At 37.0% G+C, this 57671-nt stretch carries 50 protein-coding genes, 1 tRNA gene and 1 other annotated feature (1 of these 52 running past the window's edge); of the genes, 47 read left to right on the top strand and 4 right to left on the bottom strand.

From position 1 onward, the window contains the following. Positions 1-437: 437 nt before the first annotated feature. Entirely contained in the window at positions 438-1760 is a 1323-nt protein-coding gene (locus JOC73_RS01780) for a D-alanyl-D-alanine carboxypeptidase family protein (RefSeq protein ID WP_204400141.1), read from the bottom strand. A gap of 190 nt (positions 1761-1950) precedes the next feature. Between JOC73_RS01780 and JOC73_RS01785 the strand changes: the two genes are divergently transcribed. From JOC73_RS01785 to selD, 3 genes are all read left to right on the top strand, one after another. Next, the gene (locus tag JOC73_RS01785) at positions 1951-2577 is read left to right on the top strand and encodes a helix-hairpin-helix domain-containing protein (protein WP_204400142.1); all 627 of its coding nucleotides are present in this window, start codon (positions 1951-1953) and stop codon (positions 2575-2577) included. Between the two features lie 103 nt (positions 2578-2680). After that, positions 2681-4348 (top strand): beta-N-acetylhexosaminidase, encoded by a 1668-nt coding sequence (gene nagZ, locus JOC73_RS01790; RefSeq protein WP_204400143.1) that lies wholly within the window; start codon positions 2681-2683, stop codon positions 4346-4348. A 19-nt stretch (positions 4349-4367) separates the two neighbouring features. Next, positions 4368-5408: a selenide, water dikinase SelD gene (gene selD, locus JOC73_RS01795; RefSeq protein ID WP_204400144.1), complete on the top strand. Its 1041-nt coding sequence runs from the start codon at positions 4368-4370 to the stop codon at positions 5406-5408. 181 nt (positions 5409-5589) lie between these two features. Here the strand turns inward: selD and JOC73_RS01800 are convergent, their stop codons facing one another. Then, positions 5590-6990, bottom strand: a complete 1401-nt coding sequence (locus JOC73_RS01800; protein WP_204400145.1) for an alanine/glycine:cation symporter family protein — start codon at positions 6988-6990, stop codon at positions 5590-5592. Between the two features lie 379 nt (positions 6991-7369). On the opposite strand from JOC73_RS01800, the gene selA reads away from it, so the two are divergent. The 16 genes from selA (at position 7370) to JOC73_RS01880 (ending at position 25069) form a co-directional block, all read left to right on the top strand. Further along, on the top strand, positions 7370-8773 hold the full coding sequence (gene selA, locus JOC73_RS01805) for an L-seryl-tRNA(Sec) selenium transferase (protein ID WP_204400146.1): 1404 nt from the start codon (positions 7370-7372) through the stop codon (positions 8771-8773). A 53-nt stretch (positions 8774-8826) separates the two neighbouring features. Beyond that, positions 8827-10722 carry a selenocysteine-specific translation elongation factor gene (gene selB / locus JOC73_RS01810; protein WP_204400147.1) on the top strand — a complete coding sequence of 632 codons (1896 nt, stop codon included), beginning with the start codon at positions 8827-8829 and terminating at the stop codon, positions 10720-10722. 195 nt (positions 10723-10917) lie between these two features. Further along, positions 10918-11607: a response regulator transcription factor gene (locus JOC73_RS01815; protein ID WP_204400148.1), complete on the top strand. Its 690-nt coding sequence runs from the start codon at positions 10918-10920 to the stop codon at positions 11605-11607. Next, positions 11582-13033 carry a sensor histidine kinase gene (locus JOC73_RS01820; RefSeq protein ID WP_243427831.1) on the top strand — a complete coding sequence of 484 codons (1452 nt, stop codon included), beginning with the start codon at positions 11582-11584 and terminating at the stop codon, positions 13031-13033. The genes JOC73_RS01815 and JOC73_RS01820 overlap by 26 nt, the downstream gene beginning before the upstream one ends. A 52-nt stretch (positions 13034-13085) precedes the next feature. Beyond that, positions 13086-13961: a GerMN domain-containing protein gene (locus tag JOC73_RS01825; protein ID WP_204400149.1), complete on the top strand. Its 876-nt coding sequence runs from the start codon at positions 13086-13088 to the stop codon at positions 13959-13961. Positions 13962-14470: 509 nt separating this feature from the next. Beyond that, positions 14471-15835 carry an NADP-specific glutamate dehydrogenase gene (gene gdhA, locus JOC73_RS01830; protein ID WP_204400150.1) on the top strand — a complete coding sequence of 455 codons (1365 nt, stop codon included), beginning with the start codon at positions 14471-14473 and terminating at the stop codon, positions 15833-15835. Positions 15836-16144: 309 nt separating this feature from the next. After that, the gene (locus JOC73_RS01835; protein WP_204400151.1) at positions 16145-16627 is read left to right on the top strand and encodes a hypothetical protein; all 483 of its coding nucleotides are present in this window, start codon (positions 16145-16147) and stop codon (positions 16625-16627) included. A 112-nt stretch (positions 16628-16739) separates the two neighbouring features. After that, the gene (locus JOC73_RS01840; RefSeq protein WP_204400152.1) at positions 16740-16889 is read left to right on the top strand and encodes a hypothetical protein; all 150 of its coding nucleotides are present in this window, start codon (positions 16740-16742) and stop codon (positions 16887-16889) included. A 30-nt stretch (positions 16890-16919) separates the two neighbouring features. Continuing rightward, complete coding sequence (locus tag JOC73_RS01845) at positions 16920-18302, top strand: ABC transporter ATP-binding protein (RefSeq protein WP_204400153.1); 1383 nt, start codon at positions 16920-16922, stop codon at positions 18300-18302. A gap of 23 nt (positions 18303-18325) precedes the next feature. Next, complete coding sequence (locus JOC73_RS01850) at positions 18326-19042, top strand: FtsX-like permease family protein (RefSeq protein ID WP_204400154.1); 717 nt, start codon at positions 18326-18328, stop codon at positions 19040-19042. A 94-nt stretch (positions 19043-19136) separates the two neighbouring features. Continuing rightward, entirely contained in the window at positions 19137-21065 is a 1929-nt protein-coding gene (locus JOC73_RS01855; RefSeq protein WP_204400155.1) for an ABC transporter ATP-binding protein/permease, read from the top strand. A gap of 59 nt (positions 21066-21124) precedes the next feature. Next, positions 21125-22150, top strand: coding sequence for a hypothetical protein (locus JOC73_RS01860; RefSeq protein WP_204400156.1), 1026 nt, complete (start codon positions 21125-21127; stop codon positions 22148-22150). 167 nt (positions 22151-22317) lie between these two features. Further along, positions 22318-22414 (top strand) — tRNA-Sec (locus JOC73_RS01865). Positions 22415-22611: 197 nt separating this feature from the next. Continuing rightward, positions 22612-22827 carry a FeoA family protein gene (locus tag JOC73_RS01870; protein ID WP_204400157.1) on the top strand — a complete coding sequence of 72 codons (216 nt, stop codon included), beginning with the start codon at positions 22612-22614 and terminating at the stop codon, positions 22825-22827. Positions 22828-22970: 143 nt separating this feature from the next. Next, the gene (gene feoB / locus JOC73_RS01875) at positions 22971-24926 is read left to right on the top strand and encodes a ferrous iron transporter B (RefSeq protein WP_204400158.1); all 1956 of its coding nucleotides are present in this window, start codon (positions 22971-22973) and stop codon (positions 24924-24926) included. Then, positions 24926-25069 carry a FeoB-associated Cys-rich membrane protein gene (locus JOC73_RS01880; protein WP_204400159.1) on the top strand — a complete coding sequence of 48 codons (144 nt, stop codon included), beginning with the start codon at positions 24926-24928 and terminating at the stop codon, positions 25067-25069. Before feoB ends, JOC73_RS01880 begins: the two co-directional genes overlap by 1 nt. A gap of 419 nt (positions 25070-25488) precedes the next feature. Here the strand turns inward: JOC73_RS01880 and JOC73_RS01885 are convergent, their stop codons facing one another. Both JOC73_RS01885 and JOC73_RS01890 read right to left on the bottom strand, forming a co-directional pair. Further along, the gene (locus JOC73_RS01885) at positions 25489-25695 is read right to left on the bottom strand and encodes a DUF378 domain-containing protein (protein ID WP_204400160.1); all 207 of its coding nucleotides are present in this window, start codon (positions 25693-25695) and stop codon (positions 25489-25491) included. A 74-nt stretch (positions 25696-25769) separates the two neighbouring features. Next, positions 25770-26213, bottom strand: coding sequence for a hypothetical protein (locus JOC73_RS01890; protein ID WP_204400161.1), 444 nt, complete (start codon positions 26211-26213; stop codon positions 25770-25772). A gap of 59 nt (positions 26214-26272) precedes the next feature. On the opposite strand from JOC73_RS01890, the gene JOC73_RS01895 reads away from it, so the two are divergent. The 28 genes from JOC73_RS01895 to aspS all read left to right on the top strand — a co-directional run. Then, the gene (locus JOC73_RS01895) at positions 26273-27451 is read left to right on the top strand and encodes a hypothetical protein (RefSeq protein WP_204400162.1); all 1179 of its coding nucleotides are present in this window, start codon (positions 26273-26275) and stop codon (positions 27449-27451) included. Positions 27452-27565: 114 nt separating this feature from the next. Next, positions 27566-28222: a BofC C-terminal domain-containing protein gene (locus tag JOC73_RS01900; protein ID WP_204400163.1), complete on the top strand. Its 657-nt coding sequence runs from the start codon at positions 27566-27568 to the stop codon at positions 28220-28222. A gap of 193 nt (positions 28223-28415) precedes the next feature. After that, complete coding sequence (gene ruvC, locus JOC73_RS01905; RefSeq protein ID WP_204400164.1) at positions 28416-28910, top strand: crossover junction endodeoxyribonuclease RuvC; 495 nt, start codon at positions 28416-28418, stop codon at positions 28908-28910. Between the two features lie 18 nt (positions 28911-28928). Next, complete coding sequence (ruvA, locus tag JOC73_RS01910) at positions 28929-29522, top strand: Holliday junction branch migration protein RuvA (RefSeq protein WP_204400165.1); 594 nt, start codon at positions 28929-28931, stop codon at positions 29520-29522. A gap of 12 nt (positions 29523-29534) precedes the next feature. Further along, positions 29535-30545: a Holliday junction branch migration DNA helicase RuvB gene (gene ruvB, locus JOC73_RS01915; protein WP_204400166.1), complete on the top strand. Its 1011-nt coding sequence runs from the start codon at positions 29535-29537 to the stop codon at positions 30543-30545. A gap of 171 nt (positions 30546-30716) precedes the next feature. After that, positions 30717-32357, top strand: coding sequence for a SpoIID/LytB domain-containing protein (locus JOC73_RS01920; RefSeq protein ID WP_204400167.1), 1641 nt, complete (start codon positions 30717-30719; stop codon positions 32355-32357). Next, a complete protein-coding gene (gene queA, locus JOC73_RS01925; protein ID WP_204400168.1) occupies positions 32358-33383 on the top strand; it encodes a tRNA preQ1(34) S-adenosylmethionine ribosyltransferase-isomerase QueA in 1026 nt (341 codons plus the stop codon). It begins immediately after the preceding gene. A gap of 14 nt (positions 33384-33397) precedes the next feature. Then, entirely contained in the window at positions 33398-34516 is a 1119-nt protein-coding gene (gene tgt, locus JOC73_RS01930) for a tRNA guanosine(34) transglycosylase Tgt (protein WP_204400169.1), read from the top strand. Between the two features lie 83 nt (positions 34517-34599). Beyond that, a complete protein-coding gene (gene yajC / locus JOC73_RS01935; protein ID WP_204400170.1) occupies positions 34600-34869 on the top strand; it encodes a preprotein translocase subunit YajC in 270 nt (89 codons plus the stop codon). 104 nt (positions 34870-34973) lie between these two features. Then, positions 34974-36065 (top strand): AI-2E family transporter, encoded by a 1092-nt coding sequence (locus JOC73_RS01940; RefSeq protein ID WP_204400171.1) that lies wholly within the window; start codon positions 34974-34976, stop codon positions 36063-36065. Positions 36066-36329: 264 nt separating this feature from the next. Next, entirely contained in the window at positions 36330-37982 is a 1653-nt protein-coding gene (gene hcp / locus JOC73_RS01945; protein WP_204400172.1) for a hydroxylamine reductase, read from the top strand. A 356-nt stretch (positions 37983-38338) separates the two neighbouring features. Next, positions 38339-39811 carry a protein adenylyltransferase SelO gene (locus JOC73_RS01950; protein ID WP_204400173.1) on the top strand — a complete coding sequence of 491 codons (1473 nt, stop codon included), beginning with the start codon at positions 38339-38341 and terminating at the stop codon, positions 39809-39811. Positions 39812-40068: 257 nt separating this feature from the next. Beyond that, positions 40069-40473 (top strand): TIGR04086 family membrane protein, encoded by a 405-nt coding sequence (locus JOC73_RS01955; RefSeq protein ID WP_204400174.1) that lies wholly within the window; start codon positions 40069-40071, stop codon positions 40471-40473. Positions 40474-40541: 68 nt separating this feature from the next. Further along, a complete protein-coding gene (gene scfA / locus JOC73_RS01960; protein WP_012063474.1) occupies positions 40542-40682 on the top strand; it encodes a six-cysteine ranthipeptide SCIFF in 141 nt (46 codons plus the stop codon). A gap of 102 nt (positions 40683-40784) precedes the next feature. Further along, entirely contained in the window at positions 40785-42167 is a 1383-nt protein-coding gene (gene scfB, locus JOC73_RS01965; RefSeq protein ID WP_330613058.1) for a thioether cross-link-forming SCIFF peptide maturase, read from the top strand. Continuing rightward, positions 42164-42667 (top strand): gamma carbonic anhydrase family protein, encoded by a 504-nt coding sequence (locus JOC73_RS01970; protein ID WP_204400175.1) that lies wholly within the window; start codon positions 42164-42166, stop codon positions 42665-42667. The genes scfB and JOC73_RS01970 overlap by 4 nt, the downstream gene beginning before the upstream one ends. Positions 42668-42767: 100 nt before the next feature. Continuing rightward, positions 42768-44024: a protein translocase subunit SecD gene (gene secD, locus JOC73_RS01975; protein WP_204400176.1), complete on the top strand. Its 1257-nt coding sequence runs from the start codon at positions 42768-42770 to the stop codon at positions 44022-44024. Positions 44025-44036: 12 nt separating this feature from the next. Next, entirely contained in the window at positions 44037-44930 is an 894-nt protein-coding gene (gene secF, locus JOC73_RS01980) for a protein translocase subunit SecF (protein ID WP_204400177.1), read from the top strand. Between the two features lie 89 nt (positions 44931-45019). Continuing rightward, complete coding sequence (locus tag JOC73_RS01985) at positions 45020-46702, top strand: ABC1 kinase family protein (protein WP_204400178.1); 1683 nt, start codon at positions 45020-45022, stop codon at positions 46700-46702. Between the two features lie 281 nt (positions 46703-46983). Then, on the top strand, positions 46984-48753 hold the full coding sequence (gene recJ, locus JOC73_RS01990) for a single-stranded-DNA-specific exonuclease RecJ (protein WP_330613059.1): 1770 nt from the start codon (positions 46984-46986) through the stop codon (positions 48751-48753). A 204-nt stretch (positions 48754-48957) separates the two neighbouring features. Then, entirely contained in the window at positions 48958-49473 is a 516-nt protein-coding gene (locus JOC73_RS01995) for an adenine phosphoribosyltransferase (RefSeq protein ID WP_204400180.1), read from the top strand. A 50-nt stretch (positions 49474-49523) separates the two neighbouring features. Then, positions 49524-51719, top strand: coding sequence for a RelA/SpoT family protein (locus JOC73_RS02000; protein ID WP_204400181.1), 2196 nt, complete (start codon positions 49524-49526; stop codon positions 51717-51719). 15 nt (positions 51720-51734) lie between these two features. Next, positions 51735-52184, top strand: a complete 450-nt coding sequence (gene dtd, locus JOC73_RS02005; protein ID WP_204400182.1) for a D-aminoacyl-tRNA deacylase — start codon at positions 51735-51737, stop codon at positions 52182-52184. 13 nt (positions 52185-52197) lie between these two features. Beyond that, entirely contained in the window at positions 52198-52815 is a 618-nt protein-coding gene (locus JOC73_RS02010) for an MBL fold metallo-hydrolase (protein ID WP_204400183.1), read from the top strand. Positions 52816-52875: 60 nt separating this feature from the next. Continuing rightward, positions 52876-53058 (top strand): DUF2481 family protein, encoded by a 183-nt coding sequence (locus JOC73_RS02015; RefSeq protein ID WP_204400184.1) that lies wholly within the window; start codon positions 52876-52878, stop codon positions 53056-53058. Between the two features lie 14 nt (positions 53059-53072). After that, complete coding sequence (gene hemZ / locus JOC73_RS02020) at positions 53073-54575, top strand: coproporphyrinogen dehydrogenase HemZ (RefSeq protein ID WP_204400185.1); 1503 nt, start codon at positions 53073-53075, stop codon at positions 54573-54575. A 53-nt stretch (positions 54576-54628) separates the two neighbouring features. After that, positions 54629-54862, top strand: a binding site (T-box leader). Between the two features lie 67 nt (positions 54863-54929). Beyond that, complete coding sequence (gene hisS, locus JOC73_RS02025) at positions 54930-56192, top strand: histidine--tRNA ligase (RefSeq protein WP_204400186.1); 1263 nt, start codon at positions 54930-54932, stop codon at positions 56190-56192. Positions 56193-56289: 97 nt separating this feature from the next. Then, positions 56290-57671 carry the 5' portion of an aspartate--tRNA ligase gene (aspS, locus tag JOC73_RS02030; RefSeq protein WP_204400187.1) on the top strand. It continues 400 nt past the right edge of the window, so 1382 of the gene's 1782 nt are visible here — the first part of the coding sequence; the start codon lies at positions 56290-56292; the stop codon falls past the right edge of the window.

Raw genomic sequence — 57671 nt, forward strand, 5'->3', positions numbered from 1 at the left:
TGTTATGTAAATGGTGAAGTGAAGAGCCGGATGCCTTAATAGGGCAAGTCCGGTTCTGTGAGGGGTTGGAATTGCAAGGTTCCAGCCTACTCGATTTGTTGACTCTTCTAACTTGTACTTTTTATTGACATAGTAATAATTTTGCAATTTCAAAACCCATCGTGATAGCGATTTCGTTCTTCTTTCTGACTCCTTAGGGATGAAAAAATCTCTTAATTTTAAGGTAAAATAATGAAAGAGCAATCGCCAGTTATAGAAAGTGTGGTTTTTAAAAGTTACTACGGAGTATCTGAAGAAAACCGAGGAGGATTCTTAAGATACTGCAGCCTGCCAAATGACCTATGAAGTAACACAAATAGCTTAATTACTCGTCGTCGGAAAAGATAAAAAAACAATGGGTTGGCGAAGAAACATCATTCTTCACTAACCCATTTGTATTATCTTCTTCTTAATCTTTTGCTAAACTGTAATCCATTAGATCTACGTCTGCTACCCATAAATCCGACCCTTTTTTGCTTCTTAAGACGAAGATAGAAGACTAAAAGCTTCCATAGAGTAAAAGCAACTAGGAAATAAACTAAATATCTAAAGGGCTTATTTCTTTGAATCAGAGGAGGCTTCGCCTCGATGGTTTCAGTCGCTACTAAATCAATTTCCTTTAGAGTTTCATTCCCTATAGTATAAACAATTTTTCCATAGGCAGTACCTTTATATACAGGTGCATCAACGTCTTTATTTAGAACGATCTCCTTTTTAATCGTGGAGGTATCCTTGTCAATAGGGAAAATGGGTGCATAGCCCGATGCTGTGACTAAGGATAAAGACTCCTTAATTCCGTTATTTAATGGAATTTCAGCCTCCACCACACCTTCCTCCAATAGGGGCTGACTCTTAAAATTTTCAAAACCATAGTCAATTAATGTCCTCGTATCTAGGTAGATATTTGAACCCTTTGCTCCTAAAACTACAGCGATTATTCTATGCTCATTCTGCATAGCAGAAGTGATTAAGCACTGCTGGGCAGCTACCGTATATCCAGTCTTAATACCCTCCACAACATCATATTTAATATTTACATATTGACCTCTATACAGGATTTGATTACCACCACCAGTACCCCAAAGCAATCTGTTGGAGTTACGATAATATCTTTTCTCTGGTGTCTGTGGTGTTTCTTCAAAAACGACATTAGTGGTCCTTGCAATTTCCCTTAGCTTTGGAAAAGTCATGGCATGTCTACCAATAATGGCAAGGTCATAAGCAGTGGTGACATGATTGTCGTTGGGCAAACCATGGGGATTAGTGAAATGGGTATTTTTTGCTCCCAGCTGCTTCGCTCTTTCATTCATGAGCTTTGCAAACTCCTCCACAGAACCTGAAATATGGGTTGCAAACAATTCAGTAACGTCATTGGCGGAACGAATCATTAATGCTTGTAGTAATTCTTCTACAGTAAAAGACTCCCCTTCTTTAAGATACATACTGGCACCATCTACAAAATATTCCTTATCAACAGTGACAACATCATCCAATTTTGTATTTTCTATAACTAAGATGGCAGTCATAACCTTAGTGGTGCTGGCGGGGAAGGTAATCTCATGGGCATTGTGATCATACAACACTTCTCCTGATTGAAAATCCATAAGTACGGCATTGGGTGCAGTCATCTGTGGTGCGGCGAAGACGCTACTGGTGGATAGGATCGTAATTAGTAAAATCATCGAGATTAAGCTAGTTAATTTGCTAGGTATTTTTTTCATATCAGTTCCCCTTTATTTATGTATGAATTTGGTTAAATTTTTCTTTGTAAAATTACAGTACTTATAGTATAGCAAAAAAACCATTAAATTTTAAGGGAAAAAGAAATTTAAAAGAGGGAAAATTATACCATGGCGAGAATTAGATAAAAAATAAACTTAAAAAATGAAATGTTGGTTAAGGAGTGGAAGCATGGGCTTAACAGAGAAACAAAAATGGTTAATATTCTTTATGATTGGAATACTTATGGGTGGAATCTCTTTTTATAGTCATCATAGAGAAAAAATGATGATTTATGAAGTCAGTGGAAAAGGTGAGGAAAATCAGGTAAAATTAAATATAGACCCTTCGTTTATTATGGTACATCTGGAGGGAGCAGTAGCAAAACCAGCCTTATATAAAATGAAAGAAGGGGGCCGACTAGCCGATGCCATAGAAGCCGCAGGTGGGCTGACGGAAAAGGCAGATCGAAAAAAGGTTAATCTGGCCATGAAGCTGGAGGATGGTACTCAGGTATATATACCAGCAAAAGGAGAAGAAAAAAGCAACTCTCCAACTGGACAAGTTAGTGGGGAAAATAGCAATCAAACTAATAATAATATAAACAATGGACAAGTAAACAGTTTAGGAAAAATAAATATCAATCATGCTTCAGCAGAGGAACTTACCAAGCTAAAGGGGATAGGGGAAGCTTTGGCAGCAAGAATCATAGAATATCGACAACAGCAGGGCCCCTTTAACTCCATTGAGGAAATTAAGAATGTTAAAGGGATTGGTGAAAAAAAATACTTGCAAATTAAAGATCATATCACGCCTTAGACTTTTAAAACCCCTTTCATTTTCTGGGTCACCGCAAAGAATCAACAACCACACGTATTGCATATATGCTACGTCCGCTCACATATATAGCTAGGAGGTCAAAATGATAGAAAAAATTATGAGCTGGCTATTGATCCTGCTAACAGGAATTTTCAGTAGCTTTGTATCCACCAATTATGACGAAATTAAACATCAAACCCTCAAAGAAGCCATCAGTCAGCATATAGAAGAAATGACTCTGGAGGAAAAAATCGGACAAATGTTGATGGTCAGCTTCCATGAACATCAGTTGGAGGATTATGTGATTAACAAAAAAATAGGTGGATATATCCTATTTAATCATAATATTAAAGGTTATGAAGAACTTAAAAAAACCACAGAGAAAATTCGGAGGCTTGGGGAAACGAACCAAGGTCTGATTCCGTTTATTTCAATAGATCAAGAGGGGGGGATTGTCTCGCGGTTGGACAGTTTATTCTACTCCTTTCCTGGAAATATGGCATTGGGGGCAACCGATAATCTCCAATTAGCAGAAGAACAAGGGATATTGACGGGAAGAATGCTAAGACATCTGGGGATTAATCTGAATTTTGCCCCTGTGGTGGACGTAAATCGAGATTATCGTAATCCAATCATTGGGTTAAGGTCCTTTGGAAATGGTCCACTAAAGGTTGCTAATATGGCAGGAGCATTCATGAAGGGACAAGAAAAGGTCGGTGTAATTTCATCCCTAAAGCATTTCCCAGGACATGGTAATGTTCATCAAGATTCCCACCTGCAATTACCCACCAACCCCAATTTAAAGGAGGATATACGGGGGCAGGACATGAAGCCTTTTGAAATTATTGCAAGGGAGGGGGCTGACTTAATCATGACTGCCCACATTAAGCTTCCAGAATTAGATCCCAACAATCCTGCAACCCTGTCTTCTACTATACTACAAGGAGAATTAAGGGAACGTTTAGGGTATGAAGGTGTGATTATTACTGACGATTTAGGTTCCATGAAGGCAATCACTTCCATTTATTCCACTTCTGAGGCGGCGATTAGGGCTATTGATGCTGGGGTAGATATCCTATTATTGGTGGCATCCTCCCACAAGGTAGAGGATACGATTGAAAAAATAAGGTTAGCAGTAGAATCCGGACGATTGACCGAGGCAAGGATTGACCAGTCGGTGGAACGAATTCTTGACCTAAAATACCGCTATGGATTGCTGGGGGAAGTCATCGAATCGGAAGAAAACTATGAAGACCTTTATCAGGCAACGGTTGACCATAGTAAGAGGGTGACGGATGGAGCAGTTACTGCTATCGCAAATGACTTTCAACTAGTCCCATTTCATGAGGGAAAAGTTATGGTTGTTGCGAAAAAAAGAAAAAACTATAACAACCCTATGACTAAGAAAAGGGAATCCTTAGAAAATCTAGTCAGAGGATATTACAGGAATAGCGATTTCTACTATATAGATGAACACCTTAATGTAGAAGATTTGAAGAATTCAATACATCAATATGATCGAGTGATTTTCTTATCAGAAAAGGGTTATCAAAGTCAAAAGAGTAGTGTATTATTAAAGTATCTTCAAAAAAGTAAAAAATTGATTTTGGTTTCCTTGGCAGAACCCTATGAGATGATTTATCTAGGAGATTTTCATAGTCACTTGGCTATCTATACAAGCCAAAGGGAGGGAATAATCAGCACCCTACAGGCCATAAAGGGAATCATACCGATAAAAGGGAAGAATCCTGTTCCCGTAAATGCTGAATGATTGGAGGATGACAAAAATAATGACAAAAGAACATAGATTGACGCAAATGACCACCAGTTCTGGCTGAGCTGCTAAAATAGGACCCGATGTCCTAGCACAGGTACTGTGTCATTTACCTAAAATAGAAAATGAAAAATTAATAGTAGGATTAGATACCTCCGACGATGCGGCAGTTTATCAAATGAGGGAGGACTTAGCATTAATACAGACATTAGATTTCTTTACACCAGTGGTGGATGATCCCTATACCTTTGGGCAAATTGCTGCTGCCAACTCCTTGAGTGATGTCTATGCAATGGGGGGGCAACCCTTGACGGCAATGAATATCGTATGTTTTCCCAGTTGTCTACCAATGGATATTTTGGGACAAATCCTCAAAGGTGGAGCAGACAAAGTAATAGAAGCAGGAGCAATACTAGTTGGTGGTCATACGGTTGACGATCAAGAGCCTAAGTATGGACTTTCAGTAACAGGTACAGTTCATCCAAAGAAGGTGTGGGCTAATGGAACAGCAAGAGCAGGGGATGTACTGATTTTGACTAAGCCTTTAGGGCTGGGTATTTTAAATACTGCCATCAAGGCTGATATTGCCACAGAAGAGCAGTATCAAGGGGCGGTGGATACCATGATGACCTTGAACAAGTATGCCATGGAGGCTGTGGTGGATTTAGATGTTTCTGCATGTACAGATATTACAGGCTTTGGCTTTCTTGGTCATGTCTACGAGATGGCAAAGGGAAGTGATCTGAGTATAGAAATTGATAGTAGTCGTGTTCCAGTGTTGGAGGGAGCATCTGAACTGGCAGCAATGGGAATTATCCCAGCAGGTATGTATGCCAATAAAAAGCATATTGAAGCAGAAGTGAAGAAATTAGTTGAAGTAAAAGAAGTGGTGGAGGATTTGTTGTATGATCCTCAAACATCAGGAGGATTATTGATTGCCATTAGGGAAGATAATGTTGAAGCGGCCCTTGAAGCCCTTCAAAAGATTAATCGTAATTCCTTTGCGGTAGTAGGACGAGTAATGGAAAAGAAGAATTATACTATTTATCTTAAATAGCTTATAAAAAGTACCCTAGCCCATCGTATAAATTTACAGTGGAACTAGGGTACTATTTTTTTAACTAATAGGAAAGATCTACATTAAATTAATCTAAAAGAGAACTTTTTCGTAAATGAGTTTCAACATAAGTCATCAATTAAATCTTCCGAAGGAAGACTTTGCTCTTTTAATAACTCAACTAGTTTGCTTTTGTTTTAGACCCAAAGAATTCTTTGGTTAGGGCAAAGATTACACCACTTAGCCCCAATAGTCCTACAAGGTTAGGAATAGCCATTAGACCGTTTAAAGTATCAGCAATACTCCAAATTAACTCTAGGTTTCCGATCGCCCCTACAAAAATTAAGGGCAACCAAATAATTCGATAAATCTTATTAACCTTAGTGCCAAATAAATGCTCAGCACACTTTTCACCATAGTAGGCCCAACTTAGGATGGTGGAGAAGGCAAAGAAGAAAATTCCTATAGCAACTATGATTCCACCAGGGCCAGGTAGACCTGTGTTGAAGGCTTCGGTTGTAAGAGCAGCGCCTGTAAAGCCATATTCTACCCCTGCTTCGTTGACACCAGCAACCTTCTGCCAAACTCCTGTAGAAAGAATAGTAAGGGCTGTAAGGGTACATATTACAATCGTATCGGCAAATACTTCAAATATTCCCCAAAGACCTTGTCGTACAGGATGATCTGTTCTTGCAGCGGCATGGGCAATAGGAGCACTACCCAGACCAGCCTCATTTGAGAAAACTCCTCTAGCAATACCACGGGTCATAGCCTGCATTACAAATGCACCACTAAATCCACCTACAGCCGCTGCTGGGGAGAAGGCGTGTTTAAAAATTAGGGCAAAGGCATTTGGAATTCCCTTGATATTTAATATCAGAATAAGGGTTGCTCCCACCATATAGAAAACAGCCATTAAAGGAACAATTCTCTCAGTAACAACAGCAATTCTTTTTAAACCACCTAAAATAACGGCACCAGCAGCAACTGCCAAAAAGATACCTGTGATGTAAGGAGGAATACTAAAGGTAGATTCCAGAGCAGCAGCTACAGAGTTGGATTGAACCATGTTACCAATTCCAAAAGCAGCAAGTGCACCAAAAATGGAGAATACAATCGCAAGCCACTTCAACCCAAGTCCCTTTTCTATGTAATACATTGGTCCGCCAACCCAGTTTCCTTCAGCGTTTTTCTCTCTATATTTGATAGCAAGCACAACCTCACCAAACTTCGTCATCATACCGAAGAAGGCAGAAACCCACATCCAGAAGATTGCACCTGGTCCCCCTAGGGCTATGGCAGTAGCAACCCCTGCAATGTTACCAGTACCAATAGTAGCAGCTAGTGCAGTAGATAAAGCTTGGAAGGGGGTAATATCTCCTTCTTCGCTGGCTTCGGGCTTCTCAAAAATCTTCATCAATGTTTCCTTCATGGTAAAACCAAACCGTCTAATCTGGAGGAAATTTGTTCTTAGAGTAAAGAATACTCCTGTCCCTACTAATAAAACCAGCATATAGGGACCCCATACAAGACTATTAATGATTCCATTAAAATCATGAATTGCTTTTACAAAACCTAACATAAACCCAATCTCCCTTCTTCCTATGAAATTATTTTAGTGAAGCAAAAAATAGTAATTTTTTATAGACACCTCCTTTAGTAATAATAAAAATCATCATAATAATTCCTAACAGGGATGGTGAAATTAAAAAGATTGATTGGTACAATAACATGGAATTATTCTTAAAATAGTTCGAATGTTTTGAAAATTAATTATATGTAATCATATTCTATCATAAATAATATATAATTAGAACAATTTTTTAATAAGATTTAAATTTATTTAGTATATTTCAAAGGGTAGATGCAATGATTTATAGAAGAAGCTTAATTATAGTATACTAGTTATCAAAATATGTTATAATTTAGGGGAATAATTATAATCAAGGAGTGGAAAAAAATTGAACAAGGGAAAACTACTGAGTACATTGCCTTCTGTGGATGAACTATTAAATCACGAAGATTTATTGAATATATTAAAACGAATACCAAGAAAAGTTGTTGTTGAGCAGACGAGAGAAAGTATCCAGAGGGAACGAAATAAACTGTTAAACATGAAGGATGAACAATTAGAGAACTACAGGATTGAAGAAAATAAATTAATCCAATCCACCATTGGCGCCTGTGAAGAGTTCATGTCCATGAATTTAAAGGAAGTAGTAAATGGAACAGGGGTTGTTTTACATACAAATTTAGGTAGGGCCCTTTTAAGTGACGAAATCAAAGAAGCTGTTTGGTCTGTGGCATCGGGGTACTCTACTCTTGAAATCAATGTCGGTACAGGAAAAAGAGGGAGTCGATATAGCCATGTGGTTGAGATCATTAAAAACATCACAGGAGCAGAGGATGCCCTAGTGGTGAATAACAATGCTGCGGCTGTACTATTGGTGCTGGGAACGATGGCGAAGAACAAGGAAGTAATCGTTTCTAGAGGAGAATTAGTAGAAATCGGTGGTTCCTTTAGGATTCCAGAAGTAATGGAGCAGAGTGGCGCGAAGCTGGTGGATGTTGGAGCGACAAACAAAACTCATTTAAGGGACTACGAAAATGCCATTGGTGAAGATACTGCTGTTTTGTTGAAGGTACATACGAGTAATTACAAAATTCTAGGCTTTACAGATGAAGTTACACTAGAAGAGATGGTGGAGTTGGGAAAACGGACCAAAGTGCCGGTGGTGGAGGATTTAGGAAGTGGGGTGTTAGTCAACCTGCAGAAATATGGACTAACCTATGAGCCAACGGTTCAGGACAGTGTGAAGGCTGGGGTTGACATTATTACCTTTAGTGGAGACAAGCTATTGGGGGGACCTCAGGCTGGAATCATCATCGGTAGTAAAAAATGGATTGAAAAAATGAAGAAGAATCCTCTTACTAGAGCCTTTAGGGTTGATAAGCTAACAATGGCGGCTTTAGAAGCAACTTTAAAATATTATTTAGATGAAGAGGAGGCTATAAAGAAGCTCCCTACATTAAGGATGATTACAGAAACCATCGAGCCGATCCATCAGAGGGCAGTTGCCTTGCTAAACATCATCTTAAAGGAAAATCTTGATGTGGATATCAAAATCAAGGATGACTATTCTCAAGTAGGGGGAGGTTCTCTACCTTTAGAAAAGTTACCTACAAAGGTGCTCCAGCTTACCTCCAGTAAATTGTCCGTTAACCAGTTGGAGGAAGGCCTACGTCTAAATAAAACACCAATCATTACTAGAATCCAAGGTGATAAATTAATCATAGATTTAAGAACAATCAAGGAGAGGGATTTCCCAATTATTTGTGATGCCCTAAAAAAAGTATTAAGCTAATATGTTAAATAAATGCTATAAAACTTCGGGTTTTAAATTAAAGGAGGGATTTTGTGAAGCATATTATTATCGGAACTGCTGGGCATATAGATCATGGAAAAACAACTTTAATCAGAGCCTTGACTGGTAGAGATACAGACCGTCTAAAGGAAGAGAAAAAGAGGGGAATTTCAATAGATTTAGGCTTTACTCATTTTGACTTACCCAGTGGCAAAAGGGCTGGAATAATTGATGTACCTGGTCACGAGAAGTTTATCAGAAACATGTTGGCCGGAGTAGGTGGAATGGATATCGTTATGCTGGTGATTGCAGCAGACGAAGGGGTAATGCCCCAGACCAAAGAGCACTTAGACATACTTTCATTATTAAAGATTAAAAAAGGAATCATTGTTATAACAAAGGCAGGATTAGTTGACGAAGACTGGTTGGAGCTGATCAAGGAGGATGTACGGGAAAAAGTACAGGGAACCTTCCTAAAGGAAGCAGAGGTTTTGGCGGTGGATTCTGTTGCAGGGATAGGAGTTAAGGAACTAATTGCAAAAATAGATGATTTAGCAGAGGAAACCGACAGTAGAGATATTCAATCCCCTGTGAGGATGCCTATAGATCGAGTTTTTACCATAACAGGATTTGGGACGGTTGTAACGGGAACCCTGATAGAAGGTAAAATTTCTTTAGAAGAAACCTTAGAAATTTTACCTGAAAATGTAAAGGTAAGGGTAAGAAGTATACAAGTCCATGGCAAATCTGTAGAAACTGCCTACGCCGGTCAGCGGGTAGCAATTAATCTAGCCAATGTTAAGAAGGAAGACATTGAACGGGGACAAATCCTGGTACAGGCTGACTCGGTAGAAACCACCATGATGCTGGATGGAAAACTACAATTACTTAAAGATTATCCTAGAAAGCTTCAAAATCGTGATCGCGTAAGATTATATCATGGATCTACTGAAATATTAGCCCGTGTTGCCTTGTTGGATAAGGAAGAATTGCAACCTGGAGAAACAGGCTTTATTCAGTTAAGATTGGAGGAGGCAACGGCTGTAAAAAAGGGAGATCATATTGTGGTTAGACTCTACTCACCGATGGAGACTATCGGAGGCTTTGTTGTGGTAGATGCCAACCCCAAAAAACATAAAAGATTTGATGATAAGGTCATCCAAGAATTGAAGATGAAGGAAAAGGGTACACCAGAGGAAATATTAGAAAAGCATATTGAAAGTGTCAGTAACGAATTCCCCGATTTATCAGTATTAGCAAAGATGACGGGGCAGCAGACCACAGAGATAGAAGCATTGTTAAAGCCCTTGTTAGAAAAAGACAGAGTTATTTTATTGGAAGGAAATTATCTTCTACATAGACGATATTATGAGGGTTTAAAGGACAAAATAAAGGAGATGCTTTCTGAATACCATACCAGCAATCCCCTCAGAAAGGGAATGCTTAAGGAAGAGCTAAAGAGTAAAATCTTTGCTAAGAAAAAAGGTAAGGTTATTGACGCTTTTATTGAAAAAATAAAAGAGGATCAATTTGTTAAAACCTTTGATAAATTTATTGCCAACTACGATTTTGAAATTAAATTTAATGACACACAAAGTAAAATTAAGAAACAAATTGAAGATGCTTATTTAAAAGAGCCCTATAGCACACCAAAGATTGAAGATGCCATCAAAGCAAGTACCTTCAAAAAACAAGAGGTGGAGCAAGTAGTAGAAGCGCTGATGGGTAAGGAATTAGTTCGAGTAAGTCCAGATGTTCTAATCCATCAAAAAGCTATAGAGGATGCTCAAGGGAAGTTAACGGAGTACATTCAAAAAAACGGAAGTATAACCCTTGCAGAATTTAGAGACATATTAAATACAAGTAGAAAATATGCCATGGCAATATTAGAATACTTTGATAATAACAGGATTACAAAACGGGATGAAGATAAGAGAACGCTGTATTAGAAGGGCAGGATTTAACTAAGAGTATTCAAATATAATGACTGGGCAAGATTGTCCAGTTTTTTATCTTTAATTATATGTAAATATTATATATAATGAAAGTGTAATACGTAAGAGTGCTGATTTTTTGAAGTGACGAAGAAGATAATGGGTTTTCATAAGGCTAAAGGGGAATAATAATAGATGAGGTGATAATATATGGCAAATAGGATTTTAATTGTAGATGATGAGCCTTTATTAGTCAAAGGTCTGAAATATAGTTTAGAACAGGATGGATATGAGATTATAACTGCAACTGATGGAGAAGAAGCGGTTGAAAAGGCCCTTAATGAAAAAGTAGACTTAATCCTTTTAGACTTGATGCTACCCAAAATGGATGGATTGGAGGTCTGTCAAAAAATTAGACAAGACCAACAGACACCAATCATCATGCTTACTGCTAAGGGTGAAGATATCAGTAAAATCTTAGGTTTAGAGTATGGAGCTGACGATTATTTGACGAAGCCCTTTAACATTTTGGAGCTAAAGGCAAGAATTAAAGCTGTAATGAGACGTTTCCAAAATACTGACCAGTCTTCAATTGATCGAGTGATTAAAATTGATGACTTTAAAATGAATACGCTTGGACGAAAAGTAACTATTAGAGATGAAGATATCAATTTGACAGCAAAAGAATTTGATCTATTACTTTTATTGGCTTCCAACCAAGGAAAGGTATATGCTCGGGAGGAACTATTGGAGATTATTTGGGGCTATGAATACTTTGGAGATTTACGAACAGTGGATGTGCATGTCAGACGATTAAGAGAAAAAATTGAAAAAAACTCCAGTCACCCCGAATACATATTGACTAAGTGGGGGGTTGGGTACTATTTTAGGAATAAATAGTAAGTTTATTAGTATTAGGTGGAAGCTCTTATCCACCTATTTATTATTACTAGTTATTGCTTTGTTGATTATTAATATTTTTGTTTATGAACGAATCAAGAGTAACTATATAACTGAAAAGGAAATCAGTTACATCACTCAAGGAAACATTATATCCAACAGAGTACGGCTGTCGGTGGACGAGGAAAATAAAATGTTCAATCAGCTTGTTTTGAGTCAAATGATGGAGGAAGTCAGCCGTCTGGTGGATGGGAGGATTTTGATAGTAGATCGTGAGAATACTGTAATGTACGACTCCTTCCATGATTTGAAAAATTCCCCAATAAACCTCTATGAAGTCAATAGAGCAATGAAGGGGGAGCAAATAAGCCACCAATATGATTTGCCTAAATTCGGCAAGGTTCTATATATTGGGGTTCCTGTTAGTTACTATGACGATTATTCTGACACAATATTAGGGGTGGTGTTTTTATCTGTTTCCTTGGAGGATACGTATCAAAGAATCAATAACATTAAAAACCTACTATTTTTTATATCACTTATCACGTTGCTTTTAATTACAGTCATTAGCCTTCTGCTTTCTGATATGATTTCTGAACCCATCAAGGAATTGACAGAAGTGATGCAAAAGACTGCCCATGGGGCGATGGACCAAAAGGTATCTATGGAGGGAAATGATGAGATAGGACAGCTTTCAAAGGCTTATAACTTTATGAGTACAAAGCTTAGTCATATCGAAAAGCAGCGGCAGGATTTTGTGGCGAACGTGTCCCGTGAGCTAAAGACTCCTCTTAGTTCCATGAAACTCTTGTCGGAATCCCTACTGACTCAGCCAGACACCCCTGTGGAGGTGTACCAAGAGTTTTTAAAGGATATTGATTCAGAGATCGATAGGTTGAATGGTATTATAGAGAGTCTGTTGGCAATGGTGGATATGAATGAGGAAAAGCTAAAATTAGATTATCAGTTGGCCTCTGTCAATTATTTAGTTGAAAAGGTGGCTAATAGTATACGACCTTTAGCCCACAAAAAGAATATTAAGATTTTTATTAATCAGTGGGAGAAGATTCAAATATATCTTGATAAGGGAAAGATATATCAAGCGCTTATGAATATCATCCATAATGCTGTAAAATACACTGACGAAGGTGGTAAGGTGGTTATTAGTATCTTAAAGGAGGGTAAATACGTGGTGATACGTATAGATGATAATGGAATTGGAATTCCAACCGATAGTCTACCTTATATATTTGAGCGGTTTTATCGGGTGGATAGTGCAAGATCAAGAAAGACTGGGGGCTCTGGGCTAGGACTTTCAATTTCACATCAAATCATTAGCCTTCACCAAGGGACAGTAGATGTGGAGAGTACTGTAAATGTAGGTACCACATTTTATATTAGGCTTCCGATGGAGTTGAATCCATAGGAAGGTAATTTTGTGCTAAATGAATTGAGTATCAACAGAGAGGGGGGGGAGTATGAGGAGAAATGTCTGGTTGCTTTTATTATTGATTTTAATTTTTACAATTCTAATGACTCGCTGCGTGACTCAACAGTATTATGATGATAGGGTGGGGGAAGCACCACTGGAAATTGCCCCATATCCAGAGAGAATCGTAGAGTTGGTAAATATATACTTTGCTAATGGAGGAAATGAATATCTAAAACGGGAACAACGGGCCATTGAAAGGACAAAAGAATCTAAAGAAGAGGTAATACTACGGGAATTAATTGATGGACCTAAAGATCAATTGCTCTCTAAAACAATTCCTCCTCAAACTAGATTGTTTTCTGTATCTACTGTAAATGGAACTAGCTATGTCAATCTATCAAAGGAATTCATCACCAATTTCATTGGTGGAGATCGGGCTGAAGTGACAACGGTCTACTCCATTGTTAATACCCTTACAGAATTAGAACATATCAAGCAGGTACAAATCTTAGTTGAGGGAGAACGAATAGAGCACTACCAAAATAATCTTTCTTTAAAGGAGCCCTATCCTCGAAATGAAGGTGTAATTAACAAACCTTTCCCAACCCCTTCGGAGACTTTGGAAACTTATTTTACTCATCTGGAGAATATGGAATATAGAAGGGCCTATGACTTAATCTATCGACCCCTAGATTATGATCTTGATTATGCTATTTTCTATCATTATATGAGGAGAAACAAAATTGAAATAGTAGACTACACCATCAAGGGATATAGTATAATTAGGACAAAAGAGGGCTGGCTGATGGTGGTGGACTACGAGGAAAAATATAAGGATGGATCAGTAGTTGAAAAAAAGAAAGCTGAGTTTGAATTCAAAAACGAACTAGGTGAATGGCAAATGATATTTAAGGAGATTTAGAAATTACAATGATACAATATATCATCCGTCAACTACCCACCACCTAAAGGTAATGGGTTTCTGTGCCACAAAAATTTATGAAATTGTATAGTAGTAATTTTTAGTACTTTCTAGGGTAGGGATATTACTTATAAGGGGTAATCATGGATGGGCTCATAAGGTTTTTTAGATATATGTGTTAGTTTAGTTTTTTTCCGTATAAAGAAGTTAATTTTAGAAGAGAATAGAAAATGTAAAATTCAATATAAAATATTAACCTTGATAAAACTTAAATATTGTAGTAGATTTATATTTGTTGCAAAAAGTATACAAAATAAATTTTGATTTACGTGTTTACAGATGAGAAGAGGGATGTTATAATCTGATTGTTAAAGAAATAACTTATCTAAGAATGCTGGAAAACGTTTTACATAATAAAGATTCCAGTTTTAAGCTTTAACTTATCTCAGATAGTAAAATCCGAAAAGGATTGCTTTAATTTCCTTAAAAAAACGAGGGGGTTTATGAAAATGGCAGAAAAATTAAGTGCAAAGCAGTATATTGAAAAGGTACTTGCTGAAGTTAAACAAAGAAACGGAAACGAACCAGAATTCATCCAAGCAGTAGAAGAAGTTTTAGTTTCATTAGAAAAGGTTTTAGAGCAAAAGCCAGAGTACATCGAAGCAAACATTTTAGGAAGAATTACTGAGCCAGAAAGACAAATCGTGTTCAGAGTACCTTGGACAGATGACCAAGGAAATGTTCAAGTAAACCGTGGTATGAGGGTACAATTCAACGGAGTACTTGGACCATACAAGGGCGGAATTAGATTCCATCCTTCAGTATATCTTGGAATTATTAAATTCTTAGGTTTTGAGCAAATCTTTAAGAACTCATTAACTGGTCTTCCAATCGGTGGAGGTAAAGGTGGTTCTGACTTTGATCCAAGAGGAAAATCAGATGCTGAAATCATGAGATTCTGCCAAAGCTTTATGACTGAATTATACAGACATATCGGACCAGACGTAGACGTTCCAGCTGGAGACATCGGTGTTGGTGGAAAAGAAATCGGATACATGTATGGACAATACAGAAGAATCAGAGGAGCATTCGAAAATGGAGTTCTTACTGGTAAAGGGTTAACTTACGGTGGAAGCTTAATTAGACCAGAAGCTACAGGATTTGGTTGTACTTACTTCTGTAATGAAATGTTAAAGCATGAGGGACAAACTTTTGAAGGTAAAACTGTTGCTGTTTCTGGATTCGGTAACGTAGCTTGGGGAGCTTGTCAAAAGGTAGCTGACCTTGGTGGTAAAGTAGTTACTCTATCTGGACCAGACGGATACATCTACGATCCAGAAGGTATTACTGGAGAGAAGATTGATTACTTAGTAGAAATGTTAAATGCAAATAAAGGTGCAAGAGTTAAGGACTATGCTGATAAGTACGGAGTACAGTTCTTCCCAGGAGAAAAGCCATGGGGAGTTAAAGTTGATATCGTAATGCCTTGTGCTATTCAAAACGATATTACTTTAGACCATGCTAAGCAAATCGTAGCTAATGGAACTAAGTTTGTATCTGAAGGTGCTAATATGCCTTGTACAAATGAAGCTATTGAGTACTTCCTTGAAAATGGAGTAATCGTAGGGCCTGCTAAGGCTGCAAATGCTGGTGGAGTTGCTACTTCTGCATTAGAAATGTCTCAAAACAGCATGCGATTGGCTTGGACTAAAGAAGAAGTTGATGAGAAGTTAAGACAAATCATGATCAACATCCATGATAACGCTGCTAAGGCATCTGAGCAATTCGGATTAGGTTACAACCTAGTTGCTGGAGCAAACATTGCTGGATTTGTTAAGGTTGCAGAAGCAATGCACGCACAAGGGGACTATTAAGAATAAGTAGTTAAATATCATATTAATTATAAAAAACCACTTGAGGCTATTTAAGTTTCAAGTGGTTTTTGTTGTTTAGCAGGTACTGAAACATATCTGAGATTATGCCTTGCACTGCAAAAAATTCGAGGAGAATATGTCAAAAATAAACTTCTATGGATACATCGATATAGGTTCTGATTTTACAACTTGTAATTAGCAGAAAGTTATGATAAAATCAATTGGAAATAAATGTGTTTTATGAAAATTAGCCATAAGCTTTCAAAAAATAATGTGAGACGCGGGAAATCGCGGCCGAAGGAGGCAAACATGTATTACAGATTTTCAAAATTTGCAAAAACCATAATAATTGTTAATGTAGTATTAACTTTAGCTGTTGCTCTTATTCATGGGTATAATATTCATCGGATCAAAGAAAGTAATGAGAAAATCTTTAATGTTATGCAGGAGAAAAAAGTAATTAGAGACACAGCTATACGAATGCTAGAAAATGAGGGCGAGGAATTATTCATTAATCAAGAATTCACCACATACTTTGGAATGTGTGTTTCTATTTTCACACTGTTACTTTTATACAAATATGCAAAAAGTAACGGATTCTTTTTTGGATTTTTAGTCGCCATCAGTAGTTTGTTTACATCATTTGTAGGGGGGCTGCTACTGTTTTATCTTATCTTGTCTGGAAAAAGTGAAATAGCTGGTAAGAAAGAAAGATTTACATATAAGAATGATTGGGAAAAGTATATTCATAAAAAAGTAATTCTGATTGAGAATACAGAGGATAAAGTATAGACCTGCTTACTTAATTGAGAAATTTATGTTTTATATATTAACAAAATGAAAGCTTCGATAATAAAGTCTGCTCAAATGATTAGGCAAATTTATCTATTGTAAGGAGGATAATATGAAAGATTTTAGAGTGTGGCTCAATGAAGGTTCAAATGAAAAAGGGCTCCTATTTAAAAAAAGAACTTCATCAATCTCAAATATAAGTGTTATTGCAGGTGTTGTCATTATCATTGTATTCTCAATAGTATACAGGTTTTTCATTTAGATCTATTAAAAGTAGGCAGGTGTAAGGTTAATGATGAAAAGTAAAAGTAAAAATAATATTATCGAATTAAAAAAGATTACAAAAAAATATGAATCTAACACTAAGTCTCAAGTTATTTTAGAAGATTTATCTTTTTCTTTCGAACTAGGACTAACAACAACAATTCTGGGTTCAAGTGGTTGTGGAAAAACGACTCTCTTAAACTTGTTAGGGGGTATTGATTCAGAGTTTGAAGGAGAAATTTTATTTAATGGAGAACCAATACAGGATTTTGATAAGTATAGACGAGAGAATATTAGTTTCATTTTTCAAGATTTGAACTTAATAAGCCACCATAACTTGATAAAAAATATCACAATTGGGTTGACTAACGATGTTGAAGATAAAGAAAAAAAAGCATTAGAGCTTTTGGATCGAGTTGGTCTTTTGGAACATGCAGATAAGAAACCACACCAACTGTCTGGTGGTGAAAGGCAAAGAGTGGCCATCGCTAGAGCATTGGCCCGAGAAACTGATGTTTTGCTTTGTGATGAGCCAACAGGAAGTCTAGATGAAGAAACAAAATTTGAAATAATGGACCTGATAGTGGATATTTTCAAGCATAAAACGATTATTATTATTACCCATGATGATGAACTAGCTGAGAAGTATTCCGATGTTATATTGAAGATTGAAAACAAAAAATTGGAAGAAGTTCGATATAATGAAGTTGACCAGCAACGACCTACTCATGATTCTACAGAGGATTATAAAAAAGACAAAACCTTTAATAATCGATTCATCATTAACTTACTGTCTAATAAAAGTCGCTTGTTTAATGCTTCTTACTTGATCATAATAATCTCAGCAGTTTTTATATTCGGAACAGGGATCATTAAAGGTGTTGAAAATGAGATTGATCAGTTCCTGTATGATCAATATAAGACGGATAAAATTCAAATAAGGGTCAATAGTCAAATGACTATGAATGGTATCAAAACTAATATTGATGATTCTAATCAAGTACATAATGCAAAAGTTAAAGGGCTTATGCTGGGGATACCTACTACCACCACCTTTGTGTCCAATAATGAGAGTCGTAATAATTTCTATTATTCGCTGCAGCCTAGTATAAAAGAAAATATTTTACCGGATATAACCTTTGGCAGGTTCCCTGAAAAAAACAACGAAATACTCTACAGTAAAGGTGCTGCAAGGCAAAAAATCTTTGATTATCGTAGTATATCAGTTGAAGGTGATGAAGAGTTAAATAGTCTATTTGATTGGTTAATTGATTTATCAGATGAGGAGTTACTCCATGAACTGACGGAGATAGATATATCTTATAAGAATAGTTCAATCTACAATGAAAAAAATCATATAACAACAATTTTGAGATTGTTGGCATCATTGATGATGATGAATATATACTAGCAAACGAAGAATTTTCAGAGCGTATGGTGAAGCATTTTAGAAACGCTGGCGAAAACCTAAAGACTAAGCTGTCTGTAGAGCATAATGGAGAAGAAAAGAGTATTTATGTAAACGATAACATTTATATGCTTGAAGAAGAATTTCAGAAATATATGCTTGATGTGTATCTTGGATCCAATAGCTACAAATTCCGATACTTTAGTATTTTTATAGAAAATGAAGATTTAGACCTACGGGATAAAGTATTTAAAAATTTCATACTATTCAAACCTATTTTCAGAGGAAAAGATCCTATTACATATGAACGTAATCTTTATTACAAAGATATGTATGGGTATAAGGTGACCATCATTGGTGGATGTATTATCTTGGCAATTTTTGCTGCCCTCTCAATATTCAATGGAATTAAAACAAACATTGATCGAAACAGAAGTAATATTGGTATATATAAGTCATTAGGATATTCATCCAAAAATATAAGAACAATGTTTACTATGGAAGGGATGCTCATGGCTTTATTTGTTTCAATAGGTACTCTTATTGTTTGGTCTATCATTAACTTGATTATGAACGAGCGTTTAGTAAATGCATTGGATCCTAATGACATTATAGAGATGACAAGGATCATTTACTTAGATATTTATTCTGTTTTTGGAGTTGCTTTAGCGATCGTTTCTATTATTCTCTTCTCAATTAGTAAAGAACTAAGAAAGGTTAATATCATTAATCTTTTCAAATAGGCCAAAGACTCACTATCGGTAATCAAAGAAGTATGAAGAGAAATAAAAGTTATCCATATGCTAAACTTGGATGACATAGAACTAGGAGGTTGCCATGTTAAGACTGGTAAATATTAATAAGAGTTATCAAATTAGAAAAGGTAAAATGCAGAATGTACTGAATAATCTAAATGTTGAGTTTTCAAGCAAAGGATTTGTTTCTATCTTAGGGAATAGTGGTAATGGAAAAACCACTCTTTTAAATATTATTGGCGGATTGGATCGTCAAGATTCAGGTGAAATCTATTTTAATGATCAAGAAATCAGTGATTATGAGTTATTCAGACGAGAAAAAGTTGGATTTGTATTTCAGGATTTCAATCTTATTGATCATCTTAGTGCACTAGACAATGTGATCATCAGTATGTCTGATGAGAACAAAAACAAGAAAAAAAATGCTACGGAGATACTTACAAAACTGGGTCTTGAAGACTGTCTTCATAAGCTCCCTAAACAGATGTCGGGAGGGCAAAAACAGAGGGTGGCAATTGCAAGAATGATTGCAAAAGATGTTGATGTGATTATATGTGATGAACCCACTGGAAGCTTGGATGAAGAAACAGAAAGAAATATCGTTGGGATTATAAAGGAACTTTCAAAGGAAAAGCTTGTATTATTTGTAACCCACAATAGAAGGGTAGCAGAGAAGTACAGTGACAGAATAATACGTATAAAAAGCGGGAGCGTATTTGAAGATATAAACGATTATGACAAAACAGCATCTACCAAAATAGAGAACAATAAGCTTTATAACGAAAATTGTTTGTGGCTTTCTATAAAAAATTTGATAGGAAGATATAAGCAAACAGTGAAGTATATAGTATTAACTGCTTTTATCATGTTAGTAGCTTCTCTAGCTATAATAATGGAGAGTGAACTTTTTAGGTTATATATGCATGATTATTATATTGATAAAGGAATAATGAGTATTATTTTGGACATAAAAGATGATGTTGTTGGTGAAGAAGATTTATTGTCCGATTGGGAAACAAAAAGCGATATAATTCATGCAGCATTTAACTTTGATTCAACAATTAAGATAGGTCGTACTGATTATCAAGTATCAGGGATATACACTCCATCACGTTTAGAAGAGATCACAAGTAATGAATATTTAAAGGAGATGCTTACTAATGGTAGATTACCTAAAGAAAGCAATGAAGTGTTGATGAGTGCAGAAGGTGCTATTAGTTTGCTTACTAAGTTAAATATAGGTGGAGAGCGGTTATATGATCAGTTCATGACAGGTGAACTAGATAGTGAATATGTTTATAGTTTAATGGATGACAAAGAATTCATTGTGGCTGAATACGGTACACCAAGAATGAAGGTTGTTGGTTTGGTTGATGATAATAAAGTCCATGAAACGGATCTAACAGTATACTTTATAGACGGATTTACCTCCCTGTTTGAATATCCAAAAGGGCTCCAACCGACTAAGATAAAATTATATAAAGATAATTTGAATCGGGATGTTAACGATGAAATAATAAATATTGCAGAACAAAATGGACAAGTTGAAATAAATGAGGATCATCGTAAAAAAGTTGATAAAATATACAATAAAATAGATTCTTTTTTAGAGTTATCAAAAATAGCTCTATATGTAATCATTGTGATTGCATCAATTTCATTTTTTTCATTGCTGTCTACATCATTATTTGAAAGAAAATATGAGATTGGTTTATATCGGTCAATAGGGTATAACAAACGAAATATTAATAAAATACTGGGATCAGAGATGTTCTTTACTGGTGTTGTATCATTATTATTAGTGATTATCTCATTATTAGCTTTTGCAGTAGTAATGTACTTTAAACTGGACTTTATTAAGAGTTTTGTTGAAGTGTTTAACATCATTAATCTGTTTAATATAGTTGCAGCTTTAGTATTGGTTTTATCATTCTTTGTTTCTGCCATCGTATATATAGTTAATAGAACAATTCTTAAGAATTCTATATTATCTAATATTAAGGATTTGTAAAACTAGGATTATCATTGAGCAGCTGAAATTAAATTAGTGATAAAAAGGGGAGTATTAGCGTGAAAAAAAGATATATAATGATTATTGCTAGTGTATTAGTTATGGGTGGCTTTGCATTGATCATGACTAATTCCCAACTAGAGAATAACCCGAATACAAGTACAATTTCTCGATCTACTAAAGAAACTCAATCTAATATAGACAAAGATAATTATTTTATTAAAGAGTATTATACTTCAAAATATGCCAGAGTTAAAAAAACTACATGGGATAGGATCAACGTTAAAGATAATGAACATTCAGCAGAAGAGTTTTTAAATGTAGAGGATTATTTAGATGGTGTACCTGAATATATAAAGAAAGATGTCATAAAGACTATAGGAGATAGGATAAATGTTAAAGGCAGTGGATATGATACAGCAGAAGAATTTTTAGATGAAGTGGATTATTATGTAGAAGCGATAGCTAAATATATAAAAAGAGAAAATTGGAAGGACATTTACAAAGAAAGACACGGTGAGAATTTTGATTCGGTCATTACTTTTTCTTTTACATCAAAACGTTCTTATGCCTTTTATAATACTTTAGAGATACACCTAAATATTAGAGCGTTCAAAACAAATCTTTCTGTAACTCCCCATGAAATAACTCACTTAATAGCTCCATATAGCAGTTCTCTCTCCTTAAGTGAAGGTTTAGCGTGTCTTATACAAGATAGGCTTGGAAAACAGCCAACTTTATTCCATTACAGAGAATCTTTATTTCCTTTATCAAAGCAATTTTTAGAAGAAGAAAATAAAGACTTTGTTGAGGGTATGATTGAGGCCATAGGAGTACCAACTGAGGACATACCTTCGAATGTTATGAGTGGTATTAATGGAGATAAAACAACTAGAATAGCATTTTATCTTATGAGTCAATCATATTCTACATACTTAATTGATGAGTATGGAATTGAAAAATTCATGGAAGTATACTATGCTGAAGATCTGTATGCAAAGTATGAAGAAATCTATGAAAAAGATATTGAGGAATTACGTCAGCAATGGATTGATTATGTGATGGAGTATAAAGCAGATAATTAATTGTACACTTAAAGGAAATATTTGAACTACCTAAATCCATTTCCATTCGATTCCAGGTAGTGTCTCATATCTCCCTGACAAAATGTCGACGGAGGAATAAAAATTAAACTGTTGACAAATTGTATAGATATGCTATACTATAGTAGTTCCAAAAACACAAAACATAAGGGAGTAGATGGTGGCTGGTGTTGCCTCTGGTCTTCAAAACCAGTTCGAGGGGTTAATAGCCTCTTGGGTGGGTTCGATTCCCACGTACTCCCGCCAATAGTTTAACCGACGAGCCGAGGGGCTCTTTTTTTCTGCCTCAGAGTGGTCTTTACCCGAACAAATGTGAGATTAATCATTTATTGAAAAAATAGAGTGATAAACTATTGACAACTTTTAATGAGAATGATATTCTTTATCTAGATATAAAACCTAAAAAGTTTACTTAAAAAGTTAGGAAAGTAGGGTGAGTTCATATGTTATTATCTAAAGCAAAGATTGGTCAGACTTTCAATGTGAAAAGTGTTGAAGGTAAGGAAAAGATACAAAAATTCCTTTTTTCTTTAGGATGCTTTGAAGGAGAAGAGATCACTCTGATATCAAAACTTGCGGGTAATTATGTAGTTAATATCAAAGACAGTAGATATGCAATTGATGAAGGAATGGCAAAGTCTATTGTATTAGAAGCATAATAAATAATATAGTTAATATAAAATTTTAATGATTATTTGCTAATATGCTATGGATAATAGCATATTAAATTTTGGCTTTTCATTGATAATGAATATCAATTCTAATGATAATTCATAATAATTTATATAAGGAGTGGTCTAAAATGAGAATAGCATTAGCAGGTAATCCCAACTCGGGAAAAACGACTTTGTATAATGCAATTACAGGAAAGAATGAAAACGTAGGTAACTGGTCTGGTGTTACGGTGGCAAAGAAGGAAGCTGATATTAAGAAAAAATATAATCCAAAGGGAATGGATGTAAGAATTGTTGACCTTCCAGGTACATATTCAATTTCCCCCTTTACTGGTGAAGAAAAAATAACGAGGGACTTTATTTTAGGAGAAAAGCCTGATGTAATCATTAATATCGTAGATGGAGCAAACATTAGCAGAAGTTTATTTTTTACGACTCAGCTTTTAGAGCTAGGGGTACCGGTTGTAATTGCCCTAAATAAGAGTGATATTGTGTCTAAAAGAGGCGATCAAGTGGATGTAGATGCTTTAAGTAAAGCGTTAAACTGTAGGATTATTACAACTACTGCTACTTCTGAAGATGGATTATTAAAATTAATGAATGAAGCTATTGAAGTAGGTACAGATAAGAAGCCTCAAATTCAGCCAGACTTCCAAGGTAAGGACTCTAAGGATTCCGACACTGCAAGACAAAAGTTTGTAGACGATATTATTAAGAAATGCCAAGTTAAGAATAGAGATGCAAGTAAGGTTACGCTTTCTGATAAATTGGATATGATAGTAGCCCATAAGTGGTTAGGATTACCGATATTCTTTGCTGTTATGTGGGCGGTATTCTCCTTCTCTATCGAAGGTTTAGGGGGATATTTATCGGGGTATTCTAATGATATTTTATTTGGTGAGATTGTCCCAAATGCAGCTAATAGTTTCTTAGAAGGTATGGGAGTTAGTCCTCTATTACAAGCATTAATCGTAGATGGAGCCATCGGAGGAGTTGGTGCTGTTATTGGATTCTTACCTTTAGTTATGGTGCTATTCTTCTGTTTATCCCTACTAGAAGACTCTGGATACATGGCTAGAGTGGCGGTTGTAATGGATCGTTTCTTCAAAAAAATCGGGTTATCTGGTAAGTCTATCATCCCGATGATTGTTGGTTCAGGCTGTGCGATTCCGGGGGTAATGGCTACAAGAACAATTGATGATATCAACGAGAGGAGAATGACGACAATTCTAACTCCTTTTGTACCTTGCGGTGCAAAGTTACCTATTATTGCACTTTTTGTAGCTGTGTTTTTCCCAGAAAATGTATGGGTTGGCCCTAGTATATACATGATTGCAATTGGAATGATTATTCTTGGCGGACTTTTATTACAAAGAATGTTTGATTGGGAGAACACATCTTCATTTATTATGGAGCTACCTGAGTACAAGATTCCAAGTATTAAATACGCATTTTCACAAATGATTGATAAGGCGAAGGCTTTTATTTACAAGGCTACAACAATTATTCTTGTTTGTAATACGTTTGTATGGTTTGCTCAAGCCTATAGCTGGGGTCTTAATCCTGTAGAAGACCAAAGCTTAAGTATTCTTGCTTCACTTGGTTCTCTAATAGCTCCTTTATTAATTCCACTTGGCTTTGTAGGTTGGCAGCTGGCAGCAGCTTCGATTACAGGATTTATTGCTAAAGAGAACGTAGTTGCTACATTTGCAGTGCTTTTAGCAGTAGCTTCAGAGGAAGCCTTGCATTTACCAGGTGGGGTTTTAGCAGAATTTTTCACACCAGTAACTGCTTTTGCTTATCTTGCCTTCAACCTATTTACGCCACCGTGCTTTGCTGCAATCGGGGCTATGAACTCAGAGTTAGGTTCTAAGAAATGGCTGTTTAGAGCTTTAGGATTCCAATTTGGAGTAGGATACACATTAGCTATGTTAATTACTCAAATTGGTTCATTAGTGGTATATGGAAAGCCAGCAGTTGGATTTGTTCCAGCTATTATTATCACTGCTCTAATCGCTGTATATTTAGTAGTAACTATTAAAAAATCTGGCTCAAAAGGAGCTAAAGTAGGAGTTGAGGCGTAATGACAGGCAATATTATAGTAGGTTTAGTATTTGCAGGTATTATAGCGTTTGCTTCTGTAAAGGTTTATAAGGATACTAAGAATAAAAAATGTAGTTGTGGTAGTAGTTGTTCTCCTTCAAAGAAAAGTAAGTGCGGAAAGTAGTAACAACAAAGCCTAATTTTTAAATCGCTTAATATTCATACCTCTTGGATATGTTTGTTCCAAGAGGTTTTTTAACATTTGCACTCAAGTGAAATATAAAATTTACCATGAATAAATATCCAACAAAAACTAAAAATAATACCAACAAGAGGTTAAGGGACGAAGACTCAGGACTAGATCTAGCTTAGTTGCTACAGGATACCGAAGGACTCCCTTGACTTCTTGTTATTTTTTGAACTGCTCAAATTTTTTAAAGAAAAAAGAGAAATCCTTCGAGAAAAATACGAATTATATATAATATTAGTTGTAGCAGTGGGGAGTCATTCGGGAACTATGAATTGAATATAGTAACCGCAGCAAAGGGACCTTTAGCTGCCTCAAAAAAATAGATATTACCCAAAAGGGTAATATCTATTCCTTTACTCCCCTTGTCTTTCAGGAGTTCTCTCTCTAAATAGTAAGCTGATACTATAGGCACCTGCGATACCAACTAGAGAATAGACAATTCTACTTAATAGGGCTGATTGACCTCCAAATAGTGATGCAACCAGGTCAAATTGGAATAAACCGATTAAACCCCAGTTTAAAGCACCAATAATGACTAAAAGAAGAGCTAATCTATCCATGTAATTCAACTCCTTTATATATTATAATTGAATCATTTATAGTATGTTTCTTTTTTTAGGAAAAATACATCCCATTAGTAGGAAGATTGTATGTTTCTGGAAAAGTAGATAAATATAAAGAAAACACATATAAAGACACCAATAATAATTCCCTCCATTGCCATATAATAAAAGGAAAGATAAAAAGTTGTACTAAAAATAGATAAGCTCCATGAGGTAAAAAAGAATCTAAGAATAAAGCCCGTTAATTTCCATTGATAAAAGGCATAGATTAAGGCCCTCACCAACATACCAGAAAGAAAACTCACCCCTAAAAGAAACAAAGTAAAGCTAAGTAGGTAATCTTGGGGAGAATAAATTACTTGTCGGAGGGTGAAGATGGCATGGGAACCTCCACCACGAGAAAAAACCGGTACAATCATAGGAATCATATTAAGTACTAAAATAGCGTTGATGAAAAACAATAATTCTGTTAATAATAACTGTATAAGGTTTTTTGTGATTTTATGTGGTTTCATAAAATGCTCCTTTCTTCAATTCACCCTCAAGAAAACGGAGATATTAAGGAGGAAAAACTGTGGTTAAAAATAATAAACTATCCGTATTACAAGGGGGCAAAGGCTCAAACAAAAGAAGTTATCGATTTGTGGAAGCCATTGCGACCCAGACCCGCTTAATGGGGGTGGTTGCCCTAAAACTCCATTGGGTTAATCAAGATGATCTCCATCTGGTACAATGGTTTTTGTTAGATGCAGAGGAATATGGGATATATGATGCCATTAGTGTAAAAACAACAAAGGAAGAAGAAACAGACAAATACACTGGTCAGTTTATGGGAAGCTTGGGGGGAGAGAAGGTAGAAATTAGCCGCAAGGAAGCCTACTTTCTGATTCAGACCTTTACCCACCAAAATAAAATCCATCGAAAGCCCCTGCCAAGACAAGAGGGTTATCGGTTTATATTAGCCACAAATGTACGTCTAAAGGCTGATGAAATAGAGGAGTTAAATAATAAAATCTTTGAAAAAATCCTCTGTTCATCCCAGTTGATCAATTTCTTTATCATGAGATCGGTAGCCCGTGACCACGGAGGAATGGTGCAATTGCTGAAAAATCCACAGATTAAAAAATTGTCTGAATATATGCCCCTTAAAAGAGCTGGAGTACTACTAAAAAATAAAGTCAGAAAAAGTGCAAACAAAGATATCTACATAGCCGATTCAGTAGTTGAGATGAAGGGAAACTACTACCTCCTTAAATGGAAGGTGGTTATTTCCGAGGCAATGAACACCTACAGGGTTGAGGATGCTAAAGTGATAAAGCGACAATTAATTCCCTCAGAAGAAGCTGCCCTTGAAATACAGAATCCCGAATACATCAAGTTATTCAAAGTTAAAGTAGATGAGGAAGAAATCCTGCAATATTTTGACACCATTGATCAGGATTTACTACGTTATAGGTTTCCTCAAGGAACAATGTATGTAGAATTTAGAAAAAACAATCGCCATGTCATGAGGGAACTATATCATATTGGTGGGGATATCAAGGCGATTTATTTTATTAATCATTTTCAGCAGCTGATTGTATGCTACTATCATGAGGATGATCTTCCGCGACTAGAGGATGCCCAACAGAATACACCCCTAAAGGAGTTAATAGATGAATTGGATACCTTTGAGAGGAGAGGCTCCATTATATATGAATATGCAGAGGCAGCAGAAGTAGACTTCTTTGACTATTTATATGATATAGATTAACAATGTTTTAAAGCATCTTACATCTAGCATTTAACAGTAATAATACAGCAGAGTATAAATTATTCTTAAAATGGTTAAAATAACCTCCTAAGATACAAAAAGGAGGTAAGAATCATGAGACGAAGAAGAAAAGCTCCATTTGTTATTTTTGCACTATGGCTATGTATAGGTATGGTAGGGTTTCTATTAGGTTATTACTTTGCTCCTGAAAAGGGAGAAAAACAACCATTACATATAGGTGAAGGACAGAATTCTGTAGGAGATAAAGCGGAAAAGGACAATCCTCCAACTGCTAATACAGTAGAAGAAGGAGAAGAGGAAGAAGAACCCGAAAATAGACCGGTGAGTAGCTATGAGGTAGTTGTCGGCGAGGATACAAAAGTGGTATTTAGAACAATGTATGATCGATGCAAGACCATCAATGATGATGTGATGGTTCCCTTAGAGAATATGGTGGGACTAAAGGAAGGAGAATTTAAGGATTATGCAGCGGACCAGTTTAAAGAATGGCAGGTTGTTAGGTTCTCTGGAGAAGAAGTTGTCTTATATCAAATGAAGGATCAGTATTGTCCGAATCATTTCTTAGTAATGGAGGATAATGGATATATCGCCATTTATCAATACAATGAAAATGGTGATAAGATATTAGTTGAGAAAACCCAAATTCCAACCTCCAGTCTTCCTAAAATGGATCAAGATAAATTGAAGTATGGCATTCCATTACCAACAAGAGAAAAGGTGGATCAATTGTTGGAGGACTACGTCGGCTAGGGTTTAAAAAATGATAAGGTTTTGTTAAAAATACCCAACACTAATTACCCGTTGCTATTTACAGGGAAATGGTTGGGTTTCTTTATGTTATTAATAGTGGGGTTTATGACTTAATTAATATTTGTCAGTCGCATTTTAAGGGAAGTTATGTTAAACTAAATTAAGTAAAAAACAAATTCACAGGGGGACATATATGATTATTTTAGGGATAGATCCTGGGTTTGCGATTATGGGGTATGGTATCATTCATTACGAAGGAAATCGGTTTAAACCGATTCATTATGGGGCAATTAAAACGCCTAGTCAAATGAGCACAGATTTGCGTTTGAAGGAGATTTATAAAGATCTCTGTGACATTATAGATACCTATAAGCCTGATGTTGTGGCGATAGAAGAGCTTTTTTTTAATAACAATGCAAAAACAGCAATCATGGTGGGACAGGCTAGAGGCGTAGCGATTGTGGCAGCCGCCAATAAAGGTTGTCTTATATATGAGTATACGCCCCTACAGGTGAAGCAAGGGGTAGTGGGATATGGTCGAGCTGATAAAACACAGGTGCAACAGATGATAAAGGCATTATTGAACCTTGAAAAAGTTCCAAAGCCTGATGACGTTGCCGATGCTTTGGCAGTAGCAGTATGTCATGCCCATTCAGGGAGATTTAATGAATTGTTTAAATTAAAGTAGTAGCTGGAGGGATGAACTTTGTTTGAATACATAAAAGGAAATGTAGCAGAAATCTTATTAGATAAAATTATTTTAGAAACAAATGGGATCGGTTATCGAATCAATAGCACCATGAATAGTGCAGGACAAGTAAAAAAAGGAGACTTTGCGCAAATCTTTACCTATATGGTGGTAAGGGAAGACGAAATCAGTCTTTATGGCTTTACAAGCAGACGGGAGTTGGAGTACTTTAAGCTTCTCATATCGGTATCTAAAATTGGTCCGAAGGTGGCGGCTGCCATCCTATCCACCTATTCACCTGAAAAATTGGGGGCATGTATCGTTAATAAGGATATTAACTCCATCTCCAAGGCACCGGGGGTTGGGAAGAAAACCGCTGAGCGAATTGTATTGGAACTAAAGGATAAGGTCAAGGAAACACCATTAGAGACGATGGGAATGGGTCTGATGGTGGCTGAAGTGGATTGCAAACCAGATCATGAGGTGCTGGAGGCCCTGATGGCTCTTGGCTATACGAAGGTTGAGGGGGAAAAGGCGATTAAGGCAGTCTATACCGAGACAGCCTCGGCAGAGGAATTGATTAAAAAGGCATTAAAATGGCTTGTGAGATAGGGGTGAAATTAAATGTTTAATGAAGCAGAGGATCGGCTACTGACAGGTCAACATAGGGAAGAGGACTATGATTTAGAGGGGGGGCTACGTCCCCAGACGCTAGAGGACTACATGGGTCAGGAAAATGTAAAGGAAAGATTAAGAATATTTATAGAAGCTGCAAGACAACGTCGAGAGGCCCTTGACCACGTCCTGCTTTATGGACCACCGGGGTTAGGGAAGACAACCCTATCCCATATCATTGCTAACGAGATGAATGTTAATATTAGAATTACTTCTGGACCTGCCATCGAAAGGGCAGGGGATTTGGCGGCGATTTTAACTAATCTACAGGAAAATGATGTACTATTTATAGATGAGATCCATAGACTGAACCGCTCTGTAGAGGAAATACTTTATCCTGCCATGGAGGACTATGCCCTTGATATTATCATTGGAAAGGGACCCAGTGCTAGATCCATCAGGCTAGATTTATGTAAGTTTACATTGATTGGAGCCACCACAAGGGCAGGCCTCTTAACCTCACCCTTAAGGGATCGTTTTGGGGTAATTTGCAAACTAGAACTATACGACAATGAGCAATTAACGGACATTGTCATTCGTTCGGCAGGAATTTTAAATGTAGAAATCGAGGAAGCAGGAGCTAGGGAGATTGCCACCCGTTCAAGGGGGACCCCAAGGATCGCCAATCGCCTTTTGAAGAGAGTAAGGGACTTTGCCCAAGTAAGGGGTGATGGAGTCATTACAAAGGAGATAGCTGATCAAGCATTAGAGCTATTGGAAATAGATTATCTAGGCTTAGATGGTGTAGATAAAAAAATGATTAAGATCATGATTCATCACTTCAAGGGAGGGCCAGTAGGATTAGATACCCTGGCTGCCTCCACAGGGGAAGAAAGAAATACGATAGAAGATGTCTATGAGCCATATCTCCTTCAGTTAGGATTCATCAATCGAACCCCAAGGGGACGAACTGTGACGGAAAAGGCATATAAACACTTTAATATTCCATTTGGGGAGTAGGTGTCTTAACTTGATATTTAGGAAATAACTGAAATTCCAAAGGAATTTTGAACTTTTTGTCGAATCTATATCTTATACAAACAACCCGTGGAAATTGCAGTGCAATATAATAGGATGCTAAACGACAACTGGAATTTCCTCTACTATCTACTTATAGGAGTGAATGCTGAGATGAAAAGGAATAATACCATTTTTATAATAGCCACTATAATTTGCTTTTTAGTGATGTCCTGGCAATTTACTTATGCCAATACCTCGAAGCTCCCATCCACATTGGATGTAGGTTTGTTTTTTAAAAACTCTGCAAAGGCAACCCTAAATTTAAAAAATCCTATGGGTTTTTTTGTAAGGCAACATGCCCAATCTGGACAAAAAGAATTAATGTATCTTGCCAACACCGAGCTGATCTTGAGGAAGGATACATATTATTTAGGTAGTGGAGCCAACTATGTTGAATATACAGGTCCTGTAAAGGAGAAGGTGGGGCAACAGACCCTACAAGGACCCTATCATCTACAGATTGGTAACACGTATCCAAATATCACTGAAGCTGAAAAAGTAATTGAAGCAACTAGTCTACAAGAAAAGCCCTATATAGCCTATGAAAATGGCTGGAGGGTATTTGTGGGTTTATATATTGACGAAGCCACTAGTCAAGCAAGGGCAGAGGCAATAAAAGCGAAAATAGGACAGGAAGTAACCATTGTTCCCCCCTCCACCAACCGAGTTCAGGTGCTGGATAATAAGGGGAATATCATGTTTATGTATGATGCAAGGGAAGCAATATATTTCAAAGCCTTAGAGGATAAGGGTTCGATCCCATTGATTAATGTAGAAGGAAAGCAATATCGTGGTGAAATAACCATTAAGAGATTTGACAACAGTGATATGACGGTAATTAATAGAATCACCCTTGACGAATATTTATATGGTGTCGTTTCAAGGGAGATGTCTCCCTCATGGCCGTTAGAGGCTCTAAAGGCTCAAGCGGTGGCGGCTAGAGGATTTGCCGTTACCTCCATGGGGAAATATGAAAGTATTGGATTTAATTTATGTAATACTGTAAATTCTCAAGTCTATGGAGGCTATGATGTTGAAGATGCTAGGACCAATCGAGCCGTTGACGAAACAAAATCTAGGATATTGACCTATAATGGGAATCCCATCACACCTTTTTATCACTCCAATAGTGGTGGACAAACAGAAAACAGCGAAAATATTTGGTCTACCCCACTACCTTATATCAGAGGGGTGAAGGATCATTATTCTTTGAACGCCCCCAACAGTAGTTGGACAGTGGTTAAATCGAAGGATGAAATAAAGGCTAATCTAGAAAAGAATGATATAAAAATTGGAGAACCAATAAAAATAACCGTGACAGAAAGATCTGTTAATGGTAGAATATTAACCCTAGTTGTACAAGGAACTAAAGGAACGGAAACCATGACAAAGGAAAAGAGTCGCCGTGTATTTGGACTAAAAAGCGCTTGGTTTGAAGTTGCGCTAGAGGGTGGAGGAACATCTTCTGTCAAATCTTCAACTGGAGAAGGTAGTGTCAATATCAAGGGAGCTAGTGTCATGACGGCAAGTGGATTGAAGAACTTTAATAATTCAACTAATATCAATTTGTATAATGGGAAAAACTATAAAGAGATTCAAACGGGTCCTGAGGTTTTTAGTTTTCAGGGAAAAGGATATGGGCACGGTTTGGGGATGAGTCAATATGGTGCGAAGAAGATGGCGGAAATGAACCTTACCTATGACCAAATTCTTACCCATTACTATACTGGAGTAAAGGTGGAATTACGTTAGATGAAAACAGCAGATTTTGATTTTAATTTACCAGAAGAACTAATTGCCCAAACACCCCTAGAAAAGCGGGATGAATCCCGTCTGATGGTGTTAAACAAAAAAACTGGCGAAATACAACACAGGCATTTCTATAATTTATTAGAATTTTTAAATGAAGGGGACTGCCTAGTCCTTAACAACACAAGAGTATTGCCTGCTAGGTTGTTTGGGGAAAAAGTGGACTCCGGTGGCAAGATGGAGTTCTTACTCTTAAAGCAGGTACGATTAAATACATGGGAAGTATTAGTAAAGCCAGGAAAAAGAGCAAAGATAGGCTCCCGCTTTACTTTTGGAGATGGCTCTTTAGAGGCTGAGGTAATTGATATTGGTGAAGAGGGTTCCCGTATCGTTGAGTTCAAATATGATGGCGTTTTTGAGGCTGTACTGGATAGACTAGGAAAAATGCCCCTTCCACCCTACATCACAGAGGAATTAGAGGAACAAGAGCGTTATCAAACAGTCTACTCTAAGCATACAGGCTCGGCGGCCGCTCCAACGGCTGGATTACACTTTACTGAGGAATTATTAGATAAGATAAAAAACAAAGGTGTTCATGTGGTATTTATAACCCTTCACGTGGGATTAGGAACCTTTAGGCCTGTAAAGGTGGAAAATATCGATGACCACAAAATGCATGCAGAATTTTTTATGATTGAAGATGAAGTGGCAGAGACTATAAACTCTGTAAAGGAACGGGGAGGAAAGGTTATTGCAGTGGGAACCACCTGCTGTAGAACCCTTGAGTCGGCAGTAACGGAGGAAGGTCGTATCAAATCAAGTAGTGGTTGGACGGATATTTTTATTTACCCTGGTTATCAATATAAAGTGATAGATGGTCTAGTTACTAATTTTCACCTACCTCAATCCACATTAATCATGCTGGTGTCAGCTTTGGCAGGACAGGAAAATGTAATGAGTGCCTATGAAGTAGCAGTTGAAGAAAAATATCGGTTTTTCAGCTTTGGAGATGCAATGCTGATCAAGTAGAAAGGTGATAGAATATGGCAATTAGATACGAATTGATAAAAGAATGTAAGCAAAGTGGTGCACGATTAGGGAAAATACATACTCCCCACGGAGTAATTGAAACTCCTATATTCATGCCAGTGGGAACTCAGGCAACTGTAAAAGCCATGACTCCAGAAGAATTAAAGGACATAGAAGCACAAATCATCTTGAGTAATACATATCATTTATATCTACGACCAGGTCATGAGTTAATCAAAAAAGCTGGGGGATTACATAAGTTCATGAATTGGGATAAACCAATTTTGACAGATAGTGGTGGATTCCAAGTATTCAGCTTAGGAGATTTAAGAAAAATAACAGAAGAGGGAGTAGAGTTTAGATCCCATTTAGATGGGTCTAAGCATTTTATTAGCCCCGAAAAGGCTGTAGAGATCCAAACGGCCCTCGGCTCTGATATCATGATGGCATTTGATGAATGCCCTCCTTACCCTGCTGATTATGACTATGTGAAGAAATCCCTTGAAAGAACGACGAGATGGGCAAAGCGATGTAAGGAAGCCCATACAAATACTGAAAAGCAAGGATTGTTTGGTATCATCCAAGGGGGAATGTTCGAAGACCTTCGTCGCCAAAGTGCAGAAGAGCTATTGGAACTTGATTTCCCTGGTTATGCAGTAGGGGGGTTAAGTGTCGGTGAGCCTAAGCCTATCATGTATGAAGTACTAGAATATACAGCGCCATTAATGCCAAAGGATAAACCAAGGTACTTAATGGGGGTTGGAAGTCCAGATGCCCTCATCGAAGGGGTTATAAGAGGAATTGATATGTTTGACTGTGTTCTTCCAACTAGAATTGGTAGAAATGGTACAGCAATGACTAGTCAAGGTAAGGTAGTTATTAAAAACGCCAGCAATACAGAATCATTTGAGCCTCTAGATCCAGAATGTGGGTGCTATACATGTAAAACCTATACAAAGGCTTATTTAAGACATCTATTTAAGGCCAATGAAATCCTTGGGTTAAGATTAATGACTTTACATAACCTTCACTTCTTAATTAAGATGATGGAGGAAGTAAGACAGGCTATCCGAGAAGATCGACTTCTAGATTATAGAAAATCCTTCTTTGAGAAATATGGCTACGACCTTTAAGAAAAAATTAATTATTTTAAAAAAGGATATTTGTAGTACATGTTGAATAATTAGTTAAGGACAAATTTAAAGGAGGATACTTTATGGAACAATTAACAGGATTAATAATCCCTTTAGGGCTTTTGGCTATCCTATATTTTATGATTATTAGACCTCAACAGAAAAAGGAAAAGAAAGTCACTGCGATGAGAAGTGCCCTTAAGGTTGGGGATGAAATCATTACTATTGGTGGAGTCTATGGGAAGATTATAAAAATTAAAGAGGACGTTCTTACGATAGAAGTAGGATCAGACAAGACTAAGCTTGTAATGGCACGTTGGGCAGTAGGCAGTGTCGTAACTAAAGAGATTTAAGAGTAAATAAAAAATACCCCAGTTTCCTATTGTTTTCAATGCAATTTATGGAGGCAGGGGTATTGTTTATGCACTTATCTAATGTAAAGTGGAGGTAAGAGTAAATGTGGTATAAGGATAAGTTTTTCAAGTACTCAACTGCAATAGTACTTTTATTATTGATTGTATTTTTATTGGGACAGGTAGACTTTATTCTTGCCCCCATCATGGGTGGCTTGATGGTAATTGCATTTCCCTTAATTGTAACTTTACTGTTCTATTATTTGCTTCGACCTCTGGTAAGAATATTGATGAAACATAAGCTGCCTAAGGTCCCCTCTATATTGGTAAGTTTTCTTGTTCCTGTTGGCGGCTTGACCCTATTGGGGATATTGGTGGGAAGTACGATTGTAAGCGAGTTTAATCAATTGATCAGTAGGGAATTTCCTAGGGTGGTCAATATGGTTGAAAAGAGAGTAACTGATATGATGGTTTCTGGGGACTTAGATTTTCTTGCAACTGAGAATATGATAGAGAAGGTGACAAGCTTTATTGAGAAAACGGCTCCTGCCTTAGGGGTAGGTATATTTTCGAGTATTTCCAGTGTTACCAGTGTTGTAACTGCTTTGCTTCTGGTGCCCTTTATATTGTTCTACTTCTTAAAAGACGATAGTATGGCTTCAAATAGGTTTATTAAACTGTTTCCTTTAGAGTATCAAGACGAGACGGAAAAAATACTATCAGATATAGATAAAACCCTATCTTCATTTATTACAGGTCAAGCAATGGTTAGTGTCGTAATAGGGGTACTAATGTATATCGGCTATTTAATCATCGGACTAAAGTATGCATTGGTTTTAGCTCTTTTTGCATTATTGACAGCAATGATTCCATTTTTTGGACCAATTCTGGGTGTAATACCTGCTCTGTTCATAGGTTTTTCTTATAATATCTCAATGATTCTAAAAATACTAATCGTTATGGTAATTGTACAGCAACTAGAAGGAAATCTAATTACTCCTCAAATCATGGGGAAAAGAATCCATACCCATCCTGTTACCATTATCTTAGTAATTTTACTGGCTGCTTCATTATTTGGATTTGTAGGTATTCTACTTGCTATTCCAACCTATGCAGTGTTGAAGGTTTTTGTACAAAATGCGCTAGAGATTTATCGAATGATCAGGAGGGAAAATTCCGATAAAAAATTTAATTAGTAGGCGAAAATAAACGGTTCAAATAAGGTCTAATTCCTATGTATTGTGGGGGTTAGACTTTTTTTTATAATTTCTTAGCGCTATGTGATTAGAATTGAAGTATTGTGGTGCATAATAAGATATGTGGAAATAATCTGCACTCCAACAACATATTAGATAAGTAGTATCATTATTAGGTGGATAGGTAGGACGGGCTGAAGGAATACCTTTGATAATGATAAGCGTGTTGTTTTATTTATTAATTTCATAGGAGGTTAAATTTATATGGACAATGCAATGTTTTGTTACCAATGTGAACAGACAATGGGCGGAAAAGGATGTACTAAAAGTGGTGTGTGCGGAAAAACACCAGAAATAGCAAATTTACAGGATTTATTAATTTATCAATTGAAAGGAATCGCTTGCTATGCAAGACCCCTTATTGAAAAGGGCCAATCAATAGATAAAGATATAGTAGAATTCGTAGAGAATTCACTGTTTACCACCTTAACAAATGTAAATTTTGATGCTGAATCTCATGTAAATTTATTAAAAGAATCTCAAAAGATAAAGCAGAATTTAAGGGACCGAGCACCAGAGGGGAAATATCCAGATTGTGCAACCTATAACTTGAGGGAAAGTAAAGAATTAATGCTGAAGGATGCAGTCCAGGCAGGGATCATGTTTGATCAGGAGCTAGACGCTGATATTCGCTCTTTAAGATCTACAATATTATTTGGTTTGAAGGGTATAAGTGCCTATGGGCATCAGGCTAGATTCCTTAATTATAACAGTGAACAGGTAGATCATTTTTACTTCCTAGGATTGGAGGCCACAACAAACGATGATTTAACGCTAGAGGAATTAATACTTATGACAATGAAAACTGGAGAGATGAGTGTAGAGGTGATGAAAATCTTAGATGATGCTAATACAACTACATATAAGAATCCGTCTCCCCACAAGGTGAACGTGAATATTAAAAAGGGACCGTTTATTATCATATCGGGACATGACCTAAGGGATTTAGAAATGTTACTTCAACAGACGGAGGGTAAAGGAATAAATATTTATACCCATGGGGAAATGCTACCTGCCCATGGCTATCCATCTCTGAAAAAATATAAGCACTTGATAGGTAACTTTGGATCAGCTTGGCAAAATCAGCAGAAGGAGTTCGATGATATACCGGGATGTATTCTGATGACCACCAACTGTCTGATGAGACCTAGAGAAAGCTATAAGGATAGGATCTTTAGCACAAATGTTGTTGGTTGGGATGGGGTTCAACATGTGACATTAAAAGAAGATGGCACCAAGGATTTCACTGAAATAATCAACAAGGCTTTAGAACTTGGTGGATTCAAAGAGGATGAAGAAGAAAAGGAAATCTTAGTTGGATTTGGACATCATGCAACCTTATCCCATGCTGGAGCGATTGTAGATGCAGTGAAGGAAGGTAAGCTAAGACATTTCTTCTTAATTGGTGGATGTGATGGAGCAAAGCCAGGAAGAAACTACTATACAGAATTTGCAGAAAAAGTGCCACAGGATTGTGCAATACTTACACTAGCATGTGGAAAATATAGGTTTAACAAAATGGATTTTGGCACGGTAGCAGGATTGCCGCGGTTATTAGATGTGGGGCAATGTAATGATGCATATTCAGCTGTAAGAATCGCTACAGCACTTGCAGATGCTTTTGAAACCGATGTAAATTCACTACCTCTTACGATTGTGCTGTCATGGTATGAGCAAAAAGCAGTTGCAGATTTATTGGCGCTGTTATCACTTGGAATTAAAGGAATGTACTTAGGCCCTAGTCTTCCTGCCTTCATATCACCAAATGTACTACAATATCTAGTAGATACTTTTGAAATCAAACCAATCAGTACAGCAGATGATGATTTAAAAAATTCATTAAAACAAGCAAATTAAATTTGATAAATAATCAAACATACAAACCTCCTTGCTCTTCCAAGGAGGTTTGTTGCTCTATTAACAGATATATGTTAAAGCTAGCTTTCTTAATTCTGTACAGGGTATAAATATTCTACTAGGGCAGAGACTAAAAGGGTATTGATAGAAATAGTTTATCAGAAAAAGAATTGTAAGTAGTTGACCTTATAATATAATTCAAGCATATATAAGGGGAACACAATGTCAAAGAGATAGATGGTAAAGATGTAAAGGCAAAATCTTGTGTATGTATGAAGTAGAGGGTATATATATAAATATAGAAATAAACAGTAAAGATAGTAAAAATAGCAAAGACAAAGAGAGAGGTGAAGTTTATGTCAGAGAAGAAAACAATAGATGTAAGATGGAACTTAGAAAATAGTTATGCTGATTTGCCAGACATATTTTTCTCAAGAGTTAACCCATCCCCAGTACCCTCACCAAAACTAGCGTTTTTTAATGAATCACTGGCAGAATATTTGGGATTAAATAGTCAAGGACTTCAAAGTGAACAGGGAGTATCAGTAATGGCTGGTAACAGAATACCTGAAGGCTCAAAGCCTATTGCTCAAGCCTATGCAGGTCATCAGTTTGGCTATTTTAATAAATTAGGGGATGGACGTGCGATTTTACTGGGGGAACAAATGACTCCCCATGGAGAACGATACGATATTCAGCTAAAGGGTTCTGGTGAAACACCCTACTCCCGTCGGGGGGATGGTAGGGCAGTATTGGGACCAATGCTTCGGGAATATATCATCAGCGAAGCCATGCTGGGGCTTGGAATTCCTACCACCCGTAGCCTTGCAGTGGTAACCACTGGAGAGTCTATAGCTCGACAAACTGTAGAGCCTGGGGCAATATTGACCCGTGTGGCCGCCAGTCACATTAGGGTAGGAACTTTTCAATACGCTGCAAGCTATGGAAATGTTGATGAACTTCAAGTATTGGCGGACTACACCATAGCAAGACACTATCCTGAGATCAAGGATAAAGAGAAGCCCTATCTTTCTTTCCTCAATGAAGTAATTAAGCGACAAGCAAAATTAGTAGCAAAATGGCAACTGGTGGGCTTTATCCATGGAGTCATGAACACCGATAATATGACCATCAGTGGAGAATCTATTGATTATGGTCCATGTGCCTTTATGGATACCTATGACCCTGCAACGGTTTTTAGCTCTATTGATACCCATGGTAGATACGCCTACGGAAATCAGCCCCCCATCGCCGCTTGGAATCTATCGAGATTTTCAGAAACCCTATTACCGCTACTTCATGAAAATGAGGAAGAAGCTATCAAGCTGGCTCAAGAGGCAATTCATCATTTTTCAGAGTTGTATAATCAGTATTGGTTGGAGGGAATGAGGGCGAAATTAGGGTTGTTTGACTCGGTAGAAAAGGATAAAGTATTAATTGAAGAGCTATTTAGCCTCATGAAGAAATACCGTGCCGACTATACCAATACCTTCATAGGGTTAACTTTTGATAAGTTGGAGGGTACTGATCTTTTCAGTAGTACAGAGTTTTCGAAGTGGCATCAAAAGTGGCAGGAGCGGCGTGATCAACAGCAGGAATCAAAAGAAGCATCCCATAAGCTGATGAAGGACAACAACCCTGCTGTCATCCCTCGGAATCATCGGGTGGAGGAGGCACTGGAAGCTGCATCAAAAAAAGGTGACTACAGCGTGATGGAGAGGCTTCTTAAAGTACTGGCAGATCCCTACGCCCATACTCCAGAGCAGGAGGAGTATGCATCATTACCAGCTCCTTCATGTGGGCCTTACCGGACCTATTGTGGGACTTGATGGACATGAAGAAGGTATTAACATTATCATAAGATTCCATGGTACCCTATATAGTGAAATCCTTCATATTGATTTATGAGGGATTTTCTCTAGTTTTGAACCATTATACAAACGATCCTAATAACGGGCATTATCACAATGGAAATGAAGTCAACGACGACATAGTGAAATATATGAGAGATCAGGATTAGTTAGCATATTCCTCAGATTCCTGCATATGTATGGAATAAGAAAAGATTGCAATGGGAGGGCTAACAATGAAGAAGGTTGCTAAAAAAAATACAATAAAGAATCCTGGCCCACTAAATATGTGGACGTATGGAAGGGGATTAGTAAGGGGTTATGTTCTAGCTTTAATGTTATTTTTACTCTGCGGTATCTTGATTACTTTTACTAGCTTAGGAGAAAGTGTCATACCAATGGTCACTTCCATCATTACCATTCTAGGGGTAGCCTATACAGCTATTTATGTAGTGGCAAACATCGGTAGCAAGGGTTGGCTTCACGGAGCTGTAGTAGGTATGGTATTTATGGTTTTATTGGTAATCCTTAGTAAAATGTTCATTACTGATTATATGCTAGACAAATATGTAATGTATAAGCTATTGATCAGTGGAGTGACTGGTTGTATCGGGGGTATGATTGGAATTAATATAAAATAATGACTTTTTTTATAGGAAATATTATGATATAATTTTAGAGAAATTATATCTGAAAGGGGATTCATCAAATGAAGCACATCAAAACTCTAAGTGGAGCAACATTGGCTAATAGTGCGGCAAAGGGTGGTTGTGGAGAATGTCAAACTTCTTGTCAATCTGCCTGTAAGACTTCTTGTACTGTAGCAAATCAAGAGTGTGAAAACAAATAAACCTTAAAAAGATACATAGAGAAGGGCAGCAGTGTCTTCACTGCTGTTTTTTCTTGATTGTTTCCACGTAATTATGTAAAATAGATGGGTGGGGGCAATATTATGGAAGGAGTTAGACATAGAATGATACATAAATTTAACCAAGGAAATAAAAATATTGTAATAGATGTTAATAGTGGTGCTGTCCACGTGGTAGATCCATTGGTCTACCGAATATTAGATTTTTATCCAGATCACACGGATGAAGTAATCGTTGAGACATTAAAAGGAGCATATACATCTGATAGCATCCAAGAAGCTTTGGAGGAAATTAAGACTCTAAAAAAAGAAGGCTTATTATTTAGTGAAGAAAGATATTTAGAGCATGAGAGCTTTAAAAACAAGAAACCTGTTGTTAAGGCCCTATGCCTTCATATAGCCCATGACTGTAACATCAGATGCAAGTACTGTTTTGCTTCTCAAGGGGACTTCAAGGGGCAACGAAGCTTCATGACTCTAGAGGTGGGACAAAAGGCTATTGATTTTCTATTGGAAAACTCCGGAAAACGAAGAAACCTCGAGGTGGACTTTTTCGGTGGCGAACCATTGATGAATTTTGATGTTGTTAAAGAAATCGTTGCCTATGGAAGGAGGAGAGAAAAAGAATACAATAAAGCAATCCGTTTCACCATGACGACAAATGGTGTTCTTTTAGATGATGAAAATATGAAGTTCATCAATGAAGAGATGCACAATGTTGTATTGAGTATTGATGGACGAGAAGAAATAAATGACTACATGAGATATACTGTAAATGGACAAGGAACATATAAATTAATCGTACCTAAACTTCTAAAAATGGCTGAAATGAGAAAAGGTAAAGACTACTATGTCCGTGGAACCTTTACTAGACACAATCTAGACTTCTCCAATGACGTTATACATTTGGCAGACATAGGCTTTAAAAATGTTTCGGTAGAGCCAGTAGTAGCTGCACCACAACATGACTACGCCATTACAGAAGAAGACTTACCAATAGTATTTGAACATTACGAGGCTTTAGCGGAGGAATACGTAAAGAGAACTAAAGAAGGAAACCCCTTCAACTTCTTCCACTTTATGATTGATTTAAATCAGGGACCATGCGTCATCAAGCGAATCGTGGGCTGTGGAGCTGGTGCGGAATACTTAGCAGTTACACCAGAGGGAGAACTTTACCCATGCCATCAATTTGTTGGAAATTCAGACTTTATGATTGGTAGCGTAATGGACAATACTTTAAAGAAAGAATTATACTACACATTTGCAGAGGCCCATGTATATAACAAGGATAAATGTAATGAATGTTGGGCAAAGTTCTATTGTAGTGGTGGATGCCATGCAAATGCTTACCACTTCAACAACGATATCAATGTTCCTTATGATATTGGTTGCGAGATGGAGAAGAAAAGAATAGAGTCTGCCTTAATGATCCAGGCAAAACTTGCGGAGGAGGAAGTATCATGATTAAAGCATTTAAGAATAAAGAGCCTAACATTCATGAGAGTTGTTTCATAGCCGAGACAGCCGACTTGATTGGTAATGTAACCATTGGTGCTAATTCCAGTATTTGGTACAAGGCTGTTCTTAGAGGAGACGTTAATCAAATACAGGTTGGTGAAAACACCAATATTCAAGACAATACTGTCATACACGTTGCAAAAGAATACCCAACTTTCATTGGAGATCATGTGACAGTAGGTCATAGTTCTATCATTCATGGGTGCAAAATCGGCAATAATACCTTAATAGGAATGGGTGCTATTGTTCTGGATGGGGCTGAAATCGGCGAAGAGACAATTATTGGTGCAGGAAGCCTCGTGCCTCAAGGAAAAAAAATCCCTTCTGGTGTGTTGGCTTTAGGATCACCTGTAAAGGTAATTCGGGAATTGACAGAGGAAGAAAAGACAAAGCTACAAGAATCTGCTGACGGATACGTTGCAATGGGAAAGGCCCACAAAAAATAATTTTCTTGTTAAATTAACTGGGAATTTCCTTTGTGTTGACTGATTAGTTAGTAGCATATATAATTAAATTTATGATAATAGGTTAGGGGGAGAGTAAACAATGAAGATGAAAAACGCCATCATATTTTTATTAGTACTGGCTATTGTTGGACTTGCATCATACACAGCAATCAGTGGATTGCAGATTGGGAATACAACAATTAGTCCCTTTAAAGACTCCATTAAGCAAGGTCTGGATTTAAAGGGTGGGGTATACGTTGTTTATGAAGCAAAGACAGATGCTGAAGGTGAAGAATTACAAAGAATTATGTATCAAACAATTGAAGTATTTAGAAATCGTGTCGATGCTTTTGGTTTAACAGAACCTTTAATTGTTCCAGAAGGGGAAAAGCGTATTAGAGTTGAATTACCAGGTGTTGAAGATGCTCAAGAGGCCATTGATATGATTGGTAGAACAGCACAGCTTAAGTTTGTTGCTGGGGACAATCAAGAAGTCGTTTTAACTGGTGCAAACGTTAAAAGAGCTGAAGCGGCTACTGAAGCTGGACAATATGTTGTTAGTTTAGAATTAGATACAGAAGGTGCTGAAGCTTTCTCAGAAGCAACTGCTAGAGTTGCTGAATATCAATATGGTTCAAATGAAAACAAGATTTATATAATCCTAGATGATGAAGTGATTTCAGATCCAAATGTTAAAGAAAGGATTAGTGGTGGTAGATCTCAAATCTCTGGTGGTTTTGACAGAGATGAAGCCATCCGTTTAGCTGCATTAATCCGTGCAGGGGGACTTCCTGTTGACCTAGAAGAAGTTCAAAGTTCCACAATTACTGCAACATTAGGGGTAAATGCATTAAATAAGAGTGTTAAAGCGGCTCAAATTGGTATTCTTTTAGTATTACTATTCATGTTGATTTACTACAGAATCCCTGGATTAGTTGCTAATATTGCATTAACAATCTATATGCTAATCGTATTAGGAACATTTATCGCATTAAACGCGACTTTAACATTACCAGGTATTGCAGCCCTAATCCTATCGGTAGGTATGGCGGTGGATGCCAACGTAATTATATTTGAAAGATTAAAAGAAGAATTAAGAGCTGGTAAGACAGTTCGTGCGGCTATTGACTCTGGTTTCAAAAGAGCCTTTAGAGCAATCTTAGACTCAAACATTACTACCCTTATTGCTGGTTTCGTATTATACCAATTTGGTACAGGACCAATTAAAGGTTTTGCATTGACGTTAATTATTGGTATTTTAGCAAGTATGTTTACAGCTGTAGTTGTTACTAAATTCCTTTTAAAACTATTTGTTGGAATGGATTTAGCTAAGAACAGCAAATTATTCGGAGCATAGGGGGGAAATAAAATGAGAATAGTAGAACAACGTAAAATATGGTTTTCTATTTCAGCATTCATCATTGCTGTTGGATTACTTTTAGGTTTAGTTCGAGGATTTAATAGAGGTATTGACTTCACAGGTGGAGCTCTGATGGAGATTGAATTGCACCAGACAGTCAGTGTAGATGAAATCCGTGAAATTACCAAAGCGTATGACGAAAAGGCAAATATTGCCTTTATCGGAGAAGAAAGAACCATTGTACAAATTAGATCAACAGAAGATTTCAACAATCAAAAAAGATTAGAAATTTTTGATAAATTCAAAGAAAAATATAACCTAGAAAAGGATGACTTTTTAAGAGCTGAGCAATTCGGACCAGCAGTAGGTAAGGAAATTCAAACAAAAGCCTTCTGGGCAATCTTAGTTTCTACCATCGGGATGCTGGCATATATCAGCTACAGATTTGAATTTAGATTCGGTCTTGCAGCGATTATTGCCCTGATTCATGATATGTTAATTGTTATTGCTGTTTACTCAATCTTAAGAATCCCAATCAACAGTCCCTTCGTGGCGGCTATGTTGACAATCTTCGGATACTCAATCAACGATACCATCGTTGTATTTGATAGAATCAGAGAAAACTTAAGATTTTTAAAGAAAAACAACTATGCACAACTGGCTAATGATAGTATTGCTCAAACGGTTAGTCGTTCAATCAATACCTCATTAACAACCTTAATTACAATTGTTGCCCTTTATGTATTGGGGGTAGAGCAAATCAGAGAATTTGCACTACCACTAATCGCAGGGGTAATCAGCGGAACCTATTCTTCAATCTTTATTGCCAGCCCAGTGTGGGTAATGCTTAAAGAGAGACAAAATCATAATGGTGGAAACCAACCAACTCCAGAAGTAAAATAATGAGAATATAAAAGGAAAAGTGGTAATAATACAGATGAAAAGTATTGTTACCACTTTTTTACGTATAAAGATTTTATGGGGTTGATCAGATGGCAAGATTGCGGGCAAGGTATAAAAATTTAAAAAGATATAAAAAAATCGGGGAAGTTACCATGAAATATGGCTTCAATGTGGTGGCAGAAAAGCTATGGGAAAAAGGCTTGATTCCAAAATTTGTTTTAAATATAGATAAAACAGATAAAAACCTGACACTAGGAGAAAGACTACGGTATGCCCTAGAGGAGCTAGGGCCTACTTTTATTAAGCTGGGACAAATCTTAAGTACTAGAAGAGATCTATTGGGGGATGAAATTGTCAACGAACTCTCAAAGCTTCAGGACAATATTGCCCCCTTTCCTTTAGAAGAGGCTAAGATTGTTTTTGAAAAGGAAATGAAGATGTCCATTGATGAAGCTTTTAAAGCCTTTGATGAAAAACCCATCGCATCAGCATCCATTGGACAGGTGTATGAGGCTACACTAAAAACAGGTGAAAATGTAGTAGTTAAAATTCAACGACCTAATATACAACTACTGATAGAGCGGGATATGGATATCCTATTCAATCTCGCAAAGCAGCTGGATGAGCATATGGATAAAAATAAGCCTGTGAGATTCTATGAAATGGTGGAGGAATTTTACTATACCATTAAAAGGGAGCTGGACTATACTAACGAAGCTAGAAATGCAGAACGGTTTGGGGAAAACTTCAAGGATAACAAGCAAATCCTAGTTCCAGAAGTTTACTGGAATTTTACCAGTAAGAAAGTACTTACTCTGCAACGAATCTATGGCATAAAAATCATGGACTCTAGGTCATTGAGAAGAAAAGGCTGGGATTTGAAGGGTTTAGCCAATATTGGAGCTGAGGCCTTTATGAAACAGGTCTTTATCCATGGTTTTTTTCATGGAGATCCCCATCCAGGGAACATATTTGCCATTGATGAATCCACCATAGCTTTTATAGATTTTGGGGTTGTGGGATTTTTAGACAAAAGCAATATGAGGATGTTGACAAATATTTTTACCGCAGGAGCCAGAAGAGACGTGGATCGTCTGGTAAATACACTAATAGAGATGGATGCCATCAGTCCAGAAACCAACATGAGAAGGCTAAAGGAGGATGTATCTATACTCATCAACCTCTATTATAATTTACCCCTCAAAAACATAAATTTAGGAGAGTCCTTCAGGGAGCTGTTGGAGATGGCCTATATTAATAAAGTCACCCTCCCTCCACAATTAATGCTACTTTTTAAATCGATAATAACATTGGAGGGCAGCGGAAAGTACCTCCATCCAGATTTTAGCTTATCCGATATTACAAAGAGGTTTATAAAGGAAATTTATCTCCATCGTCTTCACCCTCAACAGTTATTGACGGAGATTCGTGATTACTCAGAAGAAATCATCTTTGGAATGAGATATTTTCCAAAGCAGCTTAGAAATTTCTTTAAGAAGATAGAAACCAATAATATAAAACTGAATTTGGACCATGGGGGGTTTAAACCCCTTTATGAGGAGTTAAATCGCCTGACTAATAAGCTATCCCTTAGTTTAATTACATCTGCATTAATTGTCGGGTCCTCCTATATGATCAGAAATAACTCAAACACCAATCAATATAGTGTTTCCATGCTGGGGCTGGTTACCTTTGTAGTAGCCAGTTTATTAGGGGTCAGTGTCGTAATCTCAAATCTAATCAACAATTGGCATAATTGGCGTAGAAAATAAAGGTGGACCTCGCTAATTGTTTGCTTAAGTTATTAATTTAGACTTTATGTGATAGCCTGTTGAAAAACCATCATCTTCATCGTCACTGCATAAAGCCAGCACCCTTACGTATGTTTTATACGCTACGGTCGCCGGCTTTTCTTGTTCCTTGAATCTAATGGCTTTTGAACAGGCTAGGTGTTTGAGGAAAATCTCATTATAAAATTTGTCGATTTTATAGTATAATGGAATAGTCTTTGTTGAAGTGAGTAGATGTAATGGCTGTAAAAGGGGGATTTAAGTTGCACAAATGGATGCTTAAAAACATGAAGGTTGATTATAAAACAATGGCTCAAGAGCTAGGGGTCAACCAAATCTTGTGTAAAGTGATGGTTAATAGAGGAATTCAAGAGATTGAGACGGCCCGTAGTTTTCTAAAGCCAGATATTAAAAAACTACACAAACCTTTACTACTGAAGGATTTAGAACAAGCAGTTGAAATTACAAAGGAGAAAATCCTAAATCATAAAAAAATTAGAATCATTGGCGACTATGACGTGGATGGTGTCATCAGCACCTATGTATTGTATAGAGCTTTATCCAGCTTTGGAGCCATCGTTGATTATGAAATACCCCATCGAATAGAGGATGGCTATGGGATTAATAATAATTTAATAGATGAAGCTCACCAAGCTGGTATAGATACCATCATTACTTGTGATAATGGAATTTCAGCTTTGGATCAAATTAAATATGCCAAATCATTAGGAATGACGGTCATTGTCACAGATCATCACGACGTTCCCTTTGTGGAGGATGGAGCAGGAAATAGAACGTATCTAAGGTCAGAGGCAGATGCCATCGTCAATCACAAGCAGTTGGAGTGTCAGTATCCCTTCAAGCATCTTTGTGGAGCTGCTGTGGCATATAAATTTCTTCAAGCCCTCCAGGAGGAATTGGAGATTGATAGCGATCTTTTAGAAGAACTACTACAGTTTGTAGCGATAGCCACCGTATGTGACGTAGTGGACTTAGTGGAAGAAAATCGTATTATTGTAAAAAAAGGATTAGAGCTGATTAACAAAACCAATAACTTGGGTCTTAAATCTTTATTTAAGGCGGCAGGAATAGAAGGAAAAGCTGTTAGCGTCTATACCTTAGGATTTGTAATCGGACCTTGTATCAATGCTTCCGGTAGACTGGATTGTGCTAAAAAAGGGCTAGAACTATTGCTTTCTGAAGGAGAAGAAGAAGCCACTTCCCTAGCAAAGGAACTCCATGAGTTAAATGAAGAAAGAAAGTTGATGACAATTGAAGGGGTAGAGCAGGTAATCGAGAGTATCGAGAGTACTTGTGTAGGTCGGGATAAGGTTTATGTTGTATATAAAGAGGGAATCCATGAAAGTATAGCAGGGATCATTGCAGGAAGGATTAAAGACAAGTACCATGTCCCCACCATCGTTCTTACAGAAGCAGAGGATGGGGTGAAGGGGTCAGCCCGCTCTATTGATGGGTACAACATGTTTGAAGAATTATTGAAATGCAAAGATCTCCTAACTAAGTTTGGAGGACATCCGATGGCGGCAGGACTTTCCCTTTTGCCTGAAAATGTAGAATTGGTTCGACAAAGATTGAATGAATTAACCACCTTGACGGAGGAAGAATTAACTCCAAAGGTATATATAGATGCTCAGCTACCCTTTGAAATGATTGATCTACATTTAGCGGAGGAGTTACAACTGTTGGAGCCCTTTGGTAAAGCAAATTCAAAGCCTTTATTTGCAGAAAAAAATGTTAGAATTACTTCTGCATCAATCTTAGGAGCCAATAAAAATGTTCTAAAGTTAAAGCTTGTATCTCAAAGGGGAAAAATGATGGAGGGAATCTATTTTGGAAATATTCCAGACTTTGAGAAGGTCGTAATTGATGGATTTGGAGCGGAACAGTTGAGTTTACTTTATAATGGAAGAAGCAATAATATTAAAATGGATTTTATATTTACTGTCGGAATAAATGAATTTCGAGGCAGCAAAAGTGTACAAATAGTCATACAACACTATAGAATAGGATAAACTTTGATATAATATTACAGGATATTTATAGAATCCTTAACCAAATATTGATAAATTCAATTTTAAAAGATATAATAAAATTATTCTATAATAATTGTTTAATATAAATACAATATTAGATGAAAATAGTTGAATGTAAGTATGGGCTACAGAGCCATAATCATACAAGAAATTTAATATCCGATATGAGGAGGAAATAAAAAGATGGATTTAAGAAAAGAGATTAGAGAAATACAGGATTTTCCAAAGAAGGGTATCAGTTTTAAGGATATTACCCCTTTATTACAGGATGGAAAAACCTTAAAATATCTTACTAAAGAGTTTGCAAGTCAATTAAAGGACCTTAAGGTTGATGTAATCGTTGGGCCAGAAGCGAGGGGTTTTTTAGTAGGTACACCAGTAGCCTATGAATTAGGTATTGGGTTTGTGCCAGTTAGAAAGCCTGGTAAATTGCCAGCTGAAACAATTCGTTATGAGTATGAGCTAGAGTATGGTACAGATGTACTGGAAATCCATCAGGATGCTATAAAACCAGGTCAAAGAGTTGCCATTGTAGACGACTTATTAGCAACGGGTGGAACTGTTCTTGCTGCTACAAAGTTAATCGAGGAGTTAGGCGGAGAGGTTGTTTCTCTAAACTTCTTAATCGAGTTAGGTTTCTTAGGTGGACGTGATGTATTAAAGGGATACAAAGTGGAATCTCTAGTAATATATGAATAAAATAAAGGTCATGGATTGATAGGGTCTATGCTGCGGAAGGGTGATTGATGATGAAGGAAAACTTAATAGCTATGATAAAAGACATAAACCCCCAATGTGATGTGGACTTAATTGATCGTGCCTATCATTTTGCTGAAAATGCCCACGAAGGTCAATTTCGGAAGTCTGGAGAACCCTATTTCATTCATCCTGTAGAGGTTGCCAAAATCTTAATTGAGCTAAAATTAGATAGTAGCACTGTTGCCGCAGCATTACTTCATGATGTGATTGAGGATACAGAGTACTCCTTTGAGGAAATTAAACAACATTTTGGAGAAGAAATCGCTGTTCTAGTAGAGGGAGTAACAAAACTTACTAGAATGTCCTTTGAGTCAAAGGAAGAGAGACAAGCAGAGAATCTAAGAAAAATGTTTGTGGCCATGGCTAAGGATATTCGAGTTATTTTAATTAAGTTAGCAGACCGTCTACATAACATGCGAACCTTAAAGTACCAATCGGATGAAAAGAAAAAGGAAAAAGCAATGGAAACCCTAGAGATATATGCTCCAATTGCCCATCGACTAGGGATTTCGAAGGTCAAATGGGAGCTGGAGGATCTTTGTCTACGATATATTGATCCTGAGGGATATTATGACCTTGTGGAAAGAGTGGCTATCAAACGTAAGGATCGAGAGATGTTCATTAACCAAGTTATCAACTCTCTACATGAAAAGCTGGATGAGTTTAGTATAGAAGGTGAAATCTCTGGTAGGCCTAAGCATTTCTATAGTATTTACCGTAAAATGGTATACCAAGGAAAATCCTTTGATGAAATCTTTGACTTTTTAGCCGTCAGAGTGATTGTTGATAATATAAAGGACTGTTACGGTGTGTTGGGAGTTGTCCATACTATGTGGAAGCCTATACCAGGTAGATTTAAGGACTATATTGCTATGCCCAAGCCCAATATGTATCAATCTATTCATACCACCGTGATAGGACCAAAGGGAGAACCGGTGGAAATACAAATTAGAACCCATGAAATGCACCAAATATCTGAGTATGGTATCGCAGCCCACTGGAAATACAAAGAGGGGAAAACTACTGATAATCCCAAAAAATTAGGCGACAAGCTAACATGGGTAGGCCAAATGCTGGAGTTGGAGAAGGAAACCAAGGATCCTAAAGAATTTATGGAATCCCTCAAGGTGGATCTATTGACCAACGAAGTATTTGTCTTTACGCCTAAAGGAGAGGTAATCAACCTTCCTACTGGGTCAACTCCTATTGACTTTGCCTACCGTATCCATTCGGATATAGGTAATAAGTGTGTTGGATCAAAGATTGATGGCAGAATCGTGCCATTAGATTATAAATTAAAGAATGGAAACATCGTTGAAATATTGACTTCCTCCAACAGTAATGGACCAAGTCGAGACTGGCTGAAAATAGTTAAGAGTTCTCAGGCTAAAAATAAGATTAGACAATGGTTTAAAAAGGAGAGACGGGAAGAAAACATAGATAAGGGGCAGGAAATTCTTGAAAGAGAAATTAGACGTCAAGGTCTTCAACAACCTGAGGTAGCTCAAACAAAGCTATTAAACACCATTGCAAAGAGATTGGGGTTAAATAGTGAGGTTGATTTATATGCAGCCGTTGGATATGGTGGAATTACCCTTAGCCAAATACTTCCTAAAATAAGAGAAGTCATTAAGAAAGAGAATGTCAAGAAGGAAACAGTGGCGGAACTGATGGAAAAAGACGTAGCTCCTCAGGAAAAGCCGCAAGAAAATAAAGAAAAGAATAAGAAAAACAAGCAGGGGCAAGGAGTCTCTGTTAAGGGTATTGACAGTATTATGGTAAGGTTTGCCCGCTGTTGTAATCCTGTCCCAGGGGATGATATTGTTGGCTATATTACAAGAGGAAGAGGTGTCTCTGTCCATCTAAAGGACTGCCCAAACCTTATGAGTACAATAGAATCAATCGATCGTTTGATTGAGGTAAATTGGGATACTACGAAACCAAGGAGTTTCCAAGCAGAAATCCAGATTAGAGCCTATGATAAAAAAGGTCTGCTTTCTGAAATTACCAAGGTTATTACCGAAAGTAAAATCACTGTAAATGCCTTAAATGCAAGAACCAACAAGGAAAAGTTGGCAGTGTTAAATCTGACGGTTGAAATTGACGATATCAATCAATTGGATAAAATCATGCAAAAGTTCAGAGGGATGAAGGAAGTACTGGATGTACATCGAGTAACTACCTAATTGAAGGAGGCTACTATGAGGGCTGTTGTTCAAAGAATTAAAGAAGGTAAGGTAGAGGTAGCTGGTGAAGTTACTGGAGCAATAGGTAAAGGTCTACTGATTTATTTAGGAGTGAGTGATGAAGATACTCTCCAAGATGTAAAGTATATGGCTGATAAGATTGCCAATCTGAGGATTTTTGAAGATGAGAATGAAAAAATGAATCTTGCATTGTTGGATACTGGTGCTGAAATGTTGGTTGTTTCTCAATTTACCCTTTATGGGGACTGTAGAAAGGGAAGAAGACCCAACTTTTCAGGGGCCGGTAGACCAGAAATGGCAGACGAACTATATAAAGAATTTCTAAAGTCCTGCGAAGAAATGGGAATGCACGTGGAAACAGGGGTTTTTCAAGCCCATATGGAGGTTCATTCTATTAATGATGGACCAGTTACAATGCTAATTGATAGTAAAAAGGGTTTTTAAGGAGGCAAAATAGATGTTATTAGAAAAAATACCAGTAGGACCCCTTTCGGTTAACTGTTATGTAATTGGAGACGATGGAACTAACAAGGTAGCGGTGGTTGACCCAGGTGGAGATGCAGATAAAATCCTAAGATTTTTAGATGAAAATGAGTTAGAGTTAGAATATATTATCCTTACCCATGCCCATGGCGATCATATCGGTGGAATTCCAGGGTTATTAGAAAAAATAGATGTTCCTGTATACATGCATAAGGAAGACTTATTCATACTAAAGGATATGGAGAAGAACTATTCAAAACAGATGGGGCTTACATATGAGCTAGAGACTGAAAACTTTGTTGCTGATGGAGATGAGCTTTCTCTCGGAGATTTAAAGCTTAAAATCATCCATACCCCTGGCCATACTCCAGGAGGAATTTGTATCCTAGTGGAAAATTTCCTAATAGCAGGAGATACGCTATTTGCAAATTCCATTGGTAGATCTGACTTGGTGGGGGGCAACCACAACCAGTTAATTGACTCTATTAAGGGTAAGTTAATGGTCTTAGATGAAGAAATCATGGTATTACCTGGTCATGGGCCAGCCAGTCGTATTGGTATTGAAAAATTGACAAATCCATTCCTTAAGTAAAGTATACTCCCAGAGATATGAGGACAAAATATAACTATAATGTTTCTGGGAGGTTTTTTTATGAAAAAGAGAATTGGCGACTACATACAAGATGTTAAACGACGCAATTTTACGGAAATGCAACTTCATGACTTTTTAGAAATGAGGGAAGCTGGCTTATCCGACAGCGAAATGGCTATGGAATTCGGCGTCAGTAAAAAAGTAATAGAATCCCTTCAAAGGGATATGAAGGAAGAATATTGATGGGAGTTTAAGCAATGATTAAAGTAGTTTGTATAGGACATGATTATGCCTATGAGGTGAAGGAATTATTAAAACTATTCTACCCAACAGAAGAAATGTCTATTTCCACAAATAAAGATGACCTAAGCAACCCAATACCCTCTTCTATGGTGGATGAGGGTATTATTAGCCGCATAGATATCTTAGAAAATCAAGTTAAAGTGACTACTGAGGTTTACTATGACGGAAAAAGTGAAAATGTTGTTGAAGTGAAAGCACTTAATGAACTTCATGAAAAAGACCCTCAAGTTATTAGAAAAATAAGTAAAACGCTTATTAAGAGGGGGATTTTTCAGTTATTAAAACAAATTAAGAAGACCTATTTACCTTGGGGAATTTTAGTTGGGATTAGACCAACAAAAATCGTCCATGAGTTGATGGAGGAAGGAAAGACTTCTGTAGAGATCTTACAGATTTTGCAGGAGGAGTACTATATACAGGAAGATAAGGGCCAGTTATTGTTATCAGTGGCAGAAAGGGAACATCCTTATATCTACCCGATAGACGAAAGTAAGGTTAGTATATATATTAGTATCCCCTTTTGTCCAACGAGATGTGTATATTGTTCCTTTCCATCAAACCCGATGAAACAGTGGGGATATCTACAGGATGCCTATGTAGAGGCCCTGTGTAAAGAAATCATTGAGACATCAAAATTGATTCGAGAAAAAGGGAAGGATATAGAAAATATATATATAGGTGGTGGCACTCCTTCAACCTTAAATATTCAACAGCTAGAGAAGTTATTTAATTGTCTTGAAGTATCCTTTGATATAAAGGATCTGAAGGAATTTACCTTTGAGGCAGGTAGACCCGACACCATTGATGAAGAAAAACTAACCTTCTTGAAAAATAAAGGGGTTGGAAGACTCAGTATCAATCCCCAAACCATGAATGATTGCACCCTTGAATCTATTGGCAGGGATCATTCTGCTGAGGACTTAAAGGAATCCTTCCGTTTAGCCCAAAAGGTTGGTTTTGAAAATATCAATATGGACCTGATCATTGGACTACCGGGGGAGACTTCTGAAATGGTAGAGCATACCATGAAGGAGATTCAGTTGCTTCAACCTACTAACCTAACAGTCCATACCTTAGCAGTAAAGAGGGCCTCCAAGCTCAAGGATGAAAAGGACTCCTACGATTTACAGGAGGAAGAGGAAGAAATCATTAAAATGTTGGGAATTACTCAAGCCTATGCAGATAAAATGGAGTTAAAACCCTATTACATGTATAGACAAAAGCATATGTTGGGACACTTAGAGAATATAGGCTATTGTCGACCAGGATATGAGGGGATTTACAACATTCAGATTATGGAGGAAAAGCAGACCATCATTGCCTTTGGAGCTGGAGCAGTTTCTAAATTTGTCTATCCAAAGGAAAACCGTCTAGAACGGGTTCCAAACATCAAAAATCTCGAGCAATATCTTGTAAGGGTAGAGGAAATGGTGGAAAGGAAAAAAATATATATTTAAATGGTTGACAAGATATAGCAAAAGCCTTATAATAATACCAATTATATACTCTTACATACGTTTTAATCAGGAGGAGTAAGTATAATACCCGTTGAAGCGAGTCGAGGGTGGTGGAAGCTCGATACGAAGGATTATGCAGAAGACACCAGATCAGTATATCTTCTGAAAGCCTAGAGGGGATTTCTCTAGTTAATAGGAAAATACGTAGGCCTGCGTTAAAGGTTAATTAAGTGGGATTTATTCCAATTAGGGTGGTACCGCGGGAAACTTAAACTCTCGTCCCTTGCCAGGGGGCTGAGGGTTTTTTTTATTCCCTAAAATATTAAAATATAAAAGAATGGAGGAATGGTGAGGATGAAAATCAACACAGCATCAGCAAAAGGAACCTTTGATATAATTCCACAGGATATGAACCTAAGGGAATGGATGAAGAAGACAATCATTGATACCTACAAGAAAAGTGGATTTGAGCAAATAGAGACTCCTTCTATTGAAAATCTTGATTTACTAACCAAAAGTGAAGGTGGAGAGAACCTTAATCTTCTTTTTAAAATCCTTAAAAGGGGAGAAAAATTAGATTTAAGTAAAGAGAACCTAAATGAGGATGACCTTTGTGATCTTGGCTTGAGATATGACTTGACTTTACCCTTAAGTAGATTCTACACCAACAATCGTGAACACCTACCAAACCCTTTTAAAGCAATTCAAACAGGCTGGGTATGGAGGGCTGAAAGACCTCAAAAAGGTAGGTTTAGACAGTTTACCCAATGTGACATAGATATTATGGGGGAAAAGTCGGAAATAGCAGAAATAGAGCTGATTACCACAACTGCTAGAGCATTACAGGCATTATCCTTCAAAAATTTCACGGTGAAAATTAATGATAGACGACTATTGAAAAGTGTCATCCTAAGCCTTGGTTTTAAAGATGAAGAAGTAGGCTCCCTATGTATCTCCTTAGACAAAATGGATAAGGTAGGTATGGAAGGGGTTAAAAAGGAATTATTAGCGAAGGATTATGATGAAGATCAAGTGACTAAATTCTTAGCTTCTTTAGAGGACTTAAAGGGCTTAGATGAAAAGACTTTAGCAAAATATAATATTGAGGAAGATGTATTACAATCTCTAAAGAATGTAATTGCTGTAGTAAAGAATCAAGCTAAAGGACAATATGATATTGAGTTTGATGTAACTCTGATTAGGGGAATGGGCTATTATACAGGACAAATCTTTGAAATTGTCAGCAATGAATTTGGAAGCTCCATAGCTGGTGGAGGAAGATATGACAAGATGATTGGTAGATTCCAAAAGGAAGATGTACCTGCTGTTGGTTTCTCTATTGGATTTGAAAGAATCTTCCAAATGTTAAAGGAAACGAATTTTGAAGTGCCTGAATCTGTTGAAAAAATTGCTCTAATTTTTAATACAAACGAAGATATCAATGCTGTATTGGAGTGGGCAAATGATTTAAGAAGTGAAGGTAAAATTGTTAGTGTATTCCCAAAACACAAGAAATTTTCTAAGCAAATGAATAACCTACAAAAGCAGAATTTTGGATTCTATGGACTTTGCAGCAATGGAGAGAAGGAAGAATTGACTTCTTTATCTCAAGAGTAGTTGAGATGCAAAAGAAACGGAAAGTGAGGCTTGTTTGTATCTAAGGATCAGTGAATAAAGTAGTTAATTGAGGATAATATCAAGGGAGGTAAGGAATATGACAGCTAAAAATTTAAAAAGAACCCACATGGGGGGAACTTTAAGAAGTGAACATATTGAAGAAAAAGTAGCCCTGATGGGATGGGTACAAAAAAGAAGAGATTTAGGTGGATTAATCTTTGTTGATTTAAGAGACAGAAGCGGAATCGTTCAAATTGTATTTGACAAGGATGTATCAGAAGAAGCCTTTACGATGGCAGAGGGGTTAGGTTCTGAGTTTGTAATCGCTGTTGAAGGTAGAGTATTCAAGCGACAATCCATCAACCCAAATATCCCAACAGGAGATATCGAGATTTTTGCAGAAACGCTACAAATTTTAAATGAATCTGAAACACCACCAATCTACATTAAAGATGACGACGTTGTATCAGAAAATTTACGATTAAAATACCGTTACTTAGATTTAAGAAAGCCCTCTATGCAAAAGAATCTAATCATAAGACATGAGACAGCTAAGCTAGTTAGAAATTTCTTAAGTGATGAAGGATTTATCGAGGTGGAAACACCAGTATTAACCAAGCCAACGCCAGAGGGGGCTAGAGACTATCTAGTGCCAAGCAGAGTAAATCCTGGTAAGTTCTATGCGCTACCCCAATCTCCACAGCTCTTCAAACAGCTATTGATGGTATCGGGTATGGACAGATACTTCCAAATCGTAAAATGCTTTAGAGATGAGGACTTAAGAGCTGACCGTCAGCCTGAGTTTACCCAAATAGACTGCGAAATGTCCTTCGTTGATGAAGAGGATGTAATTGAAATCAATGAAAGATTAGTAGAAAAGATTTTCAAAGAAATCCTAGGTGTAGAGATTCAATTACCATTGCAACAATTAACCTATGAAGAGGCTATGGAGAGATATGGTTCCGACAAGCCGGATGTTCGTTTTGGATTTGAACTAGTAAATGTATCCCACCTTGTAAAAGACTGTGGATTCAAAGTATTCTCTGGTGCAGTGGAGAATGGTGGATCTGTAAGATGTATCAATGTGAAGGGGCATGGAGACAAATTCAGCCGTAAGGACATTACCTCCTTAGAAGACTATGTAAAGACCTATGGAGCTAAAGGATTAGCTTGGATGAAGGTAACGGAAGAAGGAGTAACTTCTCCAATTGCTAAATTCTTCAATGAAGAAGAAATGGCTAAAATCTTAGAAACAACCAATGCCGAGACAGGCGACATAATCCTATTTGTAGCCGACAAGAATAGTGTTGTATTCGATTCTCTTGGTCACTTAAGGGGAGAGGTTGCTAAACGTTTAGGATTATTAAACAAGGATGAGTATAAGGCTTTATGGGTGACTGAATTCCCATTGTTCGAGTACGATGAAGAAGCAAACCGTTATGTAGCGAAGCATCACCCCTTCACTTCACCAATAGTAGA

This window comes from Alkaliphilus hydrothermalis, assembly GCF_016908555.1.
Classification (GTDB): Bacteria; Bacillota; Clostridia; order Peptostreptococcales; family Natronincolaceae; genus Alkaliphilus; species Alkaliphilus hydrothermalis.

Bases quoted from the DNA above. Each gene is read 5' to 3' on its own strand.
- JOC73_RS01780 (WP_204400141.1), bottom strand. From the start codon at position 1,760: ATGAAAAAAATACCTAGCAAATTAACTAGCTTAATCTCGATGATTTTA.
- JOC73_RS01785 (WP_204400142.1), top strand. From the start codon at position 1,951: ATGGGCTTAACAGAGAAACAAAAATGGTTAATATTCTTTATGATTGGA.
- nagZ (WP_204400143.1), top strand. From the start codon at position 2,681: ATGATAGAAAAAATTATGAGCTGGCTATTGATCCTGCTAACAGGAATT.
- JOC73_RS01800 (WP_204400145.1), bottom strand. From the start codon at position 6,990: ATGTTAGGTTTTGTAAAAGCAATTCATGATTTTAATGGAATCATTAAT.
- JOC73_RS01815 (WP_204400148.1), top strand. From the start codon at position 10,918: ATGGCAAATAGGATTTTAATTGTAGATGATGAGCCTTTATTAGTCAAA.
- JOC73_RS01825 (WP_204400149.1), top strand. From the start codon at position 13,086: ATGAGGAGAAATGTCTGGTTGCTTTTATTATTGATTTTAATTTTTACA.
- gdhA (WP_204400150.1), top strand. From the start codon at position 14,471: ATGGCAGAAAAATTAAGTGCAAAGCAGTATATTGAAAAGGTACTTGCT.
- JOC73_RS01835 (WP_204400151.1), top strand. From the start codon at position 16,145: ATGTATTACAGATTTTCAAAATTTGCAAAAACCATAATAATTGTTAAT.
- JOC73_RS01840 (WP_204400152.1), top strand. From the start codon at position 16,740: ATGAAAGATTTTAGAGTGTGGCTCAATGAAGGTTCAAATGAAAAAGGG.
- JOC73_RS01845 (WP_204400153.1), top strand. From the start codon at position 16,920: ATGATGAAAAGTAAAAGTAAAAATAATATTATCGAATTAAAAAAGATT.
- JOC73_RS01850 (WP_204400154.1), top strand. From the start codon at position 18,326: ATGGTGAAGCATTTTAGAAACGCTGGCGAAAACCTAAAGACTAAGCTG.
- JOC73_RS01855 (WP_204400155.1), top strand. From the start codon at position 19,137: ATGTTAAGACTGGTAAATATTAATAAGAGTTATCAAATTAGAAAAGGT.
- JOC73_RS01870 (WP_204400157.1), top strand. From the start codon at position 22,612: ATGTTATTATCTAAAGCAAAGATTGGTCAGACTTTCAATGTGAAAAGT.
- feoB (WP_204400158.1), top strand. From the start codon at position 22,971: ATGAGAATAGCATTAGCAGGTAATCCCAACTCGGGAAAAACGACTTTG.
- JOC73_RS01880 (WP_204400159.1), top strand. From the start codon at position 24,926: ATGACAGGCAATATTATAGTAGGTTTAGTATTTGCAGGTATTATAGCG.
- JOC73_RS01885 (WP_204400160.1), bottom strand. From the start codon at position 25,695: ATGGATAGATTAGCTCTTCTTTTAGTCATTATTGGTGCTTTAAACTGG.
- JOC73_RS01890 (WP_204400161.1), bottom strand. From the start codon at position 26,213: ATGAAACCACATAAAATCACAAAAAACCTTATACAGTTATTATTAACA.
- JOC73_RS01900 (WP_204400163.1), top strand. From the start codon at position 27,566: ATGAGACGAAGAAGAAAAGCTCCATTTGTTATTTTTGCACTATGGCTA.
- ruvC (WP_204400164.1), top strand. From the start codon at position 28,416: ATGATTATTTTAGGGATAGATCCTGGGTTTGCGATTATGGGGTATGGT.
- ruvB (WP_204400166.1), top strand. From the start codon at position 29,535: ATGTTTAATGAAGCAGAGGATCGGCTACTGACAGGTCAACATAGGGAA.
- JOC73_RS01920 (WP_204400167.1), top strand. From the start codon at position 30,717: ATGAAAAGGAATAATACCATTTTTATAATAGCCACTATAATTTGCTTT.
- queA (WP_204400168.1), top strand. From the start codon at position 32,358: ATGAAAACAGCAGATTTTGATTTTAATTTACCAGAAGAACTAATTGCC.
- tgt (WP_204400169.1), top strand. From the start codon at position 33,398: ATGGCAATTAGATACGAATTGATAAAAGAATGTAAGCAAAGTGGTGCA.
- yajC (WP_204400170.1), top strand. From the start codon at position 34,600: ATGGAACAATTAACAGGATTAATAATCCCTTTAGGGCTTTTGGCTATC.
- JOC73_RS01940 (WP_204400171.1), top strand. From the start codon at position 34,974: ATGTGGTATAAGGATAAGTTTTTCAAGTACTCAACTGCAATAGTACTT.
- hcp (WP_204400172.1), top strand. From the start codon at position 36,330: ATGGACAATGCAATGTTTTGTTACCAATGTGAACAGACAATGGGCGGA.
- JOC73_RS01950 (WP_204400173.1), top strand. From the start codon at position 38,339: ATGTCAGAGAAGAAAACAATAGATGTAAGATGGAACTTAGAAAATAGT.
- JOC73_RS01955 (WP_204400174.1), top strand. From the start codon at position 40,069: ATGAAGAAGGTTGCTAAAAAAAATACAATAAAGAATCCTGGCCCACTA.
- scfA (WP_012063474.1), top strand. From the start codon at position 40,542: ATGAAGCACATCAAAACTCTAAGTGGAGCAACATTGGCTAATAGTGCG.
- scfB (WP_330613058.1), top strand. From the start codon at position 40,785: ATGGAAGGAGTTAGACATAGAATGATACATAAATTTAACCAAGGAAAT.
- JOC73_RS01970 (WP_204400175.1), top strand. From the start codon at position 42,164: ATGATTAAAGCATTTAAGAATAAAGAGCCTAACATTCATGAGAGTTGT.
- secD (WP_204400176.1), top strand. From the start codon at position 42,768: ATGAAGATGAAAAACGCCATCATATTTTTATTAGTACTGGCTATTGTT.
- secF (WP_204400177.1), top strand. From the start codon at position 44,037: ATGAGAATAGTAGAACAACGTAAAATATGGTTTTCTATTTCAGCATTC.
- JOC73_RS01985 (WP_204400178.1), top strand. From the start codon at position 45,020: ATGGCAAGATTGCGGGCAAGGTATAAAAATTTAAAAAGATATAAAAAA.
- JOC73_RS01995 (WP_204400180.1), top strand. From the start codon at position 48,958: ATGGATTTAAGAAAAGAGATTAGAGAAATACAGGATTTTCCAAAGAAG.
- JOC73_RS02000 (WP_204400181.1), top strand. From the start codon at position 49,524: ATGAAGGAAAACTTAATAGCTATGATAAAAGACATAAACCCCCAATGT.
- dtd (WP_204400182.1), top strand. From the start codon at position 51,735: ATGAGGGCTGTTGTTCAAAGAATTAAAGAAGGTAAGGTAGAGGTAGCT.
- JOC73_RS02010 (WP_204400183.1), top strand. From the start codon at position 52,198: ATGTTATTAGAAAAAATACCAGTAGGACCCCTTTCGGTTAACTGTTAT.
- JOC73_RS02015 (WP_204400184.1), top strand. From the start codon at position 52,876: ATGAAAAAGAGAATTGGCGACTACATACAAGATGTTAAACGACGCAAT.
- hemZ (WP_204400185.1), top strand. From the start codon at position 53,073: ATGATTAAAGTAGTTTGTATAGGACATGATTATGCCTATGAGGTGAAG.
- hisS (WP_204400186.1), top strand. From the start codon at position 54,930: ATGAAAATCAACACAGCATCAGCAAAAGGAACCTTTGATATAATTCCA.